Annotated in this window: 50 protein-coding genes, 2 tRNA genes, 1 pseudogene and 1 riboswitch (1 of these 54 running past the window's edge); of the genes and pseudogenes, 34 read left to right on the top strand and 19 right to left on the bottom strand. The window is 57.4% G+C overall.

All coding sequences use genetic code 11. From position 1 onward, the window contains the following. The 6 genes from dnaA to CKROP_RS00030 all read left to right on the top strand — a co-directional run bounded on the left by dnaA (position 1) and on the right by CKROP_RS00030 (position 9,764). Positions 1–1,818, top strand: a complete 1,818-nt coding sequence (gene dnaA, locus CKROP_RS00005) for a chromosomal replication initiator protein DnaA (protein ID WP_012730688.1) — start codon at positions 1–3, stop codon at positions 1,816–1,818. 658 nt (positions 1,819–2,476) lie between these two features. After that, complete coding sequence (gene dnaN, locus CKROP_RS00010) at positions 2,477–3,661, top strand: DNA polymerase III subunit beta (RefSeq protein ID WP_012730689.1); 1,185 nt, start codon at positions 2,477–2,479, stop codon at positions 3,659–3,661. A 50-nt stretch (positions 3,662–3,711) separates the two neighbouring features. After that, positions 3,712–5,001, top strand: coding sequence for a DNA replication/repair protein RecF (gene recF / locus CKROP_RS00015; protein WP_012730690.1), 1,290 nt, complete (start codon positions 3,712–3,714; stop codon positions 4,999–5,001). Then, a complete protein-coding gene (locus CKROP_RS10405; RefSeq protein ID WP_012730691.1) occupies positions 4,994–5,719 on the top strand; it encodes a DciA family protein in 726 nt (241 codons plus the stop codon). The genes recF and CKROP_RS10405 overlap by 8 nt, the downstream gene beginning before the upstream one ends. 176 nt (positions 5,720–5,895) lie before the next feature. After that, complete coding sequence (gene gyrB / locus CKROP_RS00025; protein ID WP_012730692.1) at positions 5,896–7,944, top strand: DNA topoisomerase (ATP-hydrolyzing) subunit B; 2,049 nt, start codon at positions 5,896–5,898, stop codon at positions 7,942–7,944. Between the two features lie 395 nt (positions 7,945–8,339). After that, on the top strand, positions 8,340–9,764 hold the full coding sequence (locus CKROP_RS00030) for an amino acid permease (RefSeq protein WP_012730693.1): 1,425 nt from the start codon (positions 8,340–8,342) through the stop codon (positions 9,762–9,764). A gap of 354 nt (positions 9,765–10,118) precedes the next feature. Here CKROP_RS00030 and CKROP_RS00035 read toward each other — a convergent pair whose 3' ends face one another. Beyond that, complete coding sequence (locus CKROP_RS00035) at positions 10,119–10,565, bottom strand: DUF6918 family protein (RefSeq protein WP_012730694.1); 447 nt, start codon at positions 10,563–10,565, stop codon at positions 10,119–10,121. A 126-nt stretch (positions 10,566–10,691) separates the two neighbouring features. Here CKROP_RS00035 and CKROP_RS00040 point away from each other — a divergent pair, with 126 nt between their 5' ends. Then, complete coding sequence (locus CKROP_RS00040) at positions 10,692–12,068, top strand: M18 family aminopeptidase (protein WP_012730695.1); 1,377 nt, start codon at positions 10,692–10,694, stop codon at positions 12,066–12,068. Here CKROP_RS00040 and CKROP_RS00045 read toward each other — a convergent pair. Further along, positions 12,048–12,899: an arginase family protein gene (locus tag CKROP_RS00045; protein WP_012730696.1), complete on the bottom strand. Its 852-nt coding sequence runs from the start codon at positions 12,897–12,899 to the stop codon at positions 12,048–12,050. The two genes, CKROP_RS00040 and CKROP_RS00045, sit on opposite strands and share 21 nt — an antisense overlap. Positions 12,900–13,007: 108 nt before the next feature. Here CKROP_RS00045 and CKROP_RS00050 point away from each other — a divergent pair, with 108 nt between their 5' ends. Beyond that, positions 13,008–13,808: an esterase/lipase family protein gene (locus CKROP_RS00050; RefSeq protein WP_012730697.1), complete on the top strand. Its 801-nt coding sequence runs from the start codon at positions 13,008–13,010 to the stop codon at positions 13,806–13,808. A 92-nt stretch (positions 13,809–13,900) separates the two neighbouring features. Here the strand turns inward: CKROP_RS00050 and CKROP_RS00055 are convergent, their stop codons facing one another. Continuing rightward, complete coding sequence (locus CKROP_RS00055) at positions 13,901–14,611, bottom strand: S1 family serine peptidase (RefSeq protein WP_012730698.1); 711 nt, start codon at positions 14,609–14,611, stop codon at positions 13,901–13,903. Between the two features lie 616 nt (positions 14,612–15,227). Between CKROP_RS00055 and CKROP_RS00060 the strand changes: the two genes are divergently transcribed. The 3 genes from CKROP_RS00060 (at position 15,228) to CKROP_RS00070 (ending at position 20,094) form a co-directional block, all read left to right on the top strand. Further along, complete coding sequence (locus CKROP_RS00060; RefSeq protein WP_012730699.1) at positions 15,228–16,472, top strand: MFS transporter; 1,245 nt, start codon at positions 15,228–15,230, stop codon at positions 16,470–16,472. A gap of 273 nt (positions 16,473–16,745) precedes the next feature. Then, positions 16,746–18,002 (top strand): alpha-hydroxy acid oxidase, encoded by a 1,257-nt coding sequence (locus CKROP_RS00065; RefSeq protein WP_012730700.1) that lies wholly within the window; start codon positions 16,746–16,748, stop codon positions 18,000–18,002. A gap of 403 nt (positions 18,003–18,405) precedes the next feature. Beyond that, positions 18,406–20,094: an L-lactate permease gene (locus CKROP_RS00070; protein ID WP_041628697.1), complete on the top strand. Its 1,689-nt coding sequence runs from the start codon at positions 18,406–18,408 to the stop codon at positions 20,092–20,094. Between the two features lie 27 nt (positions 20,095–20,121). On the opposite strand, the gene CKROP_RS00075 is transcribed toward CKROP_RS00070, so the two are convergent. Continuing rightward, positions 20,122–20,550, bottom strand: a complete 429-nt coding sequence (locus tag CKROP_RS00075) for a pyridoxamine 5'-phosphate oxidase family protein (protein ID WP_012730702.1) — start codon at positions 20,548–20,550, stop codon at positions 20,122–20,124. 241 nt (positions 20,551–20,791) lie between these two features. Here CKROP_RS00075 and nrdI point away from each other — a divergent pair, with 241 nt between their 5' ends. Beyond that, on the top strand, positions 20,792–21,235 hold the full coding sequence (gene nrdI / locus CKROP_RS00080) for a class Ib ribonucleoside-diphosphate reductase assembly flavoprotein NrdI (RefSeq protein WP_012730703.1): 444 nt from the start codon (positions 20,792–20,794) through the stop codon (positions 21,233–21,235). Between the two features lie 13 nt (positions 21,236–21,248). After that, positions 21,249–22,301 (top strand): class 1b ribonucleoside-diphosphate reductase subunit beta, encoded by a 1,053-nt coding sequence (gene nrdF, locus CKROP_RS00085; RefSeq protein WP_012730704.1) that lies wholly within the window; start codon positions 21,249–21,251, stop codon positions 22,299–22,301. Between the two features lie 79 nt (positions 22,302–22,380). Here the strand turns inward: nrdF and CKROP_RS00090 are convergent, their stop codons facing one another. The 9 genes from CKROP_RS00090 to gyrA all read right to left on the bottom strand — a co-directional run bounded on the left by CKROP_RS00090 (position 22,381) and on the right by gyrA (position 29,684). After that, positions 22,381–22,761 (bottom strand): hypothetical protein, encoded by a 381-nt coding sequence (locus CKROP_RS00090; RefSeq protein WP_041628698.1) that lies wholly within the window; start codon positions 22,759–22,761, stop codon positions 22,381–22,383. A 490-nt stretch (positions 22,762–23,251) separates the two neighbouring features. Beyond that, positions 23,252–23,431, bottom strand: a complete 180-nt coding sequence (locus CKROP_RS00095; protein WP_012730705.1) for a hypothetical protein — start codon at positions 23,429–23,431, stop codon at positions 23,252–23,254. Continuing rightward, complete coding sequence (locus CKROP_RS00100) at positions 23,424–23,744, bottom strand: hypothetical protein (protein ID WP_012730706.1); 321 nt, start codon at positions 23,742–23,744, stop codon at positions 23,424–23,426. Before CKROP_RS00100 ends, CKROP_RS00095 begins: the two co-directional genes overlap by 8 nt. Before the next feature lie 105 nt (positions 23,745–23,849). After that, positions 23,850–24,008, bottom strand: a complete 159-nt coding sequence (locus tag CKROP_RS11005) for a methionine/alanine import family NSS transporter small subunit (RefSeq protein ID WP_012730707.1) — start codon at positions 24,006–24,008, stop codon at positions 23,850–23,852. A 2-nt stretch (positions 24,009–24,010) separates the two neighbouring features. After that, entirely contained in the window at positions 24,011–25,699 is a 1,689-nt protein-coding gene (locus CKROP_RS00105) for a sodium-dependent transporter (protein WP_012730708.1), read from the bottom strand. A gap of 540 nt (positions 25,700–26,239) precedes the next feature. After that, a tRNA-Ala gene (locus CKROP_RS00110) sits at positions 26,240–26,312 on the bottom strand. Positions 26,313–26,353: 41 nt separating this feature from the next. Then, a tRNA-Ile gene (locus CKROP_RS00115) sits at positions 26,354–26,430 on the bottom strand. 165 nt (positions 26,431–26,595) lie between these two features. Further along, on the bottom strand, positions 26,596–27,084 hold the full coding sequence (locus CKROP_RS00120) for a DUF3566 domain-containing protein (RefSeq protein ID WP_012730709.1): 489 nt from the start codon (positions 27,082–27,084) through the stop codon (positions 26,596–26,598). After that, the gene (gyrA, locus tag CKROP_RS00125) at positions 27,084–29,684 is read right to left on the bottom strand and encodes a DNA gyrase subunit A (protein ID WP_012730710.1); all 2,601 of its coding nucleotides are present in this window, start codon (positions 29,682–29,684) and stop codon (positions 27,084–27,086) included. The genes CKROP_RS00120 and gyrA overlap by 1 nt, the downstream gene beginning before the upstream one ends. Before the next feature lie 179 nt (positions 29,685–29,863). Between gyrA and CKROP_RS00130 the strand changes: the two genes are divergently transcribed. Together CKROP_RS00130 and CKROP_RS00135 are read left to right on the top strand one after the other, a co-directional pair. Further along, the gene (locus CKROP_RS00130; RefSeq protein ID WP_041628699.1) at positions 29,864–30,082 is read left to right on the top strand and encodes a CopG family transcriptional regulator; all 219 of its coding nucleotides are present in this window, start codon (positions 29,864–29,866) and stop codon (positions 30,080–30,082) included. Next, positions 30,079–30,414, top strand: a complete 336-nt coding sequence (locus CKROP_RS00135; RefSeq protein ID WP_012730712.1) for a hypothetical protein — start codon at positions 30,079–30,081, stop codon at positions 30,412–30,414. The genes CKROP_RS00130 and CKROP_RS00135 overlap by 4 nt, the downstream gene beginning before the upstream one ends. On the opposite strand, the gene CKROP_RS00140 is transcribed toward CKROP_RS00135, so the two are convergent. After that, positions 30,401–30,754 carry a hypothetical protein gene (locus tag CKROP_RS00140; protein WP_012730713.1) on the bottom strand — a complete coding sequence of 118 codons (354 nt, stop codon included), beginning with the start codon at positions 30,752–30,754 and terminating at the stop codon, positions 30,401–30,403. The genes CKROP_RS00135 and CKROP_RS00140 overlap by 14 nt on opposite strands. A 374-nt stretch (positions 30,755–31,128) precedes the next feature. Between CKROP_RS00140 and mvk the strand changes: the two genes are divergently transcribed. The 6 genes from mvk (at position 31,129) to CKROP_RS00170 (ending at position 38,287) form a co-directional block, all read left to right on the top strand. Beyond that, on the top strand, positions 31,129–32,202 hold the full coding sequence (gene mvk / locus CKROP_RS00145; RefSeq protein WP_012730714.1) for a mevalonate kinase: 1,074 nt from the start codon (positions 31,129–31,131) through the stop codon (positions 32,200–32,202). Between the two features lie 17 nt (positions 32,203–32,219). After that, positions 32,220–33,326 (top strand): diphosphomevalonate decarboxylase, encoded by a 1,107-nt coding sequence (gene mvaD, locus CKROP_RS00150; protein WP_041628967.1) that lies wholly within the window; start codon positions 32,220–32,222, stop codon positions 33,324–33,326. A gap of 5 nt (positions 33,327–33,331) precedes the next feature. Beyond that, positions 33,332–34,561, top strand: coding sequence for a phosphomevalonate kinase (locus CKROP_RS00155; protein WP_012730716.1), 1,230 nt, complete (start codon positions 33,332–33,334; stop codon positions 34,559–34,561). Beyond that, entirely contained in the window at positions 34,558–35,844 is a 1,287-nt protein-coding gene (locus CKROP_RS00160) for an alpha-hydroxy-acid oxidizing protein (RefSeq protein ID WP_012730717.1), read from the top strand. Before CKROP_RS00155 ends, CKROP_RS00160 begins: the two co-directional genes overlap by 4 nt. A gap of 143 nt (positions 35,845–35,987) precedes the next feature. After that, a complete protein-coding gene (locus tag CKROP_RS00165) occupies positions 35,988–37,097 on the top strand; it encodes a hydroxymethylglutaryl-coenzyme A reductase family protein (protein WP_012730718.1) in 1,110 nt (369 codons plus the stop codon). Between the two features lie 20 nt (positions 37,098–37,117). Further along, positions 37,118–38,287, top strand: coding sequence for a hydroxymethylglutaryl-CoA synthase (locus CKROP_RS00170; RefSeq protein WP_041628968.1), 1,170 nt, complete (start codon positions 37,118–37,120; stop codon positions 38,285–38,287). On the opposite strand, the gene CKROP_RS00175 is transcribed toward CKROP_RS00170, so the two are convergent. Beyond that, a complete protein-coding gene (locus tag CKROP_RS00175) occupies positions 38,284–39,375 on the bottom strand; it encodes a phosphatase PAP2 family protein (RefSeq protein ID WP_012730720.1) in 1,092 nt (363 codons plus the stop codon). The two genes, CKROP_RS00170 and CKROP_RS00175, sit on opposite strands and share 4 nt — an antisense overlap. Before the next feature lie 243 nt (positions 39,376–39,618). After that, positions 39,619–41,247, bottom strand: a complete 1,629-nt coding sequence (locus tag CKROP_RS10410; protein ID WP_012730721.1) for a hypothetical protein — start codon at positions 41,245–41,247, stop codon at positions 39,619–39,621. A 112-nt stretch (positions 41,248–41,359) separates the two neighbouring features. Here CKROP_RS10410 and CKROP_RS00185 point away from each other — a divergent pair, with 112 nt between their 5' ends. From CKROP_RS00185 to CKROP_RS00200, 4 genes are all read left to right on the top strand, one after another. After that, positions 41,360–41,899: a peptidylprolyl isomerase gene (locus tag CKROP_RS00185; protein ID WP_012730722.1), complete on the top strand. Its 540-nt coding sequence runs from the start codon at positions 41,360–41,362 to the stop codon at positions 41,897–41,899. 119 nt (positions 41,900–42,018) lie between these two features. Next, positions 42,019–42,855 carry a rhomboid family intramembrane serine protease gene (locus CKROP_RS00190; RefSeq protein ID WP_012730723.1) on the top strand — a complete coding sequence of 279 codons (837 nt, stop codon included), beginning with the start codon at positions 42,019–42,021 and terminating at the stop codon, positions 42,853–42,855. Positions 42,856–42,916: 61 nt separating this feature from the next. Beyond that, a riboswitch (cobalamin riboswitch) is annotated at positions 42,917–43,135 on the top strand. Between the two features lie 265 nt (positions 43,136–43,400). Continuing rightward, positions 43,401–43,643 carry a CbtB domain-containing protein gene (locus CKROP_RS00195; protein ID WP_012730724.1) on the top strand — a complete coding sequence of 81 codons (243 nt, stop codon included), beginning with the start codon at positions 43,401–43,403 and terminating at the stop codon, positions 43,641–43,643. A gap of 55 nt (positions 43,644–43,698) precedes the next feature. Next, a complete protein-coding gene (locus CKROP_RS00200; protein WP_012730725.1) occupies positions 43,699–44,550 on the top strand; it encodes a CbtA family protein in 852 nt (283 codons plus the stop codon). Between the two features lie 284 nt (positions 44,551–44,834). Here CKROP_RS00200 and CKROP_RS11390 read toward each other — a convergent pair whose 3' ends face one another. Continuing rightward, positions 44,835–44,993, bottom strand: a complete 159-nt coding sequence (locus CKROP_RS11390) for a hypothetical protein (RefSeq protein ID WP_169302932.1) — start codon at positions 44,991–44,993, stop codon at positions 44,835–44,837. A gap of 445 nt (positions 44,994–45,438) precedes the next feature. Here CKROP_RS11390 and CKROP_RS10415 point away from each other — a divergent pair, with 445 nt between their 5' ends. Further along, complete coding sequence (locus CKROP_RS10415; protein ID WP_012730726.1) at positions 45,439–46,047, top strand: histidine phosphatase family protein; 609 nt, start codon at positions 45,439–45,441, stop codon at positions 46,045–46,047. A gap of 29 nt (positions 46,048–46,076) precedes the next feature. On the opposite strand, the gene crgA is transcribed toward CKROP_RS10415, so the two are convergent. Together crgA and CKROP_RS11010 are read right to left on the bottom strand one after the other, a co-directional pair. Beyond that, a complete protein-coding gene (crgA, locus tag CKROP_RS00210; protein ID WP_012730727.1) occupies positions 46,077–46,349 on the bottom strand; it encodes a cell division protein CrgA in 273 nt (90 codons plus the stop codon). Positions 46,350–46,611: 262 nt separating this feature from the next. Further along, positions 46,612–48,237 (bottom strand): LssY C-terminal domain-containing protein, encoded by a 1,626-nt coding sequence (locus tag CKROP_RS11010; RefSeq protein ID WP_012730728.1) that lies wholly within the window; start codon positions 48,235–48,237, stop codon positions 46,612–46,614. A gap of 386 nt (positions 48,238–48,623) precedes the next feature. Here CKROP_RS11010 and CKROP_RS00220 point away from each other — a divergent pair, with 386 nt between their 5' ends. From CKROP_RS00220 to gltB, 8 genes and pseudogenes are all read left to right on the top strand, one after another. Then, entirely contained in the window at positions 48,624–50,120 is a 1,497-nt protein-coding gene (locus tag CKROP_RS00220; protein WP_041628700.1) for a methylmalonyl-CoA carboxytransferase subunit 5S, read from the top strand. Positions 50,121–50,163: 43 nt separating this feature from the next. After that, positions 50,164–51,747, top strand: coding sequence for an acyl-CoA carboxylase subunit beta (locus tag CKROP_RS00225; protein ID WP_012730730.1), 1,584 nt, complete (start codon positions 50,164–50,166; stop codon positions 51,745–51,747). A 10-nt stretch (positions 51,748–51,757) separates the two neighbouring features. Continuing rightward, complete coding sequence (locus CKROP_RS00230) at positions 51,758–52,045, top strand: methylmalonyl-CoA carboxyltransferase (protein WP_012730731.1); 288 nt, start codon at positions 51,758–51,760, stop codon at positions 52,043–52,045. Positions 52,046–52,071: 26 nt separating this feature from the next. After that, positions 52,072–52,443 carry a biotin/lipoyl-containing protein gene (locus CKROP_RS00235; protein ID WP_012730732.1) on the top strand — a complete coding sequence of 124 codons (372 nt, stop codon included), beginning with the start codon at positions 52,072–52,074 and terminating at the stop codon, positions 52,441–52,443. A 334-nt stretch (positions 52,444–52,777) separates the two neighbouring features. Continuing rightward, entirely contained in the window at positions 52,778–52,969 is a 192-nt protein-coding gene (locus tag CKROP_RS00240) for a CsbD family protein (RefSeq protein WP_041628701.1), read from the top strand. A 102-nt stretch (positions 52,970–53,071) separates the two neighbouring features. Then, positions 53,072–53,728: a methylated-DNA--[protein]-cysteine S-methyltransferase gene (locus CKROP_RS10420; protein WP_081429361.1), complete on the top strand. Its 657-nt coding sequence runs from the start codon at positions 53,072–53,074 to the stop codon at positions 53,726–53,728. A 180-nt stretch (positions 53,729–53,908) separates the two neighbouring features. Further along, positions 53,909–57,135 (top strand): annotated as a pseudogene (gene lysX, locus CKROP_RS11845) (bifunctional lysylphosphatidylglycerol synthetase/lysine--tRNA ligase LysX). Positions 57,136–57,436: 301 nt separating this feature from the next. After that, positions 57,437–57,671: the 5' portion of a glutamate synthase large subunit gene (gene gltB, locus CKROP_RS00255; protein ID WP_012730735.1), read on the top strand. Its footprint extends 4,379 nt past the window's final position; the window shows 235 of its 4,614 coding nt (coding positions 1–235); the start codon lies at positions 57,437–57,439; its stop codon lies off the right edge, out of view.

The raw sequence follows: 57,671 nt of genomic DNA on the forward strand, positions 1-57,671 counted from the left end.
ATGGACCTTGGGGGCAGCCCTCACCAATTTGGACAGGCGAGCGAGGACTTTTTCAACACGTGGAATAACGTTGTCGCACAGCTGATGGCCATGAATCCACGCGAGGATATCCCAGGTCAAGCGCCTGGGACACGAATTACCCCTCAAGATAAGGCCTGGTTAAAGCAAGCTGCCCCCGTCGGTCTTATCGGCGGTGTCGCCGTTATCTCCACCCCTAACCGAACGGCCAAAAGCGTCTTCGAGCGCAAACTCGGCGATATCATCTCCGCCGAACTCACCGCAGCTATTGGTGAGCCAATAAAACTAGCTATCTCGATAAATTCTGCTGCTACGGAGACGGACGATTCTTCGGCAGAACCTCCCCGCACAGAGCCGCCTCGTGCGGAAACTCCTCCCACGCAACCACGCACAACGCAGTCTCGCCCCACCGAAACTCGCTCTGCAGAGTCGTACCACGATTTTTCACAACTCAACACGGGCCCCAAAACCGGCACACCCAGCGAAAACGTCGCACAACAGAACACGCAACCCTCGCATGAGATGCCCCGGCCCACCTCATATGAGGACGATCCCTACGTTCTTCAGTACCCCGATAGCTCCCCACAGGGGGAGCGTCCATCCACCTATCCCGACGCCACACCCACCGAACCCGCTTACTCCAACAGCGGAGACGCCCACGTCGGCAATTCTTATGACACACCTGCGGAAACAGCCCCGCAGCCGTGGAACGAGGGGTACATCAACAATGCGCGGCCCCAGCGTCGGCAAGAGCAAAAACCTGACTCCGAGCGATCATGGTTAAACGAGAACTACACCTTCGACAATCTCGTCGCCGGTGAGGGGAACCGAGTAGTGCGGGCTGCGGCCATCGCTGTCGCGGAAAACCCTGCTCAGGCCTATAATCCGCTCTTTATTTGGGGTGGCTCGGGGCTGGGGAAGACCCACATTCTTCACGCCATTGGGCATCGAGCCCTTGAGCTGCGGCCCAATCTGCGTGTCCGGTATGTGTCGATCGAGGAATACACGAATGAGTGGATCAACTCGATCCGCAACAACCGAGGTGAGGACTTCAAACGGAAGTACCGGAGCTTCGACATCCTGCTGGTGGACGATATTCAGTTCCTGGCTGGGAAACCCGAGACTCAGATCGAGTTCTTCCACAACTTCAATGCCCTCCATGGGGCACAAAAGCAGATCGTGCTGTGCTCGGACCGGTCGCCCAAGGAGCTGACGGAGCTAGAACCTCGGCTCCGGACCCGCTTTCAGTGGGGGTTCACGCAGGACATTCAGAAGCCTGACCTAGAAACGCGCATTGCCATCCTGCGGCTCAAAGCGGAGCGGGAAAACGCGCAGGTCCCCAGCGAAGTGTTGTCATTTATCGCGGAACAGAAGGCCGAATCGGTGCGTGAACTCGAGGGCGCGCTGAATAAAGTGCTCATTGTTTCATCGATCCAGCACACACCCGTCACCCTCGAGATGGCTCGCGATCAGCTTCAAGACCTGGTCGCCCCTGAGGTGGTGGAGATTACGGCGCCGACGATCATGTCCGTGACCGCGGAATACTTTAACTTGACGACGGCTGACCTGACCGGTCCTGGTAAAGCGCGGCCCATTGCCCACGCGCGGCAGGTCGCGATGTACTTGTGCAGGGAGTTGACGGACCTTTCGCTGCCCAAGGTGGGCAACAAGTTCGGCGGACGTGACCACACCACTGCGATGTATGCCGAGCGCAAGATTCGGAAAGAAATGAGCGAGAAGCGCTCGACGAATGAGGCCATCCAAGAAATCACCGCGCGCATCAAAGATCAGGCTCGGTAGCTTCCTGGTGTTTTAGGCCTGTTGTGGATAACTTGGCACGCTGACCTGCGCGTTTGTCGAAATTTCGTCTTATCCACAATGTTATCCACACCTGTGTAATTACAACTTTGTTATTTCATGATTTCGGTCACAACTCACTTTGTAACACTATTGCTAAAATAAGGTCGGTGGCCACAAATTTTTGGCACATGCTCCTGTGGATAACTGCCCCAAAACGGTGGATATAACAGGGGATAACTAACCCGCGATTGTGAATAAAATGATCCCCACCCCGGTTCTCCACAGACCACCCCAATTTATCCACAGCATTATCCCCAGTTTATCCACAACCCAACATCGACAATGACAAGCGACAATCCCGGTTATCCACTGTTTCCACACCCCCTATTGCTACTACCGCTTTTTCTTTCAGCGAAATGAGTTAAAGAAATAGGGCCCGGCCTTGTGTGGGGATAACCCAGATCAAAGCAGAGTTGCAGCCCTAAGCTGAGAGTACTTAACAGCAGATGCGCTAGTGACATGAAGAATCAATTGCGGGCTGAAATAACAAAAAGTGACTCGGGTTTGTCACCAGGAGTAGGTAACATCCAAACGTGCATCACTCCACGATGACGACAACGATCACAACCACGACTGACTCAATGAACACGGAGTAACAATGGAAGCCAATGGTGTTTCTTTTCGGGTAGCGAAAGATGACTTATCCGCAGCCCTCAGCTGGGTAGCGCGTAGTTTAGCGAGCAAACCAACTCAGCCGATTCTTCGCGGTGTCATGATGACCGCCGACGACGAGGGCTTGCTCCTTGCCGGATTCGACTACGAAGTCTCCACTCGCGTGCGAATTTCAGCCGAGGTTCTTGAACCCGGGCAGGTCCTCGTCGCCGGTAAATTAGCTAATGACATTATTGGGTCACTTCCACACAAAGATGTCGCTATCTCCGTCGACGGCACCAAAGTTCATGTGACATGCGGGCAATCGAACTTCGAATTACCTGCCATGACCATTGAGGATTATCCGGAACTCCCGTCATTACCGGAGGAGACCGGGCATATTGATCCGCATGTTTTCACTGCTGCCATTGGTCAGGTTGCGTCGGCAGCGGGCAAAGATGACTCCATGCCTATGCTCACGGGCATAAAAATGGAGGTCAAAGGGGATAACGTCGTCCTCGCCGCGACTGACCGATTCCGTTTAGCCGTTCGTGAATTTACGTGGGAACCGTCGTCACCCGACGTCGACGCGGAGATCCTTATCCCGGCACGTACCTTGGCCGATTCTGCCCGTACCCTCGATACTCGCCTGAACGATCCCATCCAACTAGCGATGGGCGCTGCCCAGGACGTCGGCAAAGATGGACTTTTGGGCATTGTGTCGGAGAATCGGCAAACAACAACACGGCTGATCGACGCCGACTTCCCCAAGTTCCGGCCGTTGTTACCGAAGAGCCACTCATCCATGGCCATCGTGGAAATCGCGCCATTATTGGACGCTATCCGACGCGTCAGCCTGGTCGCTGAACGAAATGCCCAGGTCAAACTTGAGTTTTCGGAGGACCAGCTTGTTCTATCAGCCGGGGGTTCTGAGGCAGGAACCGCGGAGGAGACCCTGCCCGCTCAATTTGCCGGCGAGCCACTTCTCATCGCGTTCAACGCGAATTATCTGAAAGAGGGCTTGGCCTCGATCGATACCAAGAATGTGGTGTTTGGGTTTACTCAGCCTTCCCGCCCGGCGATCTTGATCCCCGAGCCAGAAACCATGCCTGAGCAGGATAGTGATGGCCAATTCCCAACGCCATCGACATACTTCACCTACCTCCTGATGCCAGTCCGGCTACCAGGCTAAAGGCACATTTTCTGTTCGACGCTGTTCCCATCCCACGAGGCATCCCACCTGTGTATATTCGTGCGCTGCAATTACGTAATTTCCGGTCGTGGCCAGAGCTGGATCTTCACCTCGGCCCGGGAATTACTGTGTTTTCAGGGCCGAATGGTCATGGAAAAACCAACGTGGTGGAAGCACTTGACTATGTTGCCCACCTGGGTTCGCACCGCGTTTCGACGGATGCGCCGCTGGTTCGCGAGGGGCGCGAGTACACGACGGTCTCGGCAACGGCCATCAATAGTGGCCGGGAACTCACCGCCCATATGCTGATTAAGGCGCGCGGATCGAACAAAGCACAAATTAACCGTGCCCCGTGTAAAAGCCCGCGTCAGCTGCTTGGAATTGTCAAAACGGTCCTTTTTTCGCCGGAAGATTTGGCATTAGTACGTGGGGAACCCGAACACCGACGGCGTTTTCTTGACGATCTCCTCATTGGGCGGTTTCCTCGCTGGGCAGGCACTCGCTCCGACTACGATAAGATCCTTCGTCAGCGCAATACGCTGCTCAAACGGGCATCGAGAACCCTCCGACAGGGATATGGAGGAGGTAATGACTCTGACTCCGCTCTCGACACATTGGATACATGGGATTCGCACCTGGCAGCGGCCGGCGCACAGGTCATGGCGCAGCGGATTGTCTTGGCACACGTGCTCTCGCCGTACGTAAAAAACGCGTACCAGCGGTTAGCACCAGAGTCTCGACCTGCCCAGATCACCTACCGGTCCACCGTCGACAAGGCCCTCGTTGAGGCAGGGATTACGCCAGAGACCGTCGCCAATGATGTTGCAGGAGCGACACCTGTCATTGAAGCAGTGTTGTTATCAGAGCTGGCTCGCCGGCGGGATACCGATATTCAGCGGGGGACAAGTACGTGTGGTCCTCACCGCGACGATGTCGAATTGTTGTTAGGAACTCAGCCAGCGCGAGGTTATGCCAGCCACGGCGAATCTTGGTCATTTGCGCTGGCACTGCGCTTGGCTTCCTTTGAATGGCAACGTGAGCAGGGTACGGACCCCATTCTTATTCTCGACGATGTTTTCGCGGAGTTAGATGCCGCCCGCCGTCGCGCGCTGGCCACTGTTGCTAAGGATGCTGAACAAACGTTGGTTACCGCGGCCGTCGGGGACGACTTACCGCAGGACCTGGTGAATAGCGATATTCGTGTTCTGACAGTGGAAGCGTCGACGGTTGACGATTCAGACATCCGATCGTCCCGGATCACTCATGATTCGGCTGATGGTGGAGCGACGGAGGGTACCGCGACGGACACCGATGACGAAGGAGGCGACGCTCATGAATGACCCCGTCGCCGAAGCGCTCGCCCGCGTCTATTCGCACGGCCGCGTGCCCATGCCTCCCAATATGCGGAAAGTCCTTCAGTCCATTACGCCGACAGGACATAACGCTGACCAAGACAGCGCGACCCGCAAAAACGGGGTTTCTCGTACAAACAGTGCTGCCCACAAAGACGGTGTAAACAACAAGACCACCGATAAATCCGGCGAAGGAAGCGTCGGCAAAAAAGTCGATAAGGACAAGAATTCTAGAAATTCTCAGGGCTTACCGCGAGCGAAAACTACCAGCGCAACGTCGGTTTTTCGTGAGTTTTCGCGCACATCCCGGGTGTATCCCACGGGGCCCGATGGTCATCGTCGGAAAAATACGCGCCGGTATGAGTCCCTGGGCAGTATCGTTAATCGGGAAGTCGTGCGCCGCGGGTGGACGGAGAAAATTTCTCACGGGTGGATTACTGCTAACTGGTCGACGGTCGCGGGCGACTACTTAGGGGCGCACTCCAGAATAAGGATGATCAAAGACACGACACTGTTTCTTGAGTGTGATTCCACCGCCAAGGCCTCTGAACTGCGATATTTACAAACAGAATTGCTGAGCAGAATTGCACACCACGTGGGACCCGACGTGATTACTGCCGTGAAAATCTTTGGTCCGCGGCCACCGTCGTGGCGGCATGGACCGCTACATGTCAAGGGTCGGGGACCACGCGATACCTATGGATAGTGGGACACACGCGCGGGGAAATTCCACTGGTAAGCGATTTCCGGAATAGTCCCCGCGACATATGAGCCCGAAAATCGCGTCATACGGGCCCTACACGCCCGGTAGGCGTTCAACTGAGGGGGGATACCGGGTATGATGGTGGGCAACTGTGAAAAGTAAAGGAGCGCTGCTACATCGTGGCCGAAAATGCTGCCGAAAATAACACAAGGCACGACTACGACGCCTCATCGATCACCATTCTCGAGGGGCTCGAAGCCGTCCGCAAGCGACCCGGAATGTACATCGGCTCGACCGGAGAAAGAGGCCTACACCACCTCGTGTGGGAGGTCGTCGATAACTCCGTCGATGAAGCCATGGCCGGGTACGCCACGCATGTCGATGTCACCATTATGAAAGATGGAGGCATCGAAGTTGTCGACGACGGACGTGGCATCCCCGTTTCGATGCACCCCTCGGGAGCACCCACCGTCCAAGTGGTCATGACGCAACTCCACGCCGGCGGTAAGTTCGACAACGACTCGTACGCCGTGTCCGGTGGTTTGCACGGCGTCGGTATTTCCGTCGTCAATGCCCTGTCCACCCGGGTTGAAGCCGAAATTAAACGTGATGGCTACCGCTGGTACCAGAACTTCACCGACGCGATTCCGGACGAGCTAGTCCAAGGCAAAAAAGCCCGCGGAACAGGGACGACGATCCGATTCTGGCCGGACCCGGATGTTTTCGAGACAACCGAGTTTAAGTTCGAGACGATCGCACGGCGCCTGCAGGAGATGGCCTTCCTTAATAAGGGCCTCTACATCACGCTGACCGACAAGCGTAGCCAGGCGACCGAGACACCCGAGGATGCCGACGACACTGTCGAGGAAGCAGCTGCGGCGAAATCCGCTGAGGAAGCGGCTGCCGATGCCGAGCAGAAAGCCAAGAAGTCCAAAGAGCGGACGGAGACGTTCCATTACCCCGACGGGTTAAAGGACTACGTTGCCTCCATCAACAAGACCAAGACCGCGATACACCCGACGATCATCACGTTCGACGCCAAGGGCGACGAGCACGAGGTCGAGGTTGCGCTGCAATGGAACTCTGGCTACGCCCAGAGCGTCCACACGTTCGCCAACACCATTAACACCATTGAAGGCGGAACCCACGAGGAAGGTTTCCGCGCCGCGCTGACGTCGTTAATGAATAGGTACGCGCGCGAGCACAAGCTACTCAAGGATAAAGAACCTAACTTGAGTGGCGACGATTGCCGCGAAGGTCTCGCTGCCGTCATCTCTGTTCGAGTGGCCGACCCGCAGTTCGAGGGCCAGACGAAGACGAAACTCGGAAATACCGAGGTCAAGAGCTTCGTCCAGAAACAGGTCTTTGAGAACGTCAGCCACTGGTTTGAATCAAACCCGGCCGAAGCGAAGATTATTGTCAACAAAGCGGTATCGTCGTCGCAGGCGCGCGTGGCGGCCCGCAAAGCCCGGGACTTGGTTCGTCGTAAGTCCGCAACGGATTTGGGCGGCCTGCCAGGTAAGTTAGCCGATTGCCGATCCAAAGACCCGACGCTTTCTGAGCTTTACATTGTGGAGGGTGATTCCGCTGGTGGTTCGGCTAAATCGGGCCGTGATTCGATGTACCAAGCCATTCTTCCTCTTCGAGGGAAGATTCTGAACGTTGAGAAGGCGCGGCTGGATCGCGTGCTGAAGAACAACGAGGTTCAGGCGATCATCACCGCGTTGGGAACCGGAATTCACGATGAGTTCGACATCAAGAAATTGCGCTATCACAAGATCATCCTGATGGCCGATGCTGATGTTGACGGTTCGCACATCGCAACCCTCCTGCTGACCTTGCTTTTCCGGTTTATGCGTCCGCTGGTGGAAGAGGGCCACGTTTATCTGGCGCAGCCACCGCTGTACAAGCTGAAGTGGGGCAAGGGTGCTCCCGGCTTCGCGTACTCCGACGTGGAACGTGATGAATTGTTGGCGGAAGGCCTGGAGCAAGGCCGGAAGATCAACAAAGATGATGGCATCCAGCGCTATAAGGGCTTGGGTGAGATGAACCCCAAGGAGCTGTGGGAAACGACGATGGATCCCTCGATCCGTATTCTTCGTCAGGTGCAGTTGGAGGATGCCGCCAAGGCGGACGAGATTTTCTCGGTCCTCATGGGTGACGACGTCATCGCCCGCCGCAGCTTCATTACGCGTAACGCGAAGGATGTTCGTTTCTTGGATATTTAGTTGGCCGGTCGGACTCGGCTCCGGAGACGAAAATATCGACCTTTAAGCGGCTGATTGTAGCGATCAGCCGCTTTAGTCTATTTAAGTCAGTGTGACGAAATAATTTACGGGGTGGTTTCGTGGGTTTTGGCCGGGTGGGGGGGCGGTGTCGAATGTTTCACGTGAAACATTGACGGGGAGAGGGTGTGGGGAAGTGGTCTCTGTTCAAGATCTCAATACGAGACCTCTAGTCAGTTCAACGTCGTCGAGGTGGTTAACTTATGGGAGCGAGAAACTATGGGTTGCCACCACGTGGTTCTTGCGTGGAAACGGAATAATGTTTCACGTGAAACATCGTCCATTCGCTGGATGAAATTCAAGCAAGTCTACTGCGTAACGGTAAAGGATTTTTATGTATGGGCAGTAACGCAAAAACAGAAACATCATCATCCGGTGATAAAGGATTAAAAAGGGGACTGAGTGCTCGGCACGTTCACTTCATCGCCCTAGGATCTGCGATTGGTACAGGTCTGTTTTATGGCTCGGCTGATGCCATTCAGTCAGCGGGGCCAGCCGTGCTTTTGGTTTATCTCCTGGGCGGCGCGGTGGTGTATTTCATGTTGCGCGCCCTAGGTGAAATGGCAGTGCGAATGCCTGTGTCAGGATCTTTCGCCGAATATTGCCGCATCTTCCTCGGTCCGTGGTCGGGGTACATCACAGGCTGGATGTACGCGTTCGAAATGGTGATCGTGTGCCTTGCGGACCTGACCGCTATCGGAACGTATATGAGATTCTGGTTCCCCGACTCGCCCCAATGGGTATGGGTGGCGGTGACCTTACTCATCGTCGGTGCTGTAAATATCACAAGTTCACGGCTCTTCGGGGAGTTAGAATTCGGCCTCACCATCATCAAGGTATCCGCAGTCGTAGCCATGATCGCCGGTGGCACGATCATCCTAATCTTCGGTTTAGGCAACCATGCTGATTCCGGCGTTCATAACTTGTGGTCGCATGGCGGATTTTTCCCTCACGGGCCATGGGGGATGGCAATGGCGCTCGTGGTCGTCATGTTCGCATTCGGCGGTTCAGAGATCATCGGGGTAACCGCCGGAGACGCCGAAGATCCTGCCAAAACGATTCCGAAGGCCATTCACTCGGTGCCGATACGTATTTTGCTGTTTTACGTGTTGGCCATCGCGGTGATCGTTACCATTAACCCCTGGTCCTCGATCAATGGCGAGTCCTCACCATTCGTACAAATTTTTAACGATCTAGGTGTGAATTGGGCTGCAGCTCTGCTCAACGTTGTGGTTATCACCGCAGCACTATCTGCCATTAATTCAGATCTCTTCGGCGCAGGCCGTGTTGTTCACGGAATGGCGGCCGAGGGATTAGCTCCACGTTCTTTTGCCCGAACATCGGCCAAGGGTGTGCCCATCTTTACAACCACGGTAATGCTCGGGGTTCTCGTGATAGGCGTGGTCATCAACTTCCTGATCCCAGAGCGCGTGTTCCTCGTGATTGCTGCTCTAGCGACCTTTGCGACGGTCTTCGTGTGGCTCATGATTTTGTTGGCTCACCTTGCCAGCCGAACAGGGGACCAAGCACCATCCAACAAAGACCTGACCTATCCGGTTCCGCTGTGGCCATGGGGTCAATACTTCGCTCTCGCCATGGTCGTTATCACGATTATCATGATGATGTTTTCCGACGATACACGGCTGGCGCTCGTTGTTGGTGTGGCGTGGACGGCCCTAATGAGCGTCGTGTGGGTAGTTCGAGGCCGGCAAACCTATGAGGACTATCTCGCTACACGTGACGCAGAGAAATCTCACGTTTAATCCCGCGGAGCCGTCGCGTCTTCATTGATGCCACATCATTCCCGACGTTCCAACCGCCGACGCAGCCAGCGTCGGCGGTTGGAGTTGTCACGTCCTCCCACCGAGCTGACTAGAAGTAAATGTTTCACGTGAAACATTGCGGAGCCGTCGAGCCTGCCGAGCCCATTCAGGTCCACAGGAATAAGTACATAAAAATAACCCAGCCGATCCAGAACGGAAACGGCTGGGTATTAAATTTTCTGACGCTCATAAATACTGTGACACCAACGTAGAGGTCGTTGCCCTTACGCAGCGTCGGTTTTATCAACGCCACCTTTAGCAACCTCGGCTGTGAACCGATGCGAAGAACTGCTCTTAAGAAGCGTGCTTCTCAATAATGTCGCCGAGGTCGGGGAGGCCCTTCTCGACGATCCCTTCGAGCTTCCCCCGGAAGGTTTTGTAGATTTTCTGAGCACCTGAGTTATTAATGCTCCCCATGCGCTCATCACTTAGGTCCGCTAAATCCTTCGTGACTTCATCCGACCGCGTCTCGAGGTATTTACCAAAGCCGCCTTCCGGCTTGCCATTTTGGTAGGCCTGCCAGTAGGGGTTCAGACGATCAGTGAGGTGGGGCAAAAGACGATCGGTCATGTCTTTGACCAGATTGGGCCGGGCTTTGACGGTGCCGCTGAATGCCGTCTTAATCGCTTTACCGGAGAGCCCGGAAAGGTTATTGATGGAATTCTCGGTGGATTCCGCTAGGTCAGCGACCACGGGTTCCCGAGTGCCATCCTTCGTCAAAATATCGGAAAGTTCAGACATAGGCTCTAAGACTAGCCAAAAAACCGTCAGGTTGTGGCATCGCGCTAAACGGGGAGGTCAACCACGGCTGCACAGATAAACCTACGGGTTGACGCGCGTCCTCACTCGCGGGCTTATGATCGTCATATGTCTTCATCCCACTCAGACCAGTACATCAACGCGTACATGAATTTCATGGATCAATCGCCGACGAGCTACCACGCTGTTGCGGTGATGGCCGCGGGGCTTCATCAAGCGGGCTTTCACGCGCAGAAGGAAACCGACCCGTGGGATGTTAGGCCTGGGGGACATTACGTCGTTCGTGATGGTGCAATGATCGCTTATGTCATTCCGCCGCAGGCTGCGTCGGCTAGCACTACGGACCGTGAGAGCGTCGGCAAGAACAACGCGGAAAACAAAAACGACGACGGTGCACGCCACCCCGCGTACCGCATTATCGGCGTTCACACGGATTCCCCCGCACTCGCTCTCAAACCGACGCCACAGTCCACCACGTCCGATGGATGGGGACAGTTAGCCGTCGAGGTCTATGGTGGAGCCTTATTAAGTTCGTGGCTCGACCGTGAGCTCTGTGTAGCCGGGCGAGTTGTCGACAAAACCGGTGCCACCCATCTGGTGGGCACGAAACCGATCGCGCGTGTCCCGCAACTGGCTATCCACCTCGACCGCAAGGTCAATGAAGGGTTAGAGCTCAACCCTCAGAAGCATATTCATCCCGTATGGACGGTTGACGACGATAGCGCCGACATTATGGACATCATCGCGGAGTCCGCCGGCCTATCGAACAAACGCGAAATCATCGGCTGGGACCTCAAGCTGGTTCCGACGCAGAAGGCGGCAACGTTTGGTGCTCACTCACAGTTCATTGCGTCGGGCCGTCAAGATAATTTGTCATCGGTATTCGCAGCGTTTCACGTTTTACATCAGCTGGATACCGACGCGATTCCTGGCGACGACATCCTGGTCTTCGTCGCGAATGACCATGAAGAGGTTGGGTCTGGGACTCGATCGGGCGCCGCAGGCCCGTTCCTTGAGGACGTGTTGCATCGGACGGCCGTCGCTTTGGGCTATGACGCCGACGGTGAGGCGCGAATGATGGCTCGCTCCGTGTGTATATCGTCGGATGCGGGGCACTCGGTGCACCCGAATTACGCGGAACGCCACGATCCGGACACTCGCCCAATGATGGGGCGCGGACCGATGGTGAAAATTAACGCTAACCAGCGTTATGTTTCCGATGCCGTAGGGGAGGCGATCTGGCAGCGCGCCTGTGAGACCGCGGGTATCCAGCACCAAGCGTTTGTTTCGAATAACGCTATGCCATGTGGATCGACAATCGGGCCGATCACGGCGACCCGGTTGGGAATGGTGACGGTCGACGTCGGCATTCCGCTGCTCTCTATGCACTCCGCGCGAGAAATGAGCCACGAATACGATTGTTTCGCCCTCTCGAAGGCGATGGATGCGTTGTGGACGATGGAATCACTGGAATATGGACAGTGATCGGAGTGTCGCGTGAAGACGTTCCTCATCAAACGGTAAATACTCGGCGATCGTGAGCCCATCTATTGGACCTGCGGAGTCGATGGCTGACAGGATGGTCTGGAGCTGATCCATTGTCATCGAACCGCCTCCGGAACCATCACCTGTGAGGTTGGGGTTCGCGAAGTAGGTGGAGTGGAAATTCCGTGGGTTGAGAACGTCGATGTCGAAGTGAACAGCAAGGTGGTCAAACCGGCGGGCAAAGTCCGAAACCGCCTGGGTAGACAAGAATTGGTCACTCTGAACCGTATAGGGCACCTGGTAGTTCTCTAATACGGTGCGTTGGTAATCGAAGATATCTTGCAAGCCGACGTAGAGGATGTGATCACCGGGAAATGGTTTATTCCGAAGTTCGGCGCTCAGTGGAACAGAATCGTCACCAAGAAGAATCGATAATGCCATCGCGTGGGCATACGGATAGTCATCGGCCGGTGAGGATACGTCAGGGTGAGCGTCGATCCAGATGATTCCGACGTCGTCGTAGACGCCATGAAGATAATCGAAGGGAGCGACAGAAACTAGGCAGCTTCCGCCGATGGTGATGACCCGGTCTGGGTGATTATCGTCCAGGATTGATTGAGCTGAGTGAATTCCTTGGGTCAGGGTGTCGAGCCCGTAAATACCGTTCTTTGTGGGTAATTGTTGGTTATCATCGGGCGGATCGATGGGTACTGTCTTCCAAGGCTGATTGTCATTCTGTGGAAGTAAATGTTTCAGTAGCTCGGCACCAAAGTAATAAGTGTCTAGTCCGCCGCTAACAAAATCTGGGTATAGGAGCCGAAGTGTGTTCATGACGTCCTCCATATTTATTGCTTGGTAGCGATTGTAGTTCGGAAAACTAGGGCGCAGGAGCGCCTAGGTAAGGTTGAGTTAATTAATATTCCTTGGTAATTTCAGCCCATGCTACCTAAAACAATGAAAGCTGCTGCCGTGGCTGTTGGAATCTCGTGTGCTGGTGTGTGTGGAGCCATCACCCCAGCTGCTCAAGCGGGGGATGCGGGGGACGCTCTTCCCACGACCACCGACGTGCATAGTGAGAATTCTCACCCGGTTGTTTTTATTCTCCCTGGTCAATCGGTGGGCACGTTGCCGTACGGAAAAATAAAGTCGAACCTGCAGGCGGGTGGCTATGATGCTCGCGTTCTTGCTCTCAAAGGGACCGACGTTGTTGCCGACGCTCATCTCATTGCCGACGAAGTTCATCGCGTCCATGAGAATAATCCCGATGCAGAGATTTCGCTGGTCGGGCACAGTGCAGGGGGAATTAGTGCCCGTGAGTATCTGAAGCATCAAGGAGGGACCGAGGACATCGCTCGGTATATCGCAATCGGGTCTCCTCAGTATGGAAGTCCGGGCGCGTGCGTGCAGAGTGGTACTGCTAAAGATTTGTGTCTAGGCTCGGAGTATCTGAACCGGTTAAATGCTGGGGACGATACTCCTGGTCCGACGGAGTATTACGCTATTCGCGGTGAACACGAGTGGGCGGATGGCCGATTGGATGGCGGCCAATGCAGGATGAAGCCGGTGGCGTCTCCGTCGCCACTAATTAATGGTGGGTTCCACCACTCGATAGAACCGTTACAGTCTGAGGTGTCGGCCACGGTGCTTGCGGCGTTGAATAACACCTGCACTGGAGAGTATGTCGATGAGCCGATTGACTCTATTCAGGCCAAAGATACGATTTTCCAGGACGGGCTGTAACTTAGCTGGTCGCTGTACGTGAAAACGGTACATGTCGGGTGCGGATGGTGCTGGGTGCACCGCGCGAGTGGGGGTGCACCCAGCACGTGTGTTTATCGCAGTTCTGAATCGACTACGTTCCACGGGATGTAGGCACCGTATTTCCCGGTGTAATTCTCCAGATAGCCGACGTTAATTCCGATGACGCGGTTGTAGCGATCGACCATCGCTCCGCCCGACGTGCCGGGCTTGGAGTTAAGAGGTGAAACGAGGGCCACAGTGTTCGGGCGACCGTTCCAGCCCATGAGCGGACGGTCGGTCACGCGAGATTCGTTGAAACGCTGGCCGAGTCCGAGGACGTGGACAGGTTCTCCCACGTTAAGTGTGTTGTAGTCGCGTTTTTCCCAGCGGCCGTCGACGCGGACAGAGGGGTCAAGGTTGATTTTTACAGCATCGAGACCACGGCTCATTGCCGCGACTCGCCCGATGCGGTGGTTTGATTGGTCAAAAATCTCGGTGCCACGAGTCCAGCGACCGTGCGAGCAGTGCTCTGCGGTGTATCCGGTGCGGTCTCCGATCAGCGTGATACTGCACGTTCCGCCGCTACCGGAGCGAATAGTAGCTCCTTGGTGGACGGTGATGGTGCGGTTGTTCGGAGTTGTGAAGACGCCTTTGGTTTTGAAGTCCTTTGAGGCGTCGGGCCATGGATGATGCGAGTACGTTGGGTGCTCAACGGCGTGAGCTTCGTTGGCTGCCATGGGCATACCAACGGCAGCAAGTGTGATTGATAGTGCGGCAATAGATGCGCGAAGTAGACGGCGCACTTTTCCCCCAAAAAATATGATGTGCAAATTATGCCAATCTGGCGATGTTGGATGCTGGAGTTTCTCTCTCAGCTAATGAATGAGGATACGCCATAAACGGCGTTTCTGTGAAATGAATGAGATTGTGATATTTGTCTGTGAGGAAAAACAGTAGTTTAAAACATCTGCTGCTTTTAATTGGGTAGGAACTAGCCGACGATATAGCACGAGCTTTGTACGAGTTGTGCTGCTAAAGCACTGTGAACAGCATATTTAGAGTTATTGAAAACAAATTATCAACTCATCCCGAGTTCAATAAAGATTGGTGATTTAAGTAAAACAGTTGAGGGGATTGGCACCGTTATCTAAAACTAGAACATGTGTTGCGCGGTCTATGTTCTCAGTTTTAATTTCGTAGTGAGAATGGGGAATAACATTGTAATCTAATGCCCCTGGTTTTATCGGTGAGGAAACACAGTTTCCGTTGCCGATCGAAGGCTGGCAAAAGGCAGGTGTCCTCTTTGCTGTGTGGGTGGTAGCTGCGTGCGCCGGGGGCTGGTATCGAGTTGTAAAGCGATACGCATAAATTAGGCTGTAGGTGATGCATGTAGGTCGTCGGTAGCCGTTCGGAGGTCATATGGTTACCACTCCGGATGGCGGTGCCGATTCCGCGTCGGTCAGCAATGCTCCACACACCCACGTGTCGCTCGTTACCAAAAGTGCGGTTGTTCTATTAGGAATGACCGCACTTCTCAACCTCTATTTGACGCAGCCGATCCTGGGGGAGATCGCCGCCTGGGCACATATTCCGACCACCGATGCAGCCTGGACGATCAGTACGACGACGGCGGGCGTCGCCATAACGGCTCCTTTTGCGGGGATGTTGTCCGATCGGATTGGCCGTCGGCGGGTAATCCTGGCCGCTGTGGCCGCGATGGCGGTCATGACCGTGGCGGCGTTGACGTCGTGGTCCTATCCGGCCCTTTTGGCGTTCCGCTGCGCCCAGGGGATGTGTTGTCCGTTCGTCTTCGCCGTCGTCGTGGCCTATATCGGCGAGGAATATGAACCCGGGTCGGCCTCCACTCTGAACGCTCTGTATGTCGCGGGCACCGCATTGGGCGGTTTTTCGGGTCGGATGGTCGCCGCCGTGCTCTCCGATTGGGCTGGCGGTTGGCGTTTATCGTTCCTGGGTAATGCGGTTATCTTGGTCCTGACGCTGGCTGTGACGTATTGGGGTCTCCCGCCGGAGCGGCACTTCATCCGAACGGCGGACCGCGGCGTCGGTGGGTTCTTTGCCAACGCTGGCCGGCTCTTACGCAAACCACGCATTGTCATGTCAGTCTTGGTGGGCTTCGCCTTGCTGTTCCAACAGGTTGCGTCGTTTACCTTTGCCTCCCTGGCATTGGCGCACCCGCCGTTCAGCCTCTCTACCAGCACCATTGGCCTGATTTTTGTCGTATTCCTCATCCCGACAGTGACGACGCCACGTTTCGGGACACTGATGGACAAGTGGGGCCCGCGCCGGGCGTTTCTTGCCTCGCAAAGCGTGAGCGTCGGCGGCCTCGTCCTCACTCTCTTTCCGACGATTCCTACGGTGATCATTGGTCTCGCGTTGTCCTGCGTCGGCGTGTTCGCTGGTCAGGCGGCTGGAACGCTCATGGTGGGGAGGTTAGCCGCGGGTGCCCGGTCGACCGGCGTCGGCTTGTATCTGACGGGCTACTACATCGGCGGTGCGATTGGTGGGGTAGCACCGATTTCGTGTTATTCGGCGGCAGGGTGGAGTGCCGTCGTGGCGGTCGTTCTCGGTGTTGTGCTGTGCGCGACGGCGATGGGCTGGTGGGCATGGCGTCCGTTCGAAAGCAACAACGCCCCAGCCGCCTAAGCCCAAGAGCCCGCGCCACCGCGCCCCCGAATAAGCAGGCTTGTTAAGTAATTATGGCCACGCTTGGTGCGTCGCCCACTATTAATGCAGTTAGCCTACCCCCGCATGGTTACACCTACTGTTAATGCATTCACCAATTGTTTAGGCTCAATGTAGTTAGCGCAATCTCGTGTGCCTCACCCGCTTGCCGTGGGCTTTTGTTGCGACGACATCGGTGTCAGGTTAGTGAGCCTTGCGCATGTCTATATTTACGTCCTGTGAATAGGAGTCCCCGTGGTTCAGCGTCAATTCCCGAATCCAAAAGAAATTAGGGAATATCTGCACTTTAAAAAGCCCGAGCTGAATTTGAAGAAGCGTCGTTTGGAAAACGCTTTGACAATTTATGACTTGCGGAAGATTGCGAAGCGTCGCACTCCAGCATCGGCGTTCGATTACACCGATGGTGCTGCAGAAGGGGAGATTTCTATCGCCCGTGCCCGCAAGGCATTTGAGGACGTGGAATTCCACCCATCCATTCTCAAGGATGCGTCCGAGATCGATATGAGCACCTCGATTCTCGGTGGCCCCTCCTCCCTGCCATTCGGTATCGCTCCGACGGGGTTCACCCGTCTCATGCAGACTGAAGGTGAGGTTGCGGGCGCAGGTGCAGCCGGTGCAGCGGGTATTCCTTTCTGCTTGTCGACGCTGGGCACCACCTCGATTGAAGACGTGAAGGCCACCAACCCGACGGGACGCAACTGGTTCCAGCTGTACGTGATGCGCAAGCGTGAAATCTCCTACGGGCTGGTTGAACGCGCAGCACAAGCCGGCTTCGATACCTTGTTCTTCACCGTCGACACACCGGTGGCCGGCAACCGTATGCGCGATGTTCGCCACGGTTTTTCCATTCCGCCGCAGTTGACGGTGAAGACCGTCGTCGACGCAATCCCTCGCCCCTGGTGGTGGATCGATTTCTTAACGACGCCTCCGCTGGAGTTCGCTTCCCTGAGCTCGACCGGCGGCACTGTGGGAGAACTGCTCAATAACGCCATGGACCCCACGATCAGCTTCGATGACCTGAAGACGATTCGTGAGATGTGGCCCGGCAAGCTCGCCGTCAAGGGCGTCCAGAACCTTGAGGACTCCAAGAAGCTCGCCGACCTGGGTGTCGATTCGATTGTGTTGTCCAACCACGGCGGACGCCAGCTCGACCGCGCTCCCGTGCCGTTCTTGCTGCTCCCCGAGGTGGCGCGCGAAGTCGGCAAGGACGTGGAGATCATGGTGGACACCGGCATCATGAACGGTGCCGATATCGTCGCCGCGCTGGCCCTGGGTGCAGACTTCACCCTGATTGGACGCGCTTACCTGTACGGCTTGATGGCTGGTGGCCGTGCCGGCGTGGACCGGACCATCGAAATCTTGCGGTCGCAGATTGAACGGACCATGAAGCTGTTGCAGGTCACGAGCATTGAAGAGCTAGGTCCTCAGCACGTCACGCAGCTCACTCGGTTTAACCGTGTGGACTCGTCTCGCGACGATGCAACTGTGTAACTCGCAGCGGGAGGGCTAGGTCTTACACAATTCCTTCACCAGTGTGAGGGCTAGCCTCCAGTGTCGCCACGGGCGCGGTTGTTCGCGCCGCGCGCCTGGCTGCCAGTGAATATGATCGACGCCACGGTGAGCCGTTTGCGTCTTTAGGCTCCCATTTGGGGGTAAAAATTGGGACCTGTCTGACGTCTACATGCGGTTTCCCGTGGTTTTTAGTTGTCACATCATCACGAATTTTGTCCCGTTTAGGGTGATCGTAGAAGATGTGACTAATACGGTGGCTTCACCGCGTATGTGTTGTACATCACTATTTTCTGCTGGTGTGTGAGAAGCAGTCTGGGTGATGCGTAGTTTGTCCCTTGGCATCCCCCAGTGATGCCCCTGAAAAGTGAGAATAACCGGTGTCATGAGTTCCACCTATCAGCCTGATTTGGCTCCGCTGGCAGACAATTTATTTGTCTCCGCGTTGGTAGCTTTCCTCCCCTTGGCCACAATCTTTGTCACACTCGGAGTACTGCGGTGGAAGGCCCATTGGGCGGGCCTCACCGCCCTGGCCGTCTCCTTCGTCATCGCCATCGCAGCGTATGGAATGCCCGCCCACCTTGCGGGCCTGGCCGCCACCCAGGGCGCGGTCTTCGGCATCTTCCCGATCATGTGGATCGTCATCGCTGCGATCTGGTTCTATGAGATCACTGTTCGTTCGGGCCGCTTCCAGGACTTACGAGCCCTCATCGATCGGCTTTCCGACGATCCCCGCGTGCAGGCAATTCTTATCGCCTTCTGCTTCGGCGGCATGTTGGAAGCGTTGGCCGGATTCGGTGCCCCACTGGCTATCACCGGCGTCATGCTCCTGACCATCGGATTCTCCCGCATGCGCGCTGCGGTGTCGGTCATGGTGGCCAATACCGCTCCGGTTGCCTTCGGTGCTGTGGCAACGCCGATCATTACCGCTGGTGCGTTGTCGGGTATTGATTACCAGCACATTGGTGCCATCGTCGGCCGACAGACTCCTATTTTGTCGGTCTTTATCCCACTCTTCCTCTGCATTCTGGTTGACGGAAAGCGTGGTTTGAAAGAGTGCTGGCCGATCGCTTTCGTCATTGGCCTCGTGTTCTCCCTCACCAAGTTCGTGTTCTCTAACTACATCTCGGTGGAACTGACCGATATTGCGGCAGCTCTGATGGGTGTTGCCGCCACCGTGATTATGCTGCGCGTGTGGAAGCCGAGGGGAACGGAAGAAGCCCGCGAGCGATTGTTTGTGGAACGGCACAAGGAGGACCAGGAAGCTGGTACTCAAGACATCGCAGGTGCAGAGACGGTTGCGCAGGAAACAGAGGAGCGTGAGCTCACCGCCGGCCGGACGTTCATGGCGCTATTCCCGTATCTCCTCGTTCTCGTGGTCTTCTCCCTGGCCGAGTTGTGCGATCCGGTGAAACACTTCCTGAAGAGCACAGATGTCACGATTCATTGGCCGGGTTCGGACGGCCACATTCTGACCGCAGGCGGCAAGGTGTCGGGCGCAACCGTGTTTGAATTCACCTGGCTCTCGTCGCCAGGAACTCTGCTGATTATCTCGGGGTTCATTGTTGCCGCTGTGTACCGGGTGTCTTTGAAGGTTTTGGGCCAGGCTTATTGGGAGAATTTGGTGAAGATGAAATTCTCCATTTTGACCGTTGCTTCCGTGGTTGCCCTGGCCTATGTCATGAACCAGTCCGGTCAGACGATCACGATGGGTACATGGATTGCCGGTGTGGGCGCGGCCTTCGCGTTCTTCGCTCCGATTCTCGGCTGGCTGGGCACTGCGGTGACCGGTTCTGACACCAGTGCGAACGCATTATTCTCGACGCTTCAGCAGACGGCTGCCGTGAAAGCGAATGTTGATCCTGCCCTCATGGTTGCGTCGAATACGTCCGGTGGTGTCGTCGGTAAGCTGGTCAGCCCCCAGAACCTCACCATTGTGGCGACGGCGGTCGGCCTGGTTGGGCGTGAGTCCGAGATTCTCCGGAAGGTGGTTCTCTGGAGCGTCGGACTTCTGATCGCGCTATGTATCATCAACGGGTTGCAGGCAACCGTGTTGAGCTGGATGATTCCGTAAGCTCGGATTCGGCAACGTCGGAATCATTTAAACGCGATAGTCGGGGTCATCGCTATCAATCAGTTCCCCGGCATGCGCGCCGATCATTAACGTATAGATCTGCTGAACATGGATTAAAACACCCGCCTTGGGTGGGGCGTAACCGTGAGCCTCCGCATAAGCAAGGCACGCGTCCCACACCGGGCCGGTGCGGTGGATTTCTGCCGGCCCGATAAACCTGTATCCATCGAGTTCAGCCCAGTCCACCACCGCGACCGCGGCCAGTGAGCCCTCGCGCAGGTTTTCATAATGCTGGCGCCCGGTGTTCTCGTTGTACACCAAGGTATGGTCGTCCCACACGCGTAACGACCGCTTCGGGCCGAGATTAGGCCGAAGGGTCTTAGCATCAGTCACCGTCGCCAAAAACGGAAGTTGTTGGCTGATCATTTCCTTCATGGGATCGGTCAGTGTTGCCATCATGCGTCCTTTCATCAGAAAACACTCGCGCCCTCGGTAGAGGCTTGCCGACGAAACTCCCCCGCTGTAGCGCTTTAGCGCTGAGGTTGTTCTTTATGCGCTGGTCCGCGAGCGAGTCTCCGCGCGTGAGTTCGTCGTAGAGGCTGTTATTTCATCACGATGAATGATAAAGTTCAAGCCATTGAATAATGAGGGGATTAACGAGCCCCATGAGATCTATCCGCCTCCATGTGGGAGAACTATGCCGAGTTCATCTAGTGCGCCTGGAACCCACCTTGTCTACTTTTCGTCTGCCTCGGGCAACACTGCGCGTTTCGTGGACAAACTCCACCTACCCGCGGCCCGGATCCCAATGAAATTGAAAGCTCCCGAGCTCCATGTGTCGGAACCGTATGTGCTTATCACTCCAACGTATGGGGGAGGAGATATCGCCCGAGCGGTTCCGCGCCAGGTTATTCGCTTTCTCAACGACGAACAGAATCGACGCTTATTACGCGGAGTAATAACCAGCGGAAACACAAACTTCGGAGCCGCGTTTTGTTGCGCCGGTCCAGTGATTGCGTCGAAATGCCATGTTCCGGAGCTTTATCGATTCGAGTTATTAGGGACGAGTCGTGACGTTGAAAAAGTTCGGAATGGATTGACGGATTTCTGGAAACGCGTGGAAGAAAAAGAAACTCTTTAGAGAGGAAAATGGTTTGTCCTATATCGATGATTCGATAACCCCGGCTGAATGGGCCAAATGTTCCGAGAAGCCGTTGCGGCCGGTGAATTGGAATCGCTTACAAGATCCGAAGGACTTGGAAGTGTGGCAGCGGTTGACGGGAAACTTTTGGCTTCCTGAAAAGGTGCCGCTGTCTAATGATATTTCCAGTTGGAATTCGCTACCTGACGATCTGCGCCAACTCACCGTGAAAATCTTCACCGGGTTAACGTTGCTTGACACGGTTCAGGCGACGGTGGGTGAGGTGAGCCAGATACCGGATGGCAGAACTGAGCATGAACAGGCGGTATATACCAACATCGCGTTCATGCAGTCCGTACATGCCAGGAGTTATAGCAGTGTTTTTAGTACGTTGTGCAGTACTCCGGAGATCACGGACGCGTACGGGTGGGCAACTCAAAATACTGTCCTCCAACGACGTGCCACAACGGTGATGAAACACTACTATGCCCGGGATCCTTTAAAGCGGAAAGTGGCGGCCACACTGTTGAGTTCACTGCTCTTATACGCCGGTTTTTATTTGCCATTGTGGTTGAGCTGTCGCGCAAAACTTATGAACACCGCGGACATGATCCGTCTGATCCTTCGTGATAAAGCCGTCCACGGTTATTATTCCGGTTATAAATTTCAGCGGGGGCTCGATGCCCATCCGGAGAGGAAAAATGAGCTCCAAGAGTTTACGTATTCTTTGGTGGACGAGCTTCTAAATTTGGAGAAAATTTACTCTGGTGAGTTGTATGGTGGCATAACTGCTCCCAATAATTCTCACAAGAGTGCAGAATCCTCATTCACCTCGCGTCCGAACTTCGCGGGTGTTATGGCCTTTGTCTATTACAACGCGAACAAAGCTCTCATGAATCTCGGTTATCCAGCCCTGTACGAGGATGAAGCTGAGCGGACCGAACCAGATATTTTGGCCGCACTCACGCCTGAGGCATCAGAAACGCACGATTTCTTCAGCGGTTCCGGGGCCTCCTATGTGATCGGGAAGACCGAAGCTACAGAAGAATCAGACTGGGATTTTTAGCAGATGTGTAGGTCGGTATTGGGCAGCTGGCCAGCCTGCAGGCCTTTAAACCAGGATGCGGATCTGTGCGCCAAGCGGGCTAGTGGTCGTTTCGAGATTTGATCAACGGATGTATAGCGCACATGATCACTAGACCCAGAGCTGGATACATCAGAAGCGCTGGAGCAAAGATCTCTGGCGAGTCTTGTTGCTGGTCCATCACTGACTGACAGAAAAGCGCTACAACTAACCCCACAACACCTAGCACTGATTTAACGTGTGCCGAAGTCTTGTTAAAGATGCCGGCAAAGATAGCGGCGAAAATAGCGCCCAGCCCCCCGACAAAGAGCATGTCTAAGAAGGCAGAAGATGCAGTCGTAGCGTTATCTGTGCCGATGATTTCACCTCCTACAAAAGCCACAATAATCATGAGAATTCCGACCACTCCTACGCCCAGAATTCGTTTTGTCGCTGAACTCACGAATTAAACTCCTGTCCTTGGGTTGGGGAAAATAGCTTCCCCTTGCCGCCACACCTGTGTGAGTGCAATAGCCATGTAGGCGCCCGTTACTCAAGCCGTAAATATGCCACGGCGGAACGTGGACTCCTCCTACATAGGGAAACGAATATCGAAAATGTTAAGCACACTGAACATAGTTCATCATGTTGAATTGCAGGTGTCTATAGAAAAAGAGAAGTTACCCTTATAGAGGTGGGTAGTAGGACGCCGCGTGTGTGGGTGGTAGAACGTGTATTTCAGAAGTTTCGGCTGCGTCCCTAAGGCTGAGTCACTTAGCGTCGACTTTTAACCATCTTTGATGGCATCAGTGTCTCTAGCTGCATACACCAACTGTCTGAGAATCCACGTGAGACTGCTTAGTAGTGCAATTTCACCAATGAGCTATTTGCGCATACATGCGGGTAGAGATAAGGAATCCCCGCCGTGGTGGCGGGGTTGGTGGTGAGCGTATTTACCAGACGGGTTCAAAAAAGTTGATGATGCGTCGCCACAGTGGGGCTTGTTGATACTCGTCGGTGGCTTTTTCTGGCACTGGTAGTCCGGCGTCGATGTAGGCGCCTCTTTCGGGTGTTTCGCCGTGTCGCTCGGAGTTAGCTATCGCTCTGCGGAGGTTCTCAGTCCAATCATTCATTGTTCCCACCGTCCTTTTCTTTCATAGTATCGGTGCCATTTGTCCTCTGTCTATAGAAACGTGTTATCAGCTCTCGCTCTGTGTTCCTAGCCAGCGAATTATGATCTAATTCATCGAGTTCGATGCGTGCGGCTCGACGCACTTCGTCGGTGGTCGTGTCGTCGCTGGCGTTTTCTACCGCCCAGGTGAATCGTCTCCACCATTCACTGCGGTTGTCGCTGTTTGTCTTTTGTTGCAGCGTCAAGATAACAGCAATCAGGCCGCCGGCGGCAATGATTAGTTGCACTAGTCGAAGCCACGCTTCTGTATCCATGCTGTTTACCCCCTGTCTACTCGGTGAGTGTTGTTGGACATGGAGTATTGACGCGTTTTAACAGCGATGGTTCCCAGAGCGGCCACACAATTCCGCGGGGATCGTCTACACCTTGGTGTATTGCGGCAAGTCGTCGAGATCCGTCGTCCCCAACTTTCCGCTGTTCTCATCCGGGTGCTTGGTTAAATGAATTGCAGCAATGATTAACAATCCCCACACCAGGGCCAAATAGAGGATCATGACGATGATAGTGACAGCATCCATGTCTAGGCCTCCTTCAGACCAGCGACTTCGAGCCGACGCTCACGGTCGCGAATAGATTCATAGGGATTATCCAGATGCTGGCCGAAGGGCGCTCCCTTCCCGGTCAGCGGCACTCCATAATCGCTGACCGGTGGGCCGTCGAGAATCGTTCCGCGTGGCCACGGAACCCGCGACATCACAAGAGCACCACCGTAGAAGAGAACGGCCAAACCCCAGCCAAAGATAGCCACCTTTGCCGTCGGATAGCCTTCGTATCCATCGCGAACCAGCGTGATGATCTCCAAGACAAACGTCGTCCCCAAAACCAGCGGGGTAAGTACCAAAAGGCAGAAATCCCACCATCGGCCAAGCTGCAGACTGCTGATCTGGTTGACGTGTTGCCGCAGCTCCGGTAGGCGTCGAAGCACCCAGCCAATGACGATGATCGCCACCACGGCGATGACAACAATGCCGATGACGTTCACGAACTTATCGACGATATCCAGCGTGGCAAGGCCCGTCGACACTGGGAAAAAGACCAGCGACGGGACCGCACAGGCCACGCAGACATAAACGGCAGCGCGACGTCGGGAAAGCCCGAATTTTTCCTGCACTGAGGACAACACAACTTCCACGATGGTGACCAGCGAGGTAAAACCCGCGATGAAGAGAGAACCGAAGAAGAGGACGCCGAAGATCGGGCCGCCGGTCATGTTGTTGATGATCGTCGGGAAGGCGATGAATGCTAGGCCGATGCCGTTGGTGGCAACGTCGGCGACGGCCACATGCTGGGTGACAGCCATGAAACCTAAGGTTGCGAACACGCCGATGCCAGCGAGGACCTCGAAGGCGCTATTGGATAGGCCGACCACGGCGCCCAGACCCGAAAGGTTTGCTCGTTTCTGCAGGTAGGAAGCTTGGGTCATCATGATGCCGAAGGCGATCGCTAGGGAGTAGAAGATCTGGCCATAGGCGGCAATCCAGACTTGGGGATCAAGCAGAGCGCCCCACTGCGGGGTAAAGAAGGCCTCGAGCCCCTCAGCGGCACCCGGCAAAAACAGTGCACGAATGACCAGAATGATGAACATGATGATGAGTAGCGGGACGAAGATCGAGGAGAGCAACCCGGTGCCTTTACGAACACCCAGGACCATGACCGCGGTGATCGCTGCCCATACCAGAGCCAGCACGATCGCGATCGGCCACACCACATTCGCGCTGGTCAGGCTTGTGGTGTCAGCGTGCAGGAAGTCCCCGGTAAAGAATTTCTCCGGGTCCGTTCCCCATGCCAGCTTTAACGAAAACCAGGTGTACATGGCCGCCCAGGCGAGGATTACGCAATAATAGACGGCGATGATGTAGGTGATGCCGGTCTGCACCCACCCGATGGCCTCGGTTTTCCGGGAAATACGACGCCACACGAGCGGGGCGGAACCACGGAAGCGGTGGCCGAGGACGTAATCGAGAATCAGGACAGGCACCCCTGCGGTCAGCAGGGCGATGACGTAGGGGAAAAGGAAGGCTCCTCCGCCGTTGTCATAGGAAATGTAGGGGAATCGCCAGATGTTGCCGAGCCCAATGGCGGAACCGATAGCGGCGAAGATAAACATGGATCGGCCACCGAAGGTAGCTCGTTTCGCTGGCTTGTTTGCTGGGGAGTTAGCAGCAGAGGCGGGTTCGTCCCCGCTGGATACGGATATGTTCTGGGGCATGGGTTGCTCCGTGATGTTCGTGCCTGCTCCTCGGGGTTTCCGGTGGCCGCAGGCGAGGGTTTTCGATTTTCCTTTCCGACGCCAACTGGGCCGGTGAAACCTGGGTGTAGGCCGCGGCCCTTTGTTAGCGGGTCTGAATAGCAAAAATCCCCGGTGCGGTTGTTTTCCGCAGGCCGGGGGGAGCGTCTGGTAAAGGGTAGCCAGACGCTCAGTTAATAATTCGGTTGAAAGTTACTTGTGCGCTCACGGGTACAGAGCATACCGCATGGTCTAGTAGAGGGTCAGGTGAGGTGCCTACCTCACCTCACAAGACTAAATGGTCACCAAGTCGCAGTACCATCCATCTTCCTCGACGAAAACCACGCCGACGAGCAGACACACTTTTGTCGTTTAACCCTTGGATATCGTTGTTGCCATACAGTTGCCAACTGGAGGGTTCGGCGGGTGCTTGAGCCCGCATATGTGTAGTGAACTAGAATCCGCCCTGGCCTGCGGGAATGTAAAATCCCTGGCCACCGAAGTGTAACCAGGGATCACCTGTGGAGCGTACGAGAATCGAACTCGTGACCTCTTGCTTGCAAAGCAAGTGCTCTACCAATTGAGCTAACGCCCCCTGTGGTTTTCACCACCCGAACCCCACCGAAGTGGTTTTCGTGGTGGGCCTAGGAGGACTTGAACCTCCGACCCCTTCGTTATCAGCGAAGTGCTCTAACCGCCTGAGCTATAGGCCCATGAACCGTGCAGAACTTTACCCACGAAAACGGGGTTTACCAAATCTGCAGGTCACAGTGTAAATAGATCGAATAAAAGCCTGCCCGCTCGATTGATGTGGTGGCCCGAGTGATGCGCCCACGGACCCCAAATCACACAGGCCCCGATCGCACGGGCCGGGATCGTCAGTCCCGTACCACCATTCTCACTCCACCAACAGCTCTCATCCGAGCCAACCCGTTGTAAATGGCTGCAGCAACAACGCCCAACAGGGTGCCGATGATGGCTTCGAAGACAGCGAGCGCGATGATCGCAATAATCACCATGCTCGTCGGAACTGAGGTGTCTGCGACGTCGTTAAGGGCGTCGTTCATGTTTCCCCATGCCCCCATCCCCGCCAGGAGGCCGAACATGAGGAGGGCAGCGAGTATCCAGACAAGCGCAATGATCGCGCTGACCGCCCCCGAGATCCGGGCAGCTCGGTGGAGATCAATATGGGTCACCTCCACAACACGTTCGCCTTGCGGCGTGCCCGAGGTGCTAGGCGCGCTGCCCAAAGGACCAGCGCCGTCGTCGGCAAGGTTGCCCGTCCAGCGCCGCGTGCCCAGATCCTGATCAGACTGGTTAGCCTGGTTTCCCTCGGGCGTCAGCCCGTGTGGTCCCGGCCCCGTCATTACTTCCCATCCTTAGCGTCGGAGGAGCCGTCACCGTCGGAACCGTCAGCATTGGGGTCGTTCGGGTCCGGTTCGGCCGGATCGGTAGGGGCGTTCCCTTTCTCCGCGGTCTTCGCCGCGTGCTCCTCGCCTTCGTCCTCGACGTTGCGGTCGATGGCGAGCAGCTCAGAGCCCTTGTCCAGGTGGACCAGCCGCACGCCCATCGTCTGCCGCGAGCTGGGCCGGATGTCCTTCACGTTGGACCGGACGACGGAACCGTCGGTAGTAATGCAGAAGATTTCGTCATCTTGGTCGACGACGAGTGCGCCGATCAGTTTGCCGCGCTTCTTGTTGTACTTGAACGTGGCGACGCCGAGCCCGCCGCGGCCCTTCGCCGGGTATTCCTCCATCTTCGTGCGCTTGGCATAGCCGCCGGAGGTGGCAACCATGAGGTAGGAGTCTTCACGGACGACGGTCAGCGCCAGCAGCGCGTCCTCGCCACGGAAACGCATGCCCTTGACGCCAGCGGTGGCACGGCCCATCGGGCGCAGCGTGTCGTCGTCGGCAGTAAAACGCATAGCCTGGCCCTCTTCGGAGACAAGCAGAAGGTCATCGTTGGCGGAGCAGAGCTGTGCGCCGATCAGCGAGTCGCCCTCGTTGAGGTTGATGGCGATCAATCCACCGGACCGCGCCGAGTCATAATCGGTGAGCTTCGACTTCTTCACGCGGCCTTGCTTGGTGGCCAGGACCAGGTAGGGCGCGTCTTCGTAGGTTTGCAGCTGGATGACCTGGGCGATGTGTTCACCAGGCTGGAACTCCAGTAGGTTGGCGACGTGCTGCCCGCGCGCGGTCCGGGACGCTTCGGGCAACTCGTAGGCCTTGAGGCGATACACGCGCCCGAAGTTGGTGAAGAACAAAATCCAGTCGTGCGTCGAGGTCACGAAGAAGTGTCGGACGACGTCGTCCTGCTTGAGCTCAGCCCCGCGGACGCCCTTCCCGCCACGCTTCTGGTTGCGGTAGAGATCCACCTTCGTGCGCTTGGCGTACCCGGTCGACGTAATGGTGGCGACGACATTCTCCCGCGCGATGAGGTCCTCTTCGGTGACATCGCCGGTAGCAGCGATGATCTGCGTGCGGCGGTCATCACCGTAGTTGTTGACAATCTCCTCGAGCTCGTCGCGCACAATCTGCCGCTGGCGCTCCGGCCGGGCCAGGATGTCCTTGAGGTCGGCGATGGTGAGTTCGAGTTCCTTCAACTCGTCGATAATCTTCTGCCGCTCCAGAGCCGCGAGTTGGCGCAGCCGCATCCGCAGAATAGCGTCAGCCTGGAGCTCGTCGATATCCAGGAGGTCCATCAGTCCGGTTCGTGCGATCTCCGGGGTCTGGGATGCACGAATCAGCGCGATGACCTCGTCGAGCATATCCAGCGCTTTGACCAATCCGCGCAGGATGTGGGCACGCTTTTCGGCCTCATCCAGACGGTGCTGGGTGCGTCGGACGATAACGTCGATTTGGTGATCGACGTACAGACGCAGCAGCTGGTCCAGGCGGAGGGTGCGGGGGACGCCGTCGACAATGGACAGCATGTTCGCGCCGAAGCTGGTCTGCAGTTGAGAGTGCTTGTAGAGGTTATTGAGCACAACGCGCGGCACGGCGTCGCGTTTCAGTGTGACGACGATGCGCATGCCGACGCGGTCGGAGGATTCGTCGTCGATCTTGGAGATGCCAGCGATCTTCCCGTCGCGCACCTGCTCAGCAATGCTGGAGACAAGGTTATCGGGGTTGACCTGGTACGGAAGCTCGGTGATAACGATGATGGTGCGCCCGCGCTCTTCCTCAATGGAGGTCACGCCACGCATTTTGATGGAGCCGCGGCCGGTGGTGTAGGCGTCCTTAATACCTTTATCACCGACGATGAGCCCGGCCGTGGGGAAGTCGGGGCCCTTTACGCGTTCCATGACGGCCTCGAGGGTGGTGGCCTCGTCCGCGTCGTAATGGTCGAGGCACCAGAAAATTGCCTGGGCCAGCTCGGTGAGATTGTGCGGCGGAATATTCGTCGCCATACCGACGGCAATACCGCCGGAGCCGTTCATCAGCAAATTGGGAACACGCGACGGGAGAATCGTCGGCTCGAGTGTTTTGCCGTCATAGTTGGGCTCAAAGTCGACGGTATTTTCGCGGATATCGCGAACCATCTCCATGGCCAACGGTGTGAGACGGCACTCTGTATAACGCATGGCTGCGGGGCCGTCGTTGCCGCGGGAGCCGAAGTTACCCTGGCCATCGACCAGCGGGTAGCGCATGGACCACGGCTGAGCCATGCGGACCAAGGTGTCATAAATGGCGCTATCGCCGTGGGGGTGGAAGTGGCCCATCGTGTCCGCGACGGGTCGGGCGGACTTGACGTAGCTGCGCTCGGGGCGATAGCCGTTGTCGTACATCGCGTAGATGATGCGGCGGTGGACGGGTTTCATGCCGTCGCGAACCTCGGGGAGAGCACGTCCAACGATGACGCTCATGGCGTAATCGATGTAGCTCGATTGCATTTCTTCTTGGATGTCGATCGGGCTGACGCGATCGAAAAGGTCATTGCCCCCGGTATTTCCGCTGTCATCACTCATGCGCTCTACCTTACCTCACAGGGCGGACATGGGAGCTGTGCATCGGTGGGTTGTTCGGGACCAACCTTTTCGACGGAGCGCTTCTGTTGGGTTGCTGAGGCGTTTTATTGAGGACGTCGCCTAGTCGGTGGTATCGCGGTGGTATCATTCGACGGCGGATCAATGGTTGAATAGTGAGTATGGCAATGACCCTACGGCTCACGGACGACCAAGACCGCGCCCTGACGCTGCTGGCAGAGATGACGGGTACTTCGAAGCACGAAGCTGCCGTGCGCGCGATCGTGTCGACGGCGGCGCGGACAGTGGACAATGAAGAAGTGCGGCAACTGGCCAGGTCCCGAGTTCCCGAATATGCGGAACTCGTCAAGAAGGTCCGGGCTAAGAAGGTTCGAAGATGACTGCGCCGGGAGTAGGCGGATCCCATGGGATGGATGATGAACTAACTGCTGGGGCCGGTTTTGGTTCTCGCCCACTAACCGCCGAACAACTCCTTATTATTATCGACGAATTTCGCGCTGCGGCTGGGTCCGGCGTGTACCTCGTGCATCCGTGGGCATGTGCGGCGATCACTGCGGCCGGGCAAGGGCGTATCGGTGGAATACCGACTCACCGAAGTGAAGCGGAGATGCTCGACGCCGTGGGTGAGGCGATTACTCGGCTGAAGCCGTTGAATAAGGCCAACGGAAAACTAGCTGAGCTAGTGATTGACATTATGACTATGCGACGCTGATGCGCTGGTGTGCCGCATCACGGCCAATTTTCAGCCAGAAGGCGTACAGCGCGCAAGCAATAAACAGCCCAATTCCGGTAGGCAGGATATAGACGTCTAAAAATCCCATCGGACCCACAATGAAGTCGATAATGCCTGCAATAGTGACGACGCCAGCTAATGCGATCCACACAGCTAAGTGCTGGACTTTAAAGAGCACGAGCACGCAGTGGTAAATCATCGCCGGTGCAAATGCTGCGAAAACGAATGCAGCTGCTCCGGGAGAGCCCGCTAAGAAAACAAAAGAGATAACAGTAATAATTGCTTCGATTAAGGGGAACTTGAAGAGAGGTTTGGACATGGTCGCGACCTTCGAGATTTATTCTTCGTCGCCGAGGGTTTCTCGCCGAATTTTCCGTCCTTGAAAACACTGAAAAACACTTCGGTTAGGTTTAAAATATACACGACAAACCCGTTACTCCGGGCTCGATTAGCCCCCTGAATCCAGCAAGAAAAGCCCTGGGCCAGCCGAAGCGTCGTCGTCGATAAGAAACGAGGACTATCCTGAGTCGTGGTAGAGTAGCAGCGTTTGCCGTTGGCCACACTCGGCCGAGCCACGCCCGATGGGGTCTATGCCCAATGGGATTTGCCCGACGGGATCTGAGGAGGTTTGTCGGGTGCTGTAGTTAAGGTGGAGCGACGGCAGGGTTTGATTCATTCCGTATAGGAGCACTGGTGCAGCCACTGAGACATTCCGACGCAGACGTTATTACTTCCTCGCGTCGCAGCGAGGCTCCCGATTATGCACGTTTGAATGAGGGTCAACGGTATAAACAACCTGCGGAAGGGCCTCATTACTCCGCCTTAGCGGACGAGGCCAGGGGGTTTGGCCGCGCTCACGCCAAGATCATTTTGTTTGGTGAGCACGCCGTTGTTTTCGGGGAGCCGGCCATCGCGTTCCCGATGCAGTGCTTGACTCTGCGGGCTACGGCTGAGCCGTGTGATGGGGAGTTGTGGCTGACCGCCAACAATTACGACGGTCCTCTTGCCGACGCCCCGACGTTCCTGTCTCCAGTCGGCGCCACGATTAAAGCCTGCCTGGACCTGCTTGAATACCCGCAGTCGGGGATGCACATTTCGTGCCGAGGCAACGTCCCGCCGGCACGTGGACTCGGCTCCAGCGCAGCGGCGTCGGCAGCGATGGTGGATTCCATCATTGATTTCAGTGGTAAAGACGTTGATTACCACAGTCGTTATGAACTTGTGCAGATCGGGGAGCGCGTTGCTCATGGCAGCGCCAGCGGTCTCGACGCCCACACCGTGCTGAACACCCACCCGGTGCTGTTCCAGGGCGGACGCAGCGAACCCATCACCGTCAGTCTCGGATCGCCGCTCGTCGTCGCCGATACCGGACAACCAGGCGATACGCTCTCGGCCGTCCGGGGTGTCGACGAACTACGGCGCACCCACAAGAAGCGTTTCACCAGAAATGTCGACGCCATTCGTCATCACACTGTCGAAGCGCGGATTGATCTTGCTCTCGACGACCGGGCCTCCCTGGGTGAGCGGATGAACGCCGTCCATGAACACCTCGCTGACCTCGGCGTATCCAGCCCAGAGCTCGAAAACCTTATCTCGGCCGCGCGGAATGCGGGGGCGCTCGGTGCGAAACTTACCGGTGGCGGCCGGGGTGGTTGCATCATCGCGCTATCTAAAGACGAAAACCACGCGATCGCGCTGTCCGACGCACTCCGCGCTGCGGGCGCACGTCGCACATGGCTCATGCACCCCTCGGAGTTTCAACGGTGACCGCCACACACCCCAGCATGGGCGATATCGGACCGATCACGCCTCGCACCGCGCGAGCCACCGCCCACCCCAACATCGCTCTGGTCAAATACTGGGGTAAGCGCAACGCTGACTTAGTTCTGCCCGCGACCGGTAGTTTGTCACTGACGCTCGATATCTATCCTACGGATACCGTCGTCAACCCAGATCCGAGTCTGACCAGCGATATTTTCACGCTCAACGGTGAGCCAGCGCCGGGGACGCCGACGCATAGGGTTAGGGCGTTTCTTGACTTGGTGCGCAAGCTCAGCGCGGAACAGAACCCCGAACTTGCACACATGTACGCACGGATCAACTCCGTCAACTCCGTACCCACCGGCGCAGGGTTAGCATCCTCGGCATCAGGATTCGCCGCCCTCGCCACCGCTGCATCGAAAGCCTACGGACTTCCCGGCGACCCGCGTTCGCTCTCGCGGCTAGCCCGCCGAGGCTCCGGGTCCGCCACACGATCCATTCTGGGCAACCTCGTCATCTGGCACCCCGGCGACGGCGATGACGAGAACGCTGATCTCACCTCGTACGCGGAAAGCGTTCCCGGCCCCGACCTCGCCATGGTCATCTGCGTCGTCTCGGGCGCGCAAAAAGCCGTCTCGTCCCGCGTCGCCATGGCCGATACTATCCGGACGTCGCCCTTCTTCGACGGGTGGGTGAGCAGCACGCAGCGCGACCTCGTCGACATGCAACAAGCACTGGCCGAGGGCGACTACACACGCGTCGGCGAAATAACAGAATCCAACGCACTGCGCATGCACGCGGCGATTAACGGCAACCGGCCACCCGTCCGCTACCTAGCGCCGACGTCCGTCGCCATTTTCGACACGATCGCGCAGCTGCGGAACGACGGGTTAGAGGTGTACGGCACCGCGGACGCCGGGCCGAATGTCGTTGCGCTCTGCCAAGCTAAGGACCTCGACGCAACCCACGCAGCCCTCCGCGAACGGTTCCCCGATCTCGAGCTCATTCCTGCCCGCGCCGGGTCGGGCGCTTACCTGACGCCCGTCGAGGAGACCAGCGGAAATGAGCAGATCAGGGCACATGAAGAGGACTCCGCCCAGGCTTCCGACGCAGCGAACCGTCAGGAGTAACAGCCGTGACACAGACCTCCGTCCACGCCTCGGCACCCGGAAAGCTGTACATCGCCGGAGAATACGCCGTCGTGCACCCCGGGCACGCCGCGTTACTCATCGCCGTTGACAGGTATGTGCACGTCACGCTCACGCCCACCGGCACCGATGCCGGAACACTACGATCCGACGCGAGCGACCCCACCAAACCCGACGAAGCACCGGTCCGGTGGGAAGCTAGCTTTGACCCGATGGCGGCCGCTCGGTTCCACACCGACGAGACCGGATTCCACAAATATGTAGCGGCCGCGGTCCTCACCGTCGAACGCTGGCGAGCAGAAAAACACCTTCCCACCAGCGGATACGATATCGACATCTCGAGCCACCTCGATGACGCCACGAGTGGCGCGAAATTCGGGCTCGGATCGTCGGCCGCGGTCACCGTCGCGACCGTTGCTGCCGCGGCCCGCCACCACGGGCTACAGCCCACGCCCGAGCAGATCTACCGACTCGCGGCCATTGCAACAGTGCGGGTTACGACAAAAACATCGGGAGGCGACGTTGCCGCCAGCGCACTCGGCGGATGGGTCGAATACCACTCGCCGGACCGAGCATGGCTGGAAGACCGCGCCTGGGGTTCTGGTTCCCGCACGACAACGATCAGCGACCTGCTGACAGGGGAGTGGCCAGGCTTATCACTCCGCCGCATCACGCCCGCTGCGCCGGGAATCCAACTCAGCGTCGGCTGGACAGGGACCCCCGCCGACACCACCGAACTCGTCGGGCACGTCGTCAAGAAAACCGCGCTACCCGACGATCTTCTCCAGCGAAGCGACGCAGCCGTCGGCAGTCTTGTTGAAGCGCTGACCGGCGAAAATGGTGGGTGTGAGGCTGGCTCGGGCGAACCTGCTTCGGGCGACGTCAATTCAGACGGCAGGGCAACGTCGGCAACCGGGAACGCCGTTGCACAAGCCCGGCAGGTCTTGGGAGAGATCGCAACGCAACGAGGGGTGGCCATCGAAACCCCTGCGCTGCGGACCCTCATCACCACTGCGCTCGACGAAGGGTGGTGGGCGAAATCGTCAGGAGCAGGAGGAGGCGACTGTGGAATCGCGCTCACTGTGCCGGGCGTCGACGCACACGCGCTCCACGAGCGCTGGACGGCGGCAGGAATCCGCCCTCTGAACTTGCATGTTTCGCCCACGGGAGCGGACACCGCCCCAGATGACACACCAACGGAAGGAGATGGGAAATGAGTGGCAGCCGGAAAGACGACCACCTGGCCCTAGCCGCCAGGCAACAACGCGAGGCTCACGGCGAACCTCCACAGCCCACCGACGCCACAACCCCAGCTCCCGACAACGCTTCCTCCGCACCCTCACCCCGCCCTGCCGGGAGTAACTCGACCTATTGCGCGTGGGACGACGTCCGCATCCTCCATCACTCGCTGGCCGGAATAGACCCAGGTCAAGCCGATATTTCCACCACCATCCCGACGGATCGTAGCGCCGGGGGAAATACGAACGCTGTTACAAACGCGAGCACCGGCGCGCACACAGCACAGCCGCTGCATTGGGGGCTGCCGTTCTACATCAACGGCATGACCGGAGGATCCGAACTCACCGCAGGAGTCAACCGCGTCCTCGCCGAAACCGCGGCACGCACCGGAATTGCCGTCGCCACCGGCTCCATGTCCATCTACCTGCGCGAACCCGACACCCTCCCCACGTTCCGCATCCTCCGCGACCGCAATCCCCACGGCACCGTGTGGGCGAACCTCAGCGCCGACGCCACACCCGACGACGCTGCCCGAGTCGTCGACGCCCTCCAGGCCGACGCCCTCCAAATTCACGTCAACGCCGTGCAAGAAACCGTCATGCCGGAAGGCTCGCGCGGGTACGCCTCCTGGCCCCGCAACATCGAAGCCATCGTTAACGCGCTCGAGGCCACCCACACGCCGGTCATCGTTAAAGAAGTCGGCTTCGGTATGACCCGGAACACACTTCAGCAGCTTCATGACCTGGGCGTATCCATCGCCGACGTCTCTGGCCGCGGAGGAACCAACTTCGCGCGAATCGAAAACGACCGACGATCCGACCGGGATTTCTCCTACCTCACCGGGTTCGGACAATCCGCCGCATTCTCCCTGCTCGACGCGACCACCGCGGACCCCGACACGTTGCCCACGCTCTTCGCTTCAGGCGGAGTTCGGCAACCCTACGACGTCCTACGAGGCCTCGCCCTCGGCGCCGACGCCATGGGAGTCGCCGGAACATTTCTCCACACCGCGTTGAGCACCGGCGTCGGGGACGCCACCCGCTCGCCACAGGAACGCACCCAAGGAATCGACGCCGCCGTCGACGCCCTGACCAGCCAGATCAACCGGTGGGCGGAGCACCTTCAGGCGCTTTACGAAATGGTCGGCGCAACCAGCACGAGTGACTTGCACAACACCGATGCCCTCATCACTGGGCCCCTGGCAGAGTCGGCTCGCGCGCGTGGGATTGATCTCACCGCCGTCGCCAACCGTCGTCGATAAAACGAATGATCGGCACGTACGTTTTAGCCATGCTCCCTCGCGGACAACAACTTAAAAACAATTCATGAATAAGGGCTCAGATAAAGCGCCCGAATAAAGTCCGAATAAAAACCCACATAAGGAACATAAGAAAAGGAAACGTAATGAGCGACAATTTATATGCGCCTATCCCCATGTCATGGATCGGCCCCGTCCACATCTCAGGCAACGTTGTGTCGGGAGAGACCGCGGGATGGAACGCCGAGGACGGCACACAAAACCAGGAATCCGGCGCCAGCTACGAAGCTGTCTCCATCCCGATGGCGACCTACGAAACGCCACTCTGGCCATCCGTCGGCCGCGGGGCAAAAGTATCGCGCTACGTCGAAGGCGGAATCCGCGCCACACTCGTCGACGAGCGAATGACACGATCCGTGTACTTCGAAGCCCCCAACGCCGGAGTCGCCCTTCGTGTGGCCACCGAACTCGACCGTCGTCGCGATGAGCTGCAGGCCGTCGTCGCTCATGCATCTCGTTTTGCCAAGCTCATTGACCTGCACGTCCAATACGCCGGAAACCTCCTCTTCGTCCGATTCGAATTCACCACCGGCGACGCCTCCGGCCACAACATGGTCACCCTCGCCTCCGACAACCTCATGCCGTGGATCCTCCAGCAGTACCCGGAACTGCGCTACGGATCGATCTCCGGCAACTATTGCTCCGACAAGAAAGCCACCGCAGTTAACGGCATCCTGGGCCGCGGTAAGAACGTCGTCACTGAAATGCTCATCCCTCGCAACGTCGTCGAAGAACGACTCAAAACGACGCCGGAACAGATCGCGGACCTCAACGTCCGGAAGAACCTGGTCGGCACCACGTTGGCTGGCGGGTTGCGCACCGCGAACGCGCACTATGCCAATATGCTGCTGGGCTTTTACCTGGCAACTGGGCAAGACGCGGCCAACATCGTCGAGGGATCGCAGGGCATCACCCATGCCGAAGTGCGTGACGGAGACCTCTACTTCTCATGCAACCTCCCCAACCTCATTGTGGGTACAGTAGGGAACGGCAAAGGCCAGGGCTTGGAGGTTGTCGAAGAAAACTTGCGACGCCTCGGATGCCGTGAAGACCGCCCAGCGGGGGATAACGCACGCCGACTTGCAGTACTGTGTGCGGCATCTGTTTTCTGCGGCGAACTATCACTGCTGGCCGCACAAACGAATCCGGGCGAACTGATGGCCGCCCACGTGAAAATTGAAAGGAAAGGCGAGTGAACGCACCCGTGAACACAGCTGTGAACCCCATTGGCATCCATGACATCACCTTCGCCACGGGACACCACAGCTTCGCCCTCGAAACCCTAGCCGCCAAACACGGGATCGACGTGGGCAAGTTCCACAAAGGCATCGGCCAAGAAGTCATGAGCCAGCCCGCTGCCGACGAAGACATCGTCACGATGGCAGCCACCGCCGCCAAGCGGATCATCGACCGCAATGGAACCGACGGAATCCGTACTCTTCTCTTCGCCACCGAATCTGGCGTTGACCAGTCCAAATCCGCCGGGGTGTACGTTCACGGGCTCCTCGGCTTGCCCTCCCGGGTGCGGACCATCGAAATGAAACAGGCGTGCTACTCGGGGGTCGGCGCGCTGCAGGTCGCGCTGGGTATCGTCGCCCGCAACCCACAGGAAAAAGTGCTGGTTGTTGCCTCCGACGTTGCGCGCTACGACCTCAACTCGGGCGGTGAGCCAACTCAAGGCGCTGCAGCGGCTGCGTTCCTGGTCCAAGCCAACCCCGGCATCCTGGCCGTCGAGCCGGCATCCGGCGTCTACACCTACGATGTGCAGGACTTTTGGCGGCCCAACGACCGGCACACGGCCCTGGTCGACGGCAAGCTCTCCATCGACGCCTACCTCAACGCCGTTCGCGGAGCTTACGACGACTTCATCGATCACGGAGGGGCGGACTTCGCCGCGATTGACCGCTTCTGCTACCACCAGCCATTCACGAAGATGGCGGTAAAAGCGCACATGGCGTTGCGCGAACACGTGGGGCTGTCCGCGGATAAAGCCGAAACCGCCGCCGAGCTCGAGACCACCATGCACTACAACCGCATGATTGGTAACTCCTACACGGCATCCGTCTTCCTGGCATTAATGTCGCTGCTCGAGACCGAATCCGACAACCTCGTCGGAAAACGCGTCGGCATCCTGTCCTACGGGTCCGGTGCGGTTGCCGAATTCTTCACCGGCACCATTGTCGACGGATACCAAAAGCTGCTCCACGCCGATGAGCACAAGAAAGCGCTGGATTCACGCGAGCCGCTCACCTACGACGCCTACCGCGATCTTCATCCCGGAACGCGCGTCGCCGACATTACGGATTACGACACACCGGAGGTCACCGATGCGCCATTCCGTTTCGCCGGCGTGAAAGACCACTCGCGGATTTACCAGCGTCGTTAAGAAGTGCGAACCGGCGTACCAGCGTCGTTAGTAATGGTGGTGGAATTCACGCGGCGGGCGACCCACGTCGTCAACCACAAGCCGATCAAAATGAGGCCGTAAGTCAGGATGAAACTGGCGACCGTGTCAGTAGCCCAGTGGGCACCGATGATCACGCGGCTGGCCGCCATGAGAATTCCCCACACCGTTCCGACCCACAGCGCAATCCGCCAGGCTTTGCCACCGAGCGGGCGCAACACGATAGCCAGGGCTGCAAGAGTGATGCCCTCTTGAGTGTGGCCCGACGGGAACGAGCGATGCCCATTAGGCAAATTGATGTGATACCACGGCTGATAGGGGCCTTTTCCAGCATCAACCTCATAGGGGCGGAACCGACCCCACAGGCTCTTCATCCCGTCGTTCACCCCGTGCCCAGCCCACACAATCGCGAGCATAATGACAGCCGAAATGGCGATCAGGCGCAACGTCTCAGTGGACAAATTCCGAACCAGCAGCCACGCCACCATCGAAATGATGATCAGCAGGACAATATCCATAAACATGGCGGGGGCGAACTGCGACCAGGTCATCGTGCCCGAATCATCATTATTGGCGACGCCGATCGGGGTGCCAGCTGCAAGGTTCGCGCTCCACGACCGACGATAGGACTCGGCCTGCTCTGACCAGCCAAGAACCGACAGGAAACTCGCCCATGTGAGCAGGATGCTGCCTAGCCCCCGTGCGATCCCCGGAAGAGAGGAACGGAGGAGGCATCCCGCGAGGACCTGCATAGCCAGCGCAGTCAGCACCGCCGGAGGGAACTCGCCATAGGACTGGAACAGTGTGCCGAACACACTGTCATGATTGATGACAGCATCGCTGACCTGCTTGTCAGTGAAGGTGAAGATAATCAGCAAGACGGTGGCCACGCCGAGTAACGCGGTGACCGCCGTGGTATTGACGCCGCCTCCGTCGTGTTGACGACGTGGGGTCGTGCCCGGATTTTGGGCCGGCGGGGGAGTGGTGCGAGCCGCATCCGGCTGCGATTCTGATGCCCAGGCCTGGCTGTCATCGGCCTGGTGAGTGGGGAGAGTAGGTGCTTGTGCCATACGTATGGTGTACCAAGCTTCTTTAACGTCCCACTGACGTAAATATGAACACTAAGTGAAGCTCGGGGGAAACAATGGCGGGTGGTTGTGTGCCGCGCCGCCTTTTGTCGTATAACCCAAAAACCCGCCATACGCCGGAGCGATATGGCGGGAACCCGACCACCTAGGAAAGCTTCCTAGACGGTGGATCGGGGGTTAGACCGGGCATTGGATCGGGGGTTGGACCCGACCGTGAAGATAGCCCTATTTCTTGTCGTCCTTGAGGGCGTGGCGGCCGGCTCCATTCGCGGAGTTGCTCTTACCATTGTTGCCCTTCTTGCCACCGTTGTTCTTCGATGCGCCGGGCTTCTGAGCACCGTTGTTCTTGGTCGCATTGCCCTTGCCAGAACCCTTGCCAGCTTTAGCCTTGGCACTCGGCGCCTGAGGAGCGCTGTTCTTCGGCGCACTGTTCTTGGGAGCGGACTTCTTGCCGTCAGACTTCTTAGCGTCCTTCGCCTTCTTCTCCGCCTGAGCCTTGACGTCCTTAGCTTCCTTCTTCAGGTCTTCAGCCTTGCTCTGGGCAGCTTTCTTAACCTCGTCCGCCTTGTCGTCGGCGCGGGAAGCGGCGTCCTTAGCATCAGCTTTAGCCTGCTCTGCCTTATCCGCAGCCCGATCGGCAACGTCGGAAGCAGCAGCCTTGAGGTCTTCCGCCTTGTCCTTGGCGGCGTCCTTCAGCTCCTCAGCCTTGCTCTGGGCAGCTTTCTTAACCTCGTCGGTCTTCTCCTTGGCCTGGTCGGCCTTTTCAGCCGCCGCGGCCTGAGCGTCGGCTGCCTTCTCCTTGGCATCCTCTACCTTGTCCTCTTTGCTGTCGGCAGAGGAGTTCGACGTCGGGGTTTCCGTCTTGTACACCAAGTGGGGCTCGTCGTTGTTCTTCGGCGGTTCCGTCGATACGTTCTTGGAGGAACGAGACTTGTACGTTGCCCAGCCACCGGCAACGAGCGCAACGAACAGGACGATAAATAAAGGCTTCTTGCTGCGCTTCGTCTTCTTCCCAGCCGCTTGATCCAGTGAATCGGTCACGGAATCGGGCAGGCGATCGCTGACAGAATCAGGCAGGTTGTTCGACGCAGCGGCTGCAACATTGCTGGCGGTCTCCGCAGCTTTGCCCCGAACGTCGGATGCGGTGTCCTGGGCTTTTCCGGCGAACTCGCTCGCTTTGTCTGAAGCTTTGTCCGCGAACTCTGCGGCCTTATCGGTGGCCTTGTCTGCGAACTCTGCGGCCTTCTTCTGGAAAGCCTCAGCGCGTTTCTGGAGAGCATCGGCCTTCTTCGCGTTCTGCTTCCGAGCCTTGGAGGCCTTCTTATCCGCCTTCTTCTGAACTTTCTTAGCCTTCTTTTCTGCCTTGGCGCGGGCCTTATTTAACTTCTTGCCAGCTTTATCCGCTTTGTCGGATGCAAGGTCATAAGCGCGTTCGCTCTCTTCGCGGATGCGATCAACGACAGCCACGGCAGTGGGATTTGCTGAAGCGCGCAGCTGCTCCAGAGTGGACTTCTTCTTTGACATGGCCGAGTTCTCCTTGGATGAGCTTTGGGAGGACGATTTCTTGTCCTTCTTCTTCTCCTGCTTTTTAGCTTTCTTAGCCGCTTTCTTGTCCTTCTTCCCCTTAGCCTCGGAGGAATTATCAGAGGACGAATCGTTGGCGTTCTGATCTATCTTACCGTTATCGCCCTGACCACGCGGTTTCCCGGGGTTGGATTCCTTCGCTTTTGCGTATTCAACAAGGCGCTCGACGGGGTCGAAGTCGCGAGCTTCCTTATTGTCTTTTCGCTGTTTGCGGGCATCGGAGAGGTTGCGTGCCGCGCGCAAAAACATGGTTGTGTCCGACGAGTTCATGGTTCTTCCTCAGTGGTTCCTTACCGGTTTCGTGGTCAGAGGCGGATCTTTATAACGTGTCTTTTACTACTGTAGTGGGGTGAGGGGGCGGTTCGTCTAGTAACTACGTACAATGAGTGTCGTGAGTACGCAGAAGACAGCAACCGCGATTTTGCACACTAATCGTGGCGATATTTCTATCGACCTCTTCGGTAATCATGCTCCCCAGACCGTCGATAATTTTGTCGGGTTGGCTAAGGGCACGAAGGATTACTCGGAGCGCAATGCTTCGGGTGGAGAAGAGGGCCCGTTCTACGATGGCGCAATTTTCCACCGCGTCATCGACGGTTTCATGATCCAGGGTGGGGATCCGACGGGAACAGGCCGTGGTGGCCCCGGTTACCGCTTTGGCGACGAATTCCACCCTGAACTGCAGTTTGACCGCCCGTACCTGTTGGCCATGGCGAACGCCGGCCCGGGTACCAACGGTTCCCAGTTCTTCATCACCGTCGCCCCGACCCCGCACCTGAACAACCACCACACCATTTTTGGTGAGGTCACCGATGCGGATTCTCAGAAGGTCGTCGACACGATCGCGGAAACAAAGACCGATCGCTTCGACCGTCCGCTGGACGACATCGTGATTGATTCCGTGGAGATCGTCGAGAACTAGTTTGTGTCGTCGGTAATCTATCTAGTACCGACGATTGACGACGAGTAACGTGGCGCCCGTGTCAGTGCCTATAGCGTTCCGGTACGTGTACTGCGTTGGTACGTGTAACGTGTGATGACGTGCTGACACGGACGATTCGCCAAACCCCTGTGACCTCGGGCGCGCTGATTGCCTGCATCGTCGTGTACCTGGTGACCGTTGTGCAATCCGGGTCCCTGGACGGCAACACGCATGAATCGTCCTTGGCGGCGTCCTGGTGGCTGTATCTACCCGCGCTGACGCCCGATAACGAAGCTCTCCTCCGTGGGCTGACTTTCAGTTTTCTCCACTCCGGCTTGACGCATCTCCTGTTCAATGGGGTGATGTTGTGGGTGTTCGGGGTCGGCATCGAGCGCACCTATGGTTCGCTGGCGATGGCGATCATTTTTGCGGGCACAAGCTACGGTTCGGCCGCCATGATTCAATGGCGCGACCCCCTGTCCCTGACCGTGGGGGCATCCGGAGTGATCTATGGCCTGATGGCTGTTGCCGCGGGCATGTATCTGAACAATAAACCGCAGATGAGGGCGCTTATCGTCCTCATTGTGGTGAACTTGGGGTATTCGTTAATTACGCCGGGCATCTCCTTGTGGGGGCATATTGGGGGATTGCTGACGGGTGCCCTGATGGCCATCGCGATCTACGGAGCACAGATTGTGACCGGTGTTCGCGGGCCGGGCCGACGTGTGGGACGGTTCGTCGCTGCTGGTCTAGGCACCGCGGGTATGGCGCACGGTGTTGGCTCGATGTCGAGTGGCACCTCATTGCTCGGTGGTGCTGGAGGCGCCATGATGGGGGCCGGTGGATCGCAGCGAAGGCTTATCGCGCGACTGTCAGCGTCGGTCGCTGTGTTCGTGGTCGGTTGTGGAGCGATGGTGGTTTACATCGCACAGGTTGATTCCGCGCTGGGGGTATAAATTCTCGGATTGGGTGTATTTCCCGACGAAAATCGGCATCTGGGCTACCAAAAGGCGGGGATGGGGTCTACAGTTGGTGTGTACAAGACGATGAGGAACCCGGTGAGAATCCGGGGCGGTCGCGCCACTGTGACTTCGTTAGCGGTTGGGCAGTACGCCTGGTCAACCTGGTCGTTCCAGGAAGGGACAGCCCGATTATTGGATCTGCTGGGGTGAAAACCCCAGGTTGGGATCGTGTTTAACGAAGCAGCCAGATACTCGCGTTTTGTATTTACTTTCTTTGTTACGCGTCATATCAAAAGGAGTTGCTGCTGTTGGCTAAACTATATTCTTTTCTCTTGTGAAAGTAGGCGGAGTTTAACTCACGCCCATCACAAATTCTCAAACTAGGAAAATTCTTTTCTTCTAGTGTTGTTACTCCATAACGAAACGCCCAGGCAGGCGCGTGGTCTCGTATGCCAGGGCGTTTCTTCACTTTCATAATTGAGGTCTACACTCGCGTAGGAATACGCACTGTTTATTTTCCAGAAGAGGAAGTATTTGTTATGACCGATTCATCACTTCATGCCGCTCAGCCAGCATCATCTCGGACGTCGGCACGCGCGCTCGCAGAAGCGATCGATGTTCCTTCGTCATTTGTGTGGCTGTTCTCTGCACTGGTCATTGGCCTGTTGGTGTACTACTTCGTTGGTATTGACCAGGGTGCGACCAGCGTCTTCGGTAACGACATGCATATCCACGAGTGGGTACACGATTCCCGGCACTTCTTGGGATTCCCCTGCCACTAATCTTCGCGTCGTCGCCAGGGCTTTCCTGGTAGACGCCCATATTTGGAGTTAAAAAATGGAACGCCAATTCGTTCTACGTTGCGGGGGCTTCGGTTTACTTGCTGGGCTTTTGTCCTTCATCTTCGCCAAGCTGTGGGCAGAGCCCATCATCAGCCGGGCAATCGATTACGAGGAAGGGCGTGACGAGGCCCAAGACGCCCTCGATAAAGCCGCTGGTATTGCCACTGGTGGCGATGAAACCGAACTGTTCAGCCGCACAATTCAATCGACCGTGGGTATCGGTACCGGTATGGTCCTTATGGGGCTTGCCCTGGGCCTGCTGTACGCGGTGGTGTTCAGCCTGTATCTTCGGTACGCAAAGCCAACCAACATTCGAGCCGCTGCTATTGGTGTTGCAGCCGCCATGTTTGCCTGCCTGTACATCGTTCCCTGCTTGAAGTACCCGTCGAATCCGCCCGCCGTCGGTAACCCGGACACAATTAAGCAGCGCACATGGCTCTTCCTCACGATGATTATCGCGTCGGTAATCGTGATGGTCGGGGTTGTTTTTCTGCACAAGGTTTTGTCCGCGCGCATGGATTCATGGGTTGCTTTCCTGATTTCAGCCGTTGTTTTCGCGGTCATCATGTACGCGTTTAGCCGGTTGCTGCCGTCGTTGGGGCATTTGCATGCCAACATCGACGAGTTCGGCCGACACAATTCTGAGACGCCTCGTCCACTGACAGACCCGGATGGGAAGATCGTGTACCCAGGGTTCCCTGCAGATGATCTTTACTATTTCCGTGTCTACTCATTCATGGCCCAGTGTATCCTCTGGGGCGTGATCGGATTTGGCACCGCGTTGGTGTCCAAGAAGGCCATTCATAAAGCCGCTGTTCAGGCTGAGAAAGAAAAAGTCGCGGCCTAAAATTAGATCCCGTAACCGTTCCGCGTAGCTATGTAATTTAAGGCGTAGCTACGCGTTGTCATATTGGTAGACATATCGTGTGTGCCGGAAGATATCCGTGGGATCACGGGATATGTGGCCTGTCTGTACCGATACCGGCTGATACACAGCTATTTAGGTGCCAACATAGCTTGCAGACCAACAATGAAGACTTTATTGTGAGAAGTAGCACCACGGTTTCGTGGTGGTTCAAAAAAGTAGGCCACCGTGCCCTTACACGATGACCTACTCGGGGCAAACCCCTCTTAGCAGAGCTTCTCGATCAGATCGAGTAAAGCTGCTAAGTGGCCAGCCAAAGGCCCATATTTCAAAGCCAGGGCGAGGATCCGTACGATCACGGCCCTGGCTTTGCTTATGCCTTTCAGCCAGCCTTTACGGCCTCTGGGAATAGGCTTCCTATCCACACCATCACCTCCTTCCGTTAAATTGGAGGTCCCCTTCATCGCTGATAGGAGGCCCCACGTGCTTCACGCGGGACAGCCGCGCAGCAACGAAAGGGGGCTTGACATCACGTCAAGGCCGAAAGTAACCATAGCAAATTCGAACGCCCCATTGCCGGCCATGAGAAGTGGGATTGAACAGCAATGGAAACAGGGCATGTGTGCCCATACGCCTTCACATGCCCCATTAATCAGCTCGCTAACATGCTCCTAGCATGCGGTACGCCGGAGATCACTTTCCGTTCTTGAGGTGAAGGAGTCTCGCTGAACCGCCAGGGGCCACCAGCCCGGCACCACGGTCGTAGAGAGCACGCAGTGATCGCACAGCCACAATGTGCCAAGAGGGAATGCGTTGTGTTAATGGAAAGGTCACCTCGTAGTAGGGCGCTCTCAGTGGGATAATTTCAGCATGAGGCGTTTTCATCGGCAGAGCCGCACGACCATCGGCGTGGTGAGGCTTATCGTTGTCTCGGCACCCCTCGCGAGCGCACGTCTGCCGCGGTTCGCGTCGTCAGAAGACACAGTCCGGTGGGCAGATTACCGGCACGAGCTGCGTCGTTACGAGGAATTCAGTGATATTAACGACGCGGGTCCGGGCACGGAAGAAGCGGCCAAATCCACCCGCTTGCGCGTTTTCGTCGGCAACCCGGGCCCGTGGGATGTGGGGGAGTGGGCGGGAAAGCCTTTGCCTCTTGTGTCGCCAATGAAGGTTGCGCAGTGGAGGAAGAACCCGGACTATGACGGGCATCGTGGGGAATCGCTACGCACCTATATCGACCGCGTGGCGAAGTGGGCTGACGATCTAGAACCAGGGGAATACGTCACGGTCAGCGACCAATCGCTGGGCCGCGCACTACTCGTGCATGCTCTGGATGCCCCGCCCGACGCCTTTTGGCGCTGCGATATACCCCCCGAGTGGCAGATGCGATTCCACCGTCGGCACAGCGGTGACAAAGAAATGTGGACTCTCCGCGGCCTGGCACCCGTCGATCCGGCGTCGTCGAGAATGTTGCGATAAGCCCGTTAGAGCGCGTCAGACAGATGTGCCTATTTCCATCCCATAGTCATTAAGAGTCCGACGACGAAGAGCCCGAAACCGATGGCGTAGTTCCATGCATTGAGGTCCTGCATGAACGGGATTTGCGGCCCAGCGATGTAGTTGACCACCAGCCATAGAAGCCCAGCAATGATGAAGCCGAACATGATGATGCGGTACCACAGCGGGGTGGACGCATTGTTGAGCTTGACCGGGGTACGGGTGGACGTCGATGACGACGCGGGCCTCGACTCTGAGGACTCAGTTACCTTTGACTTCGGCATATCAACCTTTCTGACTCCGCGTGGCAGCGCACGAACGATGGTGTTGTCTGCCATGCAAGGTTAAGGGCAGCGCATACATCGGCGGTATGTGGCCCTGTTACACGATGTCGTGGACTCCGACATAACAGCTTTAGCGTCACCATAATACGGTAATGCTGGTGAAACCACTGACACGGTGCCGGTAGAGCGGCGATATGACGACGCTTGAGAAGCCCCGCGATGCCATAACCGACGCCATAACCGTCGTCAATCGTGTTCGCAATTACCGCGAATGATCATCAATCGGCAGATGAATTTTTCTCACCGGTCCCCACACGACGGCGGGTTCATGGCCACGTATCCAGTTGCGAACGTCGTCGGAAGACAGTGCTAGCAGGGCAATAATAGTCGCCGTTGTGAGCAGCAAGTTGTTGTGACCAGCGGCGATCATGCGCATCCCATTGCGATCAAGGATCGAAATCACGATGGCGATGGTGAGGAACAGCATCAGAGCATCGCGCGCGTGAGTGAATCCGCCGAGCGTGAGCAGAACCAGAATCAGGGTGCCCAACGTTAGTAAGCCGACGTACCACTGCGTTGCAACGTAGGCGGTGTGGTGGCTGAAACCCATGTCCTGCAAGGTGCCGGGGATAAAACGGTGCTGATCCGCTTTGTATAGCAGGACGACGCTTTGCCACGCGACGACGAGGAACAGCATCCCCATGGACAGCATCAGGTTCGGTGGGCGTGGAGTGCGTTGTGCATTCTTCGGACGCCGGGCAGCGCGTTCCTCATCGGAAATATCGTTGCCATAGTGCGTAGACGCCCGGCCTGTATAGCGGGTTCCGTTGATTGTCGAGTCAACATTGTCCGAGCCACGTGCGGTGAGAGGCTCAGCATCGCTGCTTTCCTCGGCGGTGTTTTCCGCTTCGGCGTCGTTCTCGGTGATTTCCGACGGGGCGTCGCTCTCAGCGGTGGCTGCCTCGATGTCGTCGGGCAGTTCCTCGGGCGTTTCATCCGCACTAGCACCGTCGTGGTCAGCTGAACCAGAGCGCAACCCGACCCGACTGACGTCGACAATCGGAAGATCCCCGTCAGTGTGTATTTTGTCGCCGCCGCCATTGACATGGTGATAGCCCGTCGAGAAATCCTCAATCATGGATACCGAACTCTCGGGGACATAAGAACGAACCGTCGAGACGACGTGATCGCGTTCCCTATCAATATCGGCAGCAATGCGATGGGTTACTTGTAAGGTGAAAAAACTAACGCCGACGGCCGTGTCATAACTGGCGGACCCCACCCAGTCCACGCGGTGACCACCCGGAAGTGGCCAATCCTTGGGACATCGCCAGAGCCGAATGTGGTGGCGTCGGGAAGGAGAACCATCCACTTCCTGCTGGTAGGCGAGGTCTTGCTCGCGATCGAAGAGGATCAGCGGACTTACCGGCGCCGCGGGATAGGACGCCCGAGTAATCGAACTCCAAACAATCTTTGCCGACGACCGAAACGTCACCGGATCTGCCAACGTCCAACCTGCTTCGGTCATCGAGCGGTGGAGCTGCTCGGCAGTGCCGTCGAACGCGATATTCACCGGATCACCCAAAAGCCCATCCGAAGTCCGAGTGCGTCCGATGAAGTAATTGGGGACGTAAATTCGCGTCAAAATTCGATGAAGCCGCGGGAGAGTGAGATAAGCAATCACACCCCACGCAGGAATGATCAACAACAAACGAAAATCTAAAACAAAACTAAGTTTGAAGTATTCCCCCGCTAACCAGATGCTGGCCAAACCCGCCAGCAGGAAGAATGTGTTATCGATCCGCTTTTCCCGCGGTGTACGGGAAGACAACTTGCGCAACGACGTCAAATCACTGGCGTGCGACCACATCGACGACAAAGATGGCATAGCCATACCCTAGTAAAACCGCGTGCGCTCTGTACTAATCCACCGCATGTTCCCCGCATGTCCCCCGAATCAGATTCGCGAATCCACCGCGGAGGAACCCGGCACGCAGAAAAGTGCGTGGGTATATGCCGAAATGTGATCAATTGCTCCTGAACGTGATCGAAGATAAGCACAATGCCTGTTTCTTGCGCGTAAGGCCCCCGGAACGGGGTACCGTCGTCGCATAAAAACAGCAACGCACCGTCGCAAACCTGAATATTTATGGCAAGAAAGGACGCGACGCCCCCCTCCAAGTTGGGTTAATCACTGTTCAAGTCCAAGAGTGCGGTAAGTCACGACGGTGAGCTGTGGTGCAACAGCCAACAAATCGGCTTAACGTAGTGGCCATGACCACGCGAAAAATTGGAGTGACCGAACTGGCTCTGCGTGATGCTCACCAGAGCCTCATGGCAACACGCATGGCCCTCGAAGACATGGTCGATGCCTGTGAGGATATAGACAAAGCCGGGTACTGGAGCGTGGAATGCTGGGGCGGGGCAACCTTCGACGCCTGCATTCGCTTCCTGAACGAAGACCCGTGGGAGAGACTGCGCACATTCCGCAAGCTCATGCCCAACTCACGCCTTCAGATGCTGCTTCGTGGCCAGAATCTTCTGGGATACCGTCACTACGAGGACGGCGTCGTCGATAAGTTTGTTGAAAAATCCGCTGAAAACGGCATGGACGTCTTCAGGGTTTTCGACGCGCTCAACGACCCCCGCAACCTCGAGCACGCCATGCAAGCTGTGAAAAAAGTGGGCAAGCACGCGCAGGGCACCATCTGCTACACCGTGTCCCCGCTACACGACGTGCAGGGCTACATTGATCTAGCAGGGCGTTTGCTGGACATGGGCGCGGATTCGATCGCGCTCAAAGACATGGCAGCGCTGCTCAAACCACAGCCCGCCTACGACATTATCCGTGGCATTAAGGACACCTACGGCGAGGATACGCAGATCAACGTCCACTGCCACTCCACCACCGGCGTCACGATGGTCACCCTCATGAAGGCCATTGAAGCCGGTGCGGATGTCGTCGACACCGCCATTTCCTCCATGTCCCTCGGCCCAGGGCATAACCCCACCGAGTCTCTCGTCGAAATGCTCGAAGGAACCGACTACGAGACCGGGCTTGACATGGATCGGCTCATTAACATCCGCGACCACTTCAAGACAGTGCGCCCGAAGTACGCGGAGTTTGAGTCGAAAACACTGGTCAACACCAATATTTTCCAATCGCAGATTCCGGGCGGAATGCTCTCCAACATGGAATCGCAGCTCAAAGCCCAGGGCGCGGGCGACCGTATCGACGAGGTCATGAAAGAAGTCCCCGTCGTTCGGAAAGCTGCCGGATACCCGCCGTTGGTGACGCCATCGTCCCAGATCGTCGGCACCCAGGCCGTGTTCAACGTGCTGATGGGCCGCTACAAAGTACTCACGGCTGAATTCGCCGACCTCCTCCTCGGGTACTACGGCGAAGCACCAGGTGAGAGGGATAAAGACCTCATCGAGCAAGCCAAGAAGCAGACCGGCAAAGAGCCCATCACCGAGCGTCCTGCTGACCTCCTTGAGCCCGAATGGGACAACCTGGTTGAGGAAGCTGACGAACTCGACGGCACCGACGGGTCCGACGAAGACGTCCTCACAAACGCCCTGTTCCCGCAGGTCGCGCCGGGATTCTTCAAGACTCGCCCCGACGGCCCGAAGAACGTCGGCAAGACTAAGGAACAGCTCGAGCGCGAAGAGGCGAAGGCCTCCGGCGACGCCACTGCCATCCGCGAACCGATTATGTACAAAGTCACCACAGGCGGCCGCAGCCACACTGTCTCCGTGGAACCCGCATAAACCAGTTGATCACCGCGAAAGACAGCAGAAACGGAGCAAATAAATGAGTGAGCAACCTCACGATCCCAGCATGCCTGAGCGCCTCGGACAGCTGGAAGAAGAAAGAAACCGCATCCGACTCGGCGGCGGGCAGGCACGCCTGGACAAGCAGCACGACCGCGGCAAGATGACCGCCCGCGAGCGCATCACCAAGCTTGTCGACGAAGACACGTTCCAGGAAACCGGAATGTTCGCCAAGCACCGGACAACGCACTTCGGCATGGACAAGGCCGACGCCCCCGCCGACGGCGTCGTCACCGGATCCGGCGCGGTCTACGGACGGCCAGTGCACATCGCGTCCCAGGACTTCAGCGTCATGGGCGGATCTGCTGGCGAAATGCAGTCCAACAAAGTGGTCGCCATGATGAAGGCGTCCGCGACCACCGGCACCCCCTTCGTCTTTATCAACGACTCCGGCGGAGCTCGTGTCCAAGAGGGCATCGACTCCCTCTCCGGATACGGCCGCGTGTTCTACAACAACGTGCTGCTCTCCGGACTCGTACCGCAGGTCTCCATCATCGCCGGCCCGTGCGCTGGTGGTGCGGCCTACTCGCCGGCACTGACGGACTTCATCATCCAGACCCGCAAGGCCAACATGTTCATCACCGGCCCCAAGGTCATCGAGTCCGTGACCGGCGAAAAAGTCACGGCCGACGAACTCGGTGGTGCCGATGCCCACATGAGCACAGCTGGCAACATTCACTTCGTCGCCGACGATGACGAGCAAGCCATCCTGATCGCGCAGAAGCTCCTGAGCTTCCTGCCGCAAAACAACACCGAAGAGCCGCCCATCGTCGATCCGGACGAGGTTGTCGAGCCCGACGATTCCCTCCGCGACATCGTCCCCGTCGATGGCCGCAAGGGCTACGACGTCCGCGATATCATCCGCAAGATCGTCGACTACGGCGACTTCCTCGAGGTCCAGGCCGGATACGCCCAAAACCTCGTGGTCGGATTTGCCCGCGTCGTTGGCCGGACAGTCGGTATCGTCGCTAACCAGTCGCAAGTGATGTCCGGCGTTCTGGACATCAACTCGTCGGACAAAGGCGCAAGCTTCGTTCGCTTCTGCGACTCCTTCAATATTCCGCTCCTCACCCTCGTCGACGTCCCCGGCTTCATGCCAGGTGTCGCACAAGAGCATGGCGGAATCATTCGCCACGGCGCGAAGATGCTGTTCGCCTACTCGGCGGCCACCGTGCCGAAGCTGACCGTGGTCCTCCGCAAATCCTATGGCGGATCGTACCTGGCCATGTGCTCCAAGGACCTTGGCGCGGACCGCGTCTGGGCGTGGCCCACCGCTGAAATTGCGGTCATGGGTGCCGACGGAGCCGTGAACGTCGTCTTCCGTAAGGAAATCAAGAAAGCCCAGGAAGAGGGTGGCGACGAAGCCGCTGCAGCAAAGAAGAGCGAACTCGTCCAGCTCTACAAAGACACCTTCTCGACGCCATACATGGCGGCGTCCCGAGGCCTCGTCGATGACATCATCGACCCCGCGGACACACGTCGCGAAATTGCTCTGGCCCTGGAGTTGCTGACCAACAAGCGTGAGAACCGGCCGTCCAAGAAGCACGGCCTGGCACCCAACTGATCGGAGAAGCATGAATACAGACAATGCATCCTCTGCTGAACTCAGTCAGTTGTTGGCCCGCCTGTCCAACCAGGTAGAAAAGCTCTCCCGCAACGTCACCAAGCTCGAAAATGAAGTTGCGGCACTGAAGCAGCGCTCTGACGAGGAAATTCCTGAAGATGTCTTGATTGCGATCAGTGCGGCCGTATCCGCCTACATGGGTAACCGCGGAACCGTGCGCGCAGTTCACTTCTTGCGCCATCGCAGCTGGTCACAGCAAGGTCGGCAGGCAGTTCAGCACAAGGCGAAATGGCAATAAGCCACGAATAGAAGGAACCCGAAAGAATGAAACTGACAGTTACCGTCAACGGCGTCCCCTATTCCGTGGACGTAGAAGTTGAACACGAAGAACGCCCCACACTCGGCACCATCATCACTGGTGGCAACAGCAACGGGCCAACACCCACCGCGCCGACCACCTCATCTGTCCAGGGTGTCAGCGCCAATTCGGTCACGGCACCCCTGGCTGGTTCCGTCAGCAAGGTGCTTGTGGAGGAAGGCCAAGCCATCACGGCCGGCGAAGTGATCGTTGTCCTTGAAGCCATGAAGATGGAAACCGAAATTACGGCCCCCAACGACGGCACCGTCACCGCGCTTCACGTGCAACCCGGCGACGCCGTTCAGGGTGGACAGTCTCTGCTGGAGATCGGGGACTAAAACCTGCATCTCGGCAGACGCGGTTGCACCGGTCGCTCCCGGTCGCGCCAGCTACCGGAACGTTGCTCCACCTGCTCAGGTACCGAAACGGTCACAAGTTCGTGGGAAATACCTGGCAACCGCCAGTGGTGCGAAATCCGTAGTAAAGTGTCATGGTGTTAGGCGATGTGCACACGAGCGTGCCATCACCGTCGCCCGCCTGCGGGAGTTATCCACGTAGACACGTGGCGACTGTGGCCACGTCGCGATATCACCACCCCGCTCTTATGAGCGCGGGTTACCCGACATGGATGCCGCTCGTTGCGTCGCAAAGCTAGAACAGAAGGAGAAGCCTATGGGTATTTCTGACGACATTAAGAACAAGGCAGACGAATTTGGCGGCAAGGCCAAGGAAGCTGCCGGTGACGTTACTGATAACAAAGACCTCAAGGCTGAAGGCAAAGGCGATCAGGCCGAGTCCAAGATCAAGCAGGGCATCGAGGACCTGAAAGACAAGGCCTCCGAGTTCCTCAATAAAGACAAGTAAGTCGGGGACTCACCCTATGAGGTCCTAACCGATTTCATAGCCGGGTTATGAGCGCAGTTGCGCTGGTAACCCGGTTTTTTAATACTCGCTATCGTTGTCCCCATGAAGCACCGGAGCACAGTTATGCCCGCCGACGCCTCCGCTGAACGTCGCGACGACCACTGCGACCATCTTGACGATCGGACCTATCGGACCCAACGTTTCCCCACGCCATTCGGCGATATCGACGTCACGATCAACGGCCACGCCATCGTGGCAGCGCAGTACATCATTGGTTCGGGCACCACAGATCCTGACATCACTGATCCCGGTGCGACGTCGGACATGAGCGAAGCCCAACGTCACCTTTTTACACAGATCGGCGAGCAGCTCGACGAGTACTTCAGCGGGACAAGGCAGGCATTTACCCTCCCGCTCGACGTCGAGGATGATCCCACCGAGTTCACGAAATCCGTGCGCGAAGAGATGAGCCATATTTCGCCCGGTGACGTGCTCACCTATGGCGAGTTGGCCGAAGCCGCCGGTCGGCCACGAGCAGCGCGCGCAGTCGGATCAGTGTGCAGAACAAACCCCATCCAACTCTTCATCCCCTGCCACCGAGTCGTTGCGGCTGGTGGTTCTCTCGGCGGATACATGGGAGGAGCTCGCGGCCTCATCCTCAAACAGCAGCTACTCGAAAGAGAAGGCGTCCCCTTTACCGCCGATGGGAAAGTCGATTTCCGCGAACTCGGTCGTCGGCAAGAAACGCAGTTTCACTGACCAATCATAGGTACGGGCCAATGACTGGTAGTCTCACAAGGAAATCACAGGATATTAGGGGACAATTCTATGGCTACAGGTTCTGGGCGGGTGCAAGATAAGACTGTGTTCGCCACGTTTATCAAAAGATTCCCGCCGTTTTTTGGCACCTTGCTCGCTGTGTATTCCTTTATCGCGCTTCTGTTCAGCGCGGTCAGGCCGGTCCGGCATCAGTTGCAGAGCATCCGGGAATTCTTTGACTACGTGATCCTCCCCATGCCAGAGGTCTCAATCTCATGGGCCCTCGCCCTGGGCCTGCTGGCAGGAGCTATTCTCGCCCGCAAACGCCTGGCCTGGTGGGTCAGCGTTATTCTCCTCGTGATCCTGAACATCGAGAACATCCTGCTCTTCGTGCTGGGCGTTAACGGCTACGACACCGGCAGCACGGTCACGACGGTTGAACTCAACGTCGGATTCATCGTCCAAGCAGTCATGCTCATCGGCCTTCTGGTTACTCGCTCCGCGTTCCCGGCGCGAACACGGCACGCGGCGATCAGAAAGGCCCTCGCGGTCTATGTCATCGGGGAAGGCCTGGTCACCGCCTGTGGCTGGCTACTCGTCGAGCTTTTCCCGCATACCCTGTCCCGCGGCAATCGTTTGCAATGGGTTCTCAACAAGTCCTTCGCCTTCTCATTGGTTGACGAAAAGTTCTTCGGCGGCCACCCGGAATGGATCGTGTCCTTCGTTATCATCCTGGCCAGCGCGATCGTTTTCCTCTTGTCCGTGTGGACCCTTTTCCGCAGCCAGCGCGATAACAATGCACTTACTCCCGACGACGAAACGGCCATTCGCGCCATGATCGCTCGGTGGGGAGAGGACGATTCCCTGGCATACTTCGCGACGCGCCGCGACAAATCGGTCATTTATTCACCTGACGGGCGGGCAGCGGTCACGTATCGCGTCGAACTGGGTGTTTGTATCGCGTCGGGTGATCCCATCGGCAACCCCGCTGCCTGGGATCAAGCCGTGGACGCGTGGCTGCACCAGGCAGTGATGTACGGGTGGACCCCGGCGGTGATGGGAGCCTCCGATCGGGGCGCGCACTGTTATTCATCCCACGGATTGCAAACCCTCCGGTTGGGCGATGAAGCCATCATCTACACCGATAGCTTCTCATTGAGCCAGCCCGAGTTTAAGGCAGTGCGTCAGGCCGTTGCCCGGGCACGGCGAGCAGGCGTGACCGTGCGGATCCGTCGCCACGGTGAACTCACCGATGAAGAAATGGCCAGCGTCCAGCGTGACGCCGACGCATGGCGCGACACCAACAACGAGCGCGGTTTCTCGATGGCACTCTCGCGCCTGGGAGCCCGGCCGATGCAAACAACCTCCTGGTCGAGGCCATCCAAGACGCCCACCATTCACCAACCGGCGTAGCCCGACGCGTCGGCGAGCTCTCCTTCTCCCCGTGGGGGCGTACCGGAGTGTCGCTGGACCTCATGCGTCGATCACCCGACTCACCCAATGGCACCGTGGAAATCATGGTGTCGGAACTCTGCAACGCTGGACTAGACGTCGGAGTCACACGAATCTCGCTGAACTTCGCCATGTTCCGCCAGGTCTTTGCGACGGCCCACGAACTCGGCACCGGCCCCGTCATGCGCCTGTGGAGGAGCCTCCTGGTCTTCCTGTCGCGATGGTGGCAGATGGAAGCGCTCTACCGATCCAACGAAAAATACAACCCCACCTGGGCGCCCCGGTACATCTGCTTCAAAGATAACCGCGCCATCGCCCGCGTCGGATTGGTGTCGGGCATCGTTGAAGGGTTCGTGCCCGCGCCCCTGTCGCGACGCAAACCCCCACTGACCCCCGTCGGATCCGTGAAACGAGAAGGCGCCGCCGAAGCACTCGAGCTCGCACCCCGCCTCATGGAGGAGGCCCGCGCCGGGCGTGCAGTGCACCATCGTCGCTCGGAACAAGTCAAAGTGCGCCTGGAAAAAGCCCAGCGCTTGCGCGATGAAGGAGTGAGCCCGTGGCCCACTGCCATCCGCCCGACGCATACCTGTGCGCAGATCGCCGGCATGGATGACGGTGTTGCCGCCTCAATTTCCGGCCGTATCATTGCCCGGCGCGACTTCGGTGGCGTCATGTTCCTCCAGCTCCATGACTGGTCGGGCGACACACAGGTGATCGTCGAACAAGCTCGGTGCAGCAATTATGAGGCCTGGCGCAAGGATCTTGACCTTGCCGACATTATTCGCGTTGAGGGCGAAAAGGGTGTCTCGCGGAAGGGCGAGCCGTCCCTTCTGGCAGACAGTATCCGGTTTGAAGCGAAATCCCTGCACCCGTTGCCCAACAAAACTGATGGGCTCACCGACCCTGAAGCGCGGGTGCGGTCCCGGCACATCGACCTGACTGTGAATGCTGAGTCGCGCCGGGCGTTGACGGCGAGGTCCGCTGTGCTGCACTCGATGCGGTGCGACCTGCACACTTCGGGCTATTTGGAGGCGGAAACCCCCATCTTGCAGCCCATCCATGGTGGCGCGAATGCACGGCCGTTTATTACGCACATCAACGCGTACAACATGAACTTGTATCTGCGCATCGCCCCCGAGCTGTTCTTGAAGAGGCTCATGTGTGGCGGGGTGGACCGGGTCTTTGAGCTGGGCCGCGAGTTCCGCAACGAAGGCGTCGATGCCACTCACAACCCGGAGTTCACATCATTGGAAGCGTATGACGCTCACGGGGACTACGAAACGATGATGACCCTGACCCATGAGCTCATTGTGAACGCGGCGACTGCGGTGCATGGGAAGCCCATCGTGACAGCACCCGACGGCAGTATGGTCGACATTTCCGGCGAGTGGCCCGTGAAATCCGTGCTCGACGCCATTACCGAGGGCGCGCGGGCGGACGGAATTTGGGACGGCCCGGTTATTTCGGTGGATACACCACGCGAAGAATTAGATGCCCTGATGGAACGGGCAGGCATGCCACTGCGCCCAGACGCTGACGACGGCACCATCATCGAAGAGCTCTACGACGAATTCGTGGAGTCGCGGACGACATTCCCCACGTTTTATAAGGACTTCCCGGTGTCCGTATCCCCATTGACGCGTCGGCACCGCAGTAAGCCAGGGTTAACGGAGCGCTGGGATCTCGTGGCGTGGGGCGTCGAACTGGGTACCGCGTACTCGGAGCTGACTGATCCTATTGATCAGCGTCAGCGTTTGGAGGAGCAATCGCTCCTTGCCGCCGGCGGAGACCCCGAAGCTATGGAGTTGGATGAGGAATTCCTTCGCGCTTTGGAATTCGGTATGCCCCCGACGGGTGGTCTGGGTATCGGCGTTGACCGCATCGTTATGCTGATTACGGGGTCGACGATCCGCCAGTCGCTGGCCTTCCCGCTTGTTAAGCCCGATAACAGCTGACATAACCACTACATCCATGAAACGCCTAGGAAACATTGCTGAAACATTCGTGATGTACAGGTAGTAGGGCAGAACGTGGAGTTCACCACCCATGTGAGCCTCCTGCGATAAAGTAACAATCTACCCCTGAAATAAACGAGAAGGCCCACGTCGCATTAGCACTGGGCTCGGTCTCTCACGGTTGACCCCGTGCGAGACCCCTGATCCTATTCACTGTGCACAACCCCGCACGTGGTAGATCTCACCGACAGACCACGGCTAACCAGGCTCGTTACAGCCATGTGAACGAAAAGGCGACCAGATGACGACTGTTCCCTCACGCCAGGGTCTCTACGACCCATCCTTTGAGCATGACGCCTGTGGCGTCGCGTTCGTTGCAAACATGCACGGTGACAAAAGCCGCGACATCGTCGACAAAGGAATCCAAGCACTTGTTAATCTCGAGCACCGCGGTGCTGCAGGTGCCGAGAAAAACACCGGTGACGGTGCCGGGATTCTGATTCAGATTCCGGACGCTTTTTACCGCCGTGAAATGG

It is taken from the genome of Corynebacterium kroppenstedtii DSM 44385 (genome assembly GCF_000023145.1).
Classification (GTDB): Bacteria; Actinomycetota; Actinomycetes; order Mycobacteriales; family Mycobacteriaceae; genus Corynebacterium; species Corynebacterium kroppenstedtii.

Excerpts from the sequence above, each read along its gene's own strand:
- CKROP_RS00235 (WP_012730732.1), top strand. The coding sequence starts at position 52,072 with ATGAAACTGACAGTTACCGTCAACGGCGTCCCCTATTCCGTGGACGTA.
- dnaN (WP_012730689.1), top strand. The coding sequence starts at position 2,477 with ATGGAAGCCAATGGTGTTTCTTTTCGGGTAGCGAAAGATGACTTATCC.
- CKROP_RS00070 (WP_041628697.1), top strand. The coding sequence starts at position 18,406 with ATGAGTTCCACCTATCAGCCTGATTTGGCTCCGCTGGCAGACAATTTA.
- CKROP_RS11005 (WP_012730707.1), bottom strand. The coding sequence starts at position 24,008 with ATGGATGCTGTCACTATCATCGTCATGATCCTCTATTTGGCCCTGGTG.
- CKROP_RS00045 (WP_012730696.1), bottom strand. The coding sequence starts at position 12,899 with ATGAACACACTTCGGCTCCTATACCCAGATTTTGTTAGCGGCGGACTA.
- dnaA (WP_012730688.1), top strand. The coding sequence starts at position 1 with ATGGACCTTGGGGGCAGCCCTCACCAATTTGGACAGGCGAGCGAGGAC.
- CKROP_RS00185 (WP_012730722.1), top strand. The coding sequence starts at position 41,360 with ATGAGTGTCGTGAGTACGCAGAAGACAGCAACCGCGATTTTGCACACT.
- CKROP_RS00075 (WP_012730702.1), bottom strand. The coding sequence starts at position 20,550 with ATGGCAACACTGACCGATCCCATGAAGGAAATGATCAGCCAACAACTT.
- CKROP_RS00225 (WP_012730730.1), top strand. The coding sequence starts at position 50,164 with ATGAGTGAGCAACCTCACGATCCCAGCATGCCTGAGCGCCTCGGACAG.
- nrdI (WP_012730703.1), top strand. The coding sequence starts at position 20,792 with ATGCCGAGTTCATCTAGTGCGCCTGGAACCCACCTTGTCTACTTTTCG.
- CKROP_RS00120 (WP_012730709.1), bottom strand. The coding sequence starts at position 27,084 with ATGACGGGGCCGGGACCACACGGGCTGACGCCCGAGGGAAACCAGGCT.
- gyrA (WP_012730710.1), bottom strand. The coding sequence starts at position 29,684 with ATGAGTGATGACAGCGGAAATACCGGGGGCAATGACCTTTTCGATCGC.
- CKROP_RS00050 (WP_012730697.1), top strand. The coding sequence starts at position 13,008 with ATGCTACCTAAAACAATGAAAGCTGCTGCCGTGGCTGTTGGAATCTCG.
- CKROP_RS00130 (WP_041628699.1), top strand. The coding sequence starts at position 29,864 with ATGGCAATGACCCTACGGCTCACGGACGACCAAGACCGCGCCCTGACG.
- crgA (WP_012730727.1), bottom strand. The coding sequence starts at position 46,349 with ATGCCGAAGTCAAAGGTAACTGAGTCCTCAGAGTCGAGGCCCGCGTCG.
- CKROP_RS00220 (WP_041628700.1), top strand. The coding sequence starts at position 48,624 with ATGACCACGCGAAAAATTGGAGTGACCGAACTGGCTCTGCGTGATGCT.
- CKROP_RS00105 (WP_012730708.1), bottom strand. The coding sequence starts at position 25,699 with ATGCCCCAGAACATATCCGTATCCAGCGGGGACGAACCCGCCTCTGCT.
- CKROP_RS10420 (WP_081429361.1), top strand. The coding sequence starts at position 53,072 with ATGAAGCACCGGAGCACAGTTATGCCCGCCGACGCCTCCGCTGAACGT.
- CKROP_RS10405 (WP_012730691.1), top strand. The coding sequence starts at position 4,994 with ATGAATGACCCCGTCGCCGAAGCGCTCGCCCGCGTCTATTCGCACGGC.
- CKROP_RS10410 (WP_012730721.1), bottom strand. The coding sequence starts at position 41,247 with ATGAACTCGTCGGACACAACCATGTTTTTGCGCGCGGCACGCAACCTC.
- CKROP_RS00030 (WP_012730693.1), top strand. The coding sequence starts at position 8,340 with ATGGGCAGTAACGCAAAAACAGAAACATCATCATCCGGTGATAAAGGA.
- CKROP_RS00040 (WP_012730695.1), top strand. The coding sequence starts at position 10,692 with ATGTCTTCATCCCACTCAGACCAGTACATCAACGCGTACATGAATTTC.
- CKROP_RS10415 (WP_012730726.1), top strand. The coding sequence starts at position 45,439 with ATGAGGCGTTTTCATCGGCAGAGCCGCACGACCATCGGCGTGGTGAGG.
- CKROP_RS00035 (WP_012730694.1), bottom strand. The coding sequence starts at position 10,565 with ATGTCTGAACTTTCCGATATTTTGACGAAGGATGGCACTCGGGAACCC.
- CKROP_RS00100 (WP_012730706.1), bottom strand. The coding sequence starts at position 23,744 with ATGGATACAGAAGCGTGGCTTCGACTAGTGCAACTAATCATTGCCGCC.
- CKROP_RS00240 (WP_041628701.1), top strand. The coding sequence starts at position 52,778 with ATGGGTATTTCTGACGACATTAAGAACAAGGCAGACGAATTTGGCGGC.
- CKROP_RS00160 (WP_012730717.1), top strand. The coding sequence starts at position 34,558 with ATGAGTGGCAGCCGGAAAGACGACCACCTGGCCCTAGCCGCCAGGCAA.
- CKROP_RS00230 (WP_012730731.1), top strand. The coding sequence starts at position 51,758 with ATGAATACAGACAATGCATCCTCTGCTGAACTCAGTCAGTTGTTGGCC.
- CKROP_RS00135 (WP_012730712.1), top strand. The coding sequence starts at position 30,079 with ATGACTGCGCCGGGAGTAGGCGGATCCCATGGGATGGATGATGAACTA.
- CKROP_RS00175 (WP_012730720.1), bottom strand. The coding sequence starts at position 39,375 with ATGGCACAAGCACCTACTCTCCCCACTCACCAGGCCGATGACAGCCAG.
- CKROP_RS00060 (WP_012730699.1), top strand. The coding sequence starts at position 15,228 with ATGGTTACCACTCCGGATGGCGGTGCCGATTCCGCGTCGGTCAGCAAT.
- CKROP_RS00140 (WP_012730713.1), bottom strand. The coding sequence starts at position 30,754 with ATGTCCAAACCTCTCTTCAAGTTCCCCTTAATCGAAGCAATTATTACT.
- CKROP_RS00195 (WP_012730724.1), top strand. The coding sequence starts at position 43,401 with ATGACCGATTCATCACTTCATGCCGCTCAGCCAGCATCATCTCGGACG.
- CKROP_RS11010 (WP_012730728.1), bottom strand. The coding sequence starts at position 48,237 with ATGCCATCTTTGTCGTCGATGTGGTCGCACGCCAGTGATTTGACGTCG.
- CKROP_RS00165 (WP_012730718.1), top strand. The coding sequence starts at position 35,988 with ATGAGCGACAATTTATATGCGCCTATCCCCATGTCATGGATCGGCCCC.
- CKROP_RS00095 (WP_012730705.1), bottom strand. The coding sequence starts at position 23,431 with ATGAATGATTGGACTGAGAACCTCCGCAGAGCGATAGCTAACTCCGAG.
- CKROP_RS00200 (WP_012730725.1), top strand. The coding sequence starts at position 43,699 with ATGGAACGCCAATTCGTTCTACGTTGCGGGGGCTTCGGTTTACTTGCT.
- mvaD (WP_041628967.1), top strand. The coding sequence starts at position 32,220 with ATGGGCGATATCGGACCGATCACGCCTCGCACCGCGCGAGCCACCGCC.